Annotated in this window: 53 protein-coding genes (2 of these 53 running past the window's edge); all 53 read left to right on the forward strand. The window is 42.0% G+C overall.

What is annotated here, in order from left to right:
• On the forward strand, positions 1 to 1,068 hold the 3' portion of the coding sequence (gene flhF / locus RL70_RS02985; protein ID WP_039041934.1) for a flagellar biosynthesis protein FlhF. Its footprint begins 51 nt before the window's first position; only the last 1,068 of its 1,119 coding nucleotides appear in the window; its start codon lies beyond the left edge, outside the window; it ends in the stop codon at positions 1,066 to 1,068.
• Positions 1,061 to 1,927: a MinD/ParA family protein gene (locus RL70_RS02990; RefSeq protein WP_039041935.1), complete on the forward strand. Its 867-nt coding sequence runs from the start codon at positions 1,061 to 1,063 to the stop codon at positions 1,925 to 1,927. The genes flhF and RL70_RS02990 overlap by 8 nt, the downstream gene beginning before the upstream one ends.
• The gene (locus tag RL70_RS02995) at positions 1,924 to 3,054 is read left to right on the forward strand and encodes a chemotaxis response regulator protein-glutamate methylesterase (RefSeq protein WP_039041936.1); all 1,131 of its coding nucleotides are present in this window, start codon (positions 1,924 to 1,926) and stop codon (positions 3,052 to 3,054) included. Before RL70_RS02990 ends, RL70_RS02995 begins: the two co-directional genes overlap by 4 nt.
• Positions 3,055 to 3,066: 12 nt before the next feature.
• Positions 3,067 to 5,097, forward strand: coding sequence for a chemotaxis protein CheA (locus RL70_RS03000; RefSeq protein WP_039041937.1), 2,031 nt, complete (start codon positions 3,067 to 3,069; stop codon positions 5,095 to 5,097).
• 15 nt (positions 5,098 to 5,112) lie between these two features.
• Positions 5,113 to 5,586: a chemotaxis protein CheW gene (locus RL70_RS03005; RefSeq protein ID WP_039041938.1), complete on the forward strand. Its 474-nt coding sequence runs from the start codon at positions 5,113 to 5,115 to the stop codon at positions 5,584 to 5,586.
• Positions 5,576 to 6,208 carry a chemotaxis protein CheC gene (locus RL70_RS03010; RefSeq protein WP_039041939.1) on the forward strand — a complete coding sequence of 211 codons (633 nt, stop codon included), beginning with the start codon at positions 5,576 to 5,578 and terminating at the stop codon, positions 6,206 to 6,208. The genes RL70_RS03005 and RL70_RS03010 overlap by 11 nt, the downstream gene beginning before the upstream one ends.
• 1 nt (position 6,209) lies before the next feature.
• Positions 6,210 to 6,704, forward strand: coding sequence for a chemotaxis protein CheD (locus tag RL70_RS03015; protein ID WP_231567219.1), 495 nt, complete (start codon positions 6,210 to 6,212; stop codon positions 6,702 to 6,704).
• Between the two features lie 149 nt (positions 6,705 to 6,853).
• Positions 6,854 to 7,633 (forward strand): FliA/WhiG family RNA polymerase sigma factor, encoded by a 780-nt coding sequence (locus tag RL70_RS03020; protein WP_039041940.1) that lies wholly within the window; start codon positions 6,854 to 6,856, stop codon positions 7,631 to 7,633.
• Positions 7,630 to 7,938 (forward strand): hypothetical protein, encoded by a 309-nt coding sequence (locus RL70_RS03025; protein WP_039041941.1) that lies wholly within the window; start codon positions 7,630 to 7,632, stop codon positions 7,936 to 7,938. Before RL70_RS03020 ends, RL70_RS03025 begins: the two co-directional genes overlap by 4 nt.
• Positions 7,939 to 7,942: 4 nt before the next feature.
• The gene (locus RL70_RS03030; protein ID WP_039041942.1) at positions 7,943 to 8,461 is read left to right on the forward strand and encodes a hypothetical protein; all 519 of its coding nucleotides are present in this window, start codon (positions 7,943 to 7,945) and stop codon (positions 8,459 to 8,461) included.
• A gap of 141 nt (positions 8,462 to 8,602) precedes the next feature.
• A complete protein-coding gene (gene rpsB / locus RL70_RS03035) occupies positions 8,603 to 9,337 on the forward strand; it encodes a 30S ribosomal protein S2 (protein WP_025785020.1) in 735 nt (244 codons plus the stop codon).
• Positions 9,338 to 9,430: 93 nt separating this feature from the next.
• A complete protein-coding gene (tsf, locus tag RL70_RS03040; protein WP_039041943.1) occupies positions 9,431 to 10,315 on the forward strand; it encodes a translation elongation factor Ts in 885 nt (294 codons plus the stop codon).
• An 80-nt stretch (positions 10,316 to 10,395) separates the two neighbouring features.
• A complete protein-coding gene (gene pyrH, locus RL70_RS03045; RefSeq protein ID WP_025785018.1) occupies positions 10,396 to 11,118 on the forward strand; it encodes a UMP kinase in 723 nt (240 codons plus the stop codon).
• A 2-nt stretch (positions 11,119 to 11,120) separates the two neighbouring features.
• Entirely contained in the window at positions 11,121 to 11,678 is a 558-nt protein-coding gene (frr, locus tag RL70_RS03050; RefSeq protein ID WP_039041944.1) for a ribosome recycling factor, read from the forward strand.
• A gap of 127 nt (positions 11,679 to 11,805) precedes the next feature.
• Positions 11,806 to 12,600: an isoprenyl transferase gene (locus tag RL70_RS03055; RefSeq protein WP_039041945.1), complete on the forward strand. Its 795-nt coding sequence runs from the start codon at positions 11,806 to 11,808 to the stop codon at positions 12,598 to 12,600.
• Positions 12,597 to 13,391, forward strand: a complete 795-nt coding sequence (locus RL70_RS03060; protein WP_039041946.1) for a phosphatidate cytidylyltransferase — start codon at positions 12,597 to 12,599, stop codon at positions 13,389 to 13,391. Before RL70_RS03055 ends, RL70_RS03060 begins: the two co-directional genes overlap by 4 nt.
• 18 nt (positions 13,392 to 13,409) lie before the next feature.
• A complete protein-coding gene (locus RL70_RS03065; protein ID WP_039041947.1) occupies positions 13,410 to 14,558 on the forward strand; it encodes a 1-deoxy-D-xylulose-5-phosphate reductoisomerase in 1,149 nt (382 codons plus the stop codon).
• A 44-nt stretch (positions 14,559 to 14,602) separates the two neighbouring features.
• On the forward strand, positions 14,603 to 15,865 hold the full coding sequence (gene rseP, locus RL70_RS03070; protein WP_039041948.1) for an RIP metalloprotease RseP: 1,263 nt from the start codon (positions 14,603 to 14,605) through the stop codon (positions 15,863 to 15,865).
• 44 nt (positions 15,866 to 15,909) lie between these two features.
• Positions 15,910 to 17,511, forward strand: a complete 1,602-nt coding sequence (locus RL70_RS03075; RefSeq protein ID WP_039041949.1) for a YbaK/EbsC family protein — start codon at positions 15,910 to 15,912, stop codon at positions 17,509 to 17,511.
• 58 nt (positions 17,512 to 17,569) lie between these two features.
• Positions 17,570 to 21,883, forward strand: a complete 4,314-nt coding sequence (locus tag RL70_RS03080) for a PolC-type DNA polymerase III (protein ID WP_039041950.1) — start codon at positions 17,570 to 17,572, stop codon at positions 21,881 to 21,883.
• Positions 21,884 to 22,192: 309 nt separating this feature from the next.
• On the forward strand, positions 22,193 to 22,669 hold the full coding sequence (gene rimP / locus RL70_RS03085) for a ribosome maturation factor RimP (RefSeq protein WP_039041951.1): 477 nt from the start codon (positions 22,193 to 22,195) through the stop codon (positions 22,667 to 22,669).
• Between the two features lie 23 nt (positions 22,670 to 22,692).
• The gene (gene nusA, locus RL70_RS03090; protein WP_039041952.1) at positions 22,693 to 23,898 is read left to right on the forward strand and encodes a transcription termination factor NusA; all 1,206 of its coding nucleotides are present in this window, start codon (positions 22,693 to 22,695) and stop codon (positions 23,896 to 23,898) included.
• A gap of 24 nt (positions 23,899 to 23,922) precedes the next feature.
• Positions 23,923 to 24,204 (forward strand): RNase P modulator RnpM, encoded by a 282-nt coding sequence (gene rnpM / locus RL70_RS03095; RefSeq protein ID WP_039041953.1) that lies wholly within the window; start codon positions 23,923 to 23,925, stop codon positions 24,202 to 24,204.
• Positions 24,201 to 24,515, forward strand: a complete 315-nt coding sequence (locus tag RL70_RS03100; protein WP_039041954.1) for a YlxQ family RNA-binding protein — start codon at positions 24,201 to 24,203, stop codon at positions 24,513 to 24,515. The genes rnpM and RL70_RS03100 overlap by 4 nt, the downstream gene beginning before the upstream one ends.
• Positions 24,516 to 24,528: 13 nt before the next feature.
• Positions 24,529 to 27,030, forward strand: coding sequence for a translation initiation factor IF-2 (infB, locus tag RL70_RS03105; RefSeq protein WP_039041955.1), 2,502 nt, complete (start codon positions 24,529 to 24,531; stop codon positions 27,028 to 27,030).
• Positions 27,027 to 27,308, forward strand: a complete 282-nt coding sequence (locus RL70_RS03110) for a DUF503 domain-containing protein (protein ID WP_039041956.1) — start codon at positions 27,027 to 27,029, stop codon at positions 27,306 to 27,308. Before infB ends, RL70_RS03110 begins: the two co-directional genes overlap by 4 nt.
• Before the next feature lie 19 nt (positions 27,309 to 27,327).
• A complete protein-coding gene (gene rbfA / locus RL70_RS03115) occupies positions 27,328 to 27,681 on the forward strand; it encodes a 30S ribosome-binding factor RbfA (RefSeq protein WP_025785005.1) in 354 nt (117 codons plus the stop codon).
• Between the two features lie 87 nt (positions 27,682 to 27,768).
• Positions 27,769 to 28,716 (forward strand): tRNA pseudouridine(55) synthase TruB, encoded by a 948-nt coding sequence (gene truB / locus RL70_RS03120; RefSeq protein ID WP_039041957.1) that lies wholly within the window; start codon positions 27,769 to 27,771, stop codon positions 28,714 to 28,716.
• The gene (locus tag RL70_RS03125) at positions 28,703 to 29,650 is read left to right on the forward strand and encodes a bifunctional riboflavin kinase/FAD synthetase (RefSeq protein WP_039041958.1); all 948 of its coding nucleotides are present in this window, start codon (positions 28,703 to 28,705) and stop codon (positions 29,648 to 29,650) included. Before truB ends, RL70_RS03125 begins: the two co-directional genes overlap by 14 nt.
• Before the next feature lie 129 nt (positions 29,651 to 29,779).
• Positions 29,780 to 30,049, forward strand: coding sequence for a 30S ribosomal protein S15 (gene rpsO / locus RL70_RS03130; protein WP_039041959.1), 270 nt, complete (start codon positions 29,780 to 29,782; stop codon positions 30,047 to 30,049).
• Positions 30,050 to 30,234: 185 nt separating this feature from the next.
• Positions 30,235 to 32,352, forward strand: a complete 2,118-nt coding sequence (gene pnp / locus RL70_RS03135; protein WP_039041960.1) for a polyribonucleotide nucleotidyltransferase — start codon at positions 30,235 to 30,237, stop codon at positions 32,350 to 32,352.
• Positions 32,353 to 32,430: 78 nt separating this feature from the next.
• Positions 32,431 to 33,660 carry a pitrilysin family protein gene (locus tag RL70_RS03140; RefSeq protein ID WP_039041961.1) on the forward strand — a complete coding sequence of 410 codons (1,230 nt, stop codon included), beginning with the start codon at positions 32,431 to 32,433 and terminating at the stop codon, positions 33,658 to 33,660.
• A gap of 63 nt (positions 33,661 to 33,723) precedes the next feature.
• On the forward strand, positions 33,724 to 34,002 hold the full coding sequence (locus tag RL70_RS03145; RefSeq protein ID WP_369795180.1) for a YlmC/YmxH family sporulation protein: 279 nt from the start codon (positions 33,724 to 33,726) through the stop codon (positions 34,000 to 34,002).
• A complete protein-coding gene (locus RL70_RS03150) occupies positions 33,995 to 34,774 on the forward strand; it encodes a hypothetical protein (protein ID WP_039041963.1) in 780 nt (259 codons plus the stop codon). The genes RL70_RS03145 and RL70_RS03150 overlap by 8 nt, the downstream gene beginning before the upstream one ends.
• Before the next feature lie 4 nt (positions 34,775 to 34,778).
• A complete protein-coding gene (locus RL70_RS03155) occupies positions 34,779 to 35,372 on the forward strand; it encodes a dipicolinate synthase subunit B (protein ID WP_039041964.1) in 594 nt (197 codons plus the stop codon).
• 98 nt (positions 35,373 to 35,470) lie between these two features.
• Complete coding sequence (locus tag RL70_RS03160; RefSeq protein ID WP_039041965.1) at positions 35,471 to 36,517, forward strand: aspartate-semialdehyde dehydrogenase; 1,047 nt, start codon at positions 35,471 to 35,473, stop codon at positions 36,515 to 36,517.
• 23 nt (positions 36,518 to 36,540) lie between these two features.
• Complete coding sequence (dapA, locus tag RL70_RS03165; RefSeq protein WP_039041966.1) at positions 36,541 to 37,434, forward strand: 4-hydroxy-tetrahydrodipicolinate synthase; 894 nt, start codon at positions 36,541 to 36,543, stop codon at positions 37,432 to 37,434.
• Between the two features lie 101 nt (positions 37,435 to 37,535).
• The gene (locus tag RL70_RS03170) at positions 37,536 to 39,203 is read left to right on the forward strand and encodes a ribonuclease J (RefSeq protein ID WP_039041967.1); all 1,668 of its coding nucleotides are present in this window, start codon (positions 37,536 to 37,538) and stop codon (positions 39,201 to 39,203) included.
• Between the two features lie 72 nt (positions 39,204 to 39,275).
• Complete coding sequence (locus RL70_RS03175; protein WP_039041968.1) at positions 39,276 to 41,639, forward strand: DNA translocase FtsK; 2,364 nt, start codon at positions 39,276 to 39,278, stop codon at positions 41,637 to 41,639.
• Between the two features lie 151 nt (positions 41,640 to 41,790).
• Positions 41,791 to 42,519, forward strand: a complete 729-nt coding sequence (locus tag RL70_RS03180) for a GntR family transcriptional regulator (RefSeq protein WP_039041969.1) — start codon at positions 41,791 to 41,793, stop codon at positions 42,517 to 42,519.
• Positions 42,520 to 42,567: 48 nt separating this feature from the next.
• Positions 42,568 to 43,641, forward strand: coding sequence for a BMP family protein (locus RL70_RS03185; protein ID WP_039041970.1), 1,074 nt, complete (start codon positions 42,568 to 42,570; stop codon positions 43,639 to 43,641).
• A gap of 178 nt (positions 43,642 to 43,819) precedes the next feature.
• Positions 43,820 to 45,388, forward strand: a complete 1,569-nt coding sequence (locus RL70_RS03190; RefSeq protein WP_039041971.1) for an ABC transporter ATP-binding protein — start codon at positions 43,820 to 43,822, stop codon at positions 45,386 to 45,388.
• Positions 45,381 to 46,427, forward strand: a complete 1,047-nt coding sequence (locus RL70_RS03195; protein ID WP_039041972.1) for an ABC transporter permease — start codon at positions 45,381 to 45,383, stop codon at positions 46,425 to 46,427. Before RL70_RS03190 ends, RL70_RS03195 begins: the two co-directional genes overlap by 8 nt.
• 1 nt (position 46,428) lies before the next feature.
• A complete protein-coding gene (locus RL70_RS03200) occupies positions 46,429 to 47,391 on the forward strand; it encodes an ABC transporter permease (RefSeq protein ID WP_039041973.1) in 963 nt (320 codons plus the stop codon).
• A 180-nt stretch (positions 47,392 to 47,571) separates the two neighbouring features.
• A complete protein-coding gene (gene yfmF, locus RL70_RS03205; protein WP_039041974.1) occupies positions 47,572 to 48,861 on the forward strand; it encodes an EF-P 5-aminopentanol modification-associated protein YfmF in 1,290 nt (429 codons plus the stop codon).
• The gene (yfmH, locus tag RL70_RS03210; protein WP_039041975.1) at positions 48,854 to 50,152 is read left to right on the forward strand and encodes an EF-P 5-aminopentanol modification-associated protein YfmH; all 1,299 of its coding nucleotides are present in this window, start codon (positions 48,854 to 48,856) and stop codon (positions 50,150 to 50,152) included. The genes yfmF and yfmH overlap by 8 nt, the downstream gene beginning before the upstream one ends.
• Positions 50,149 to 50,883, forward strand: coding sequence for an elongation factor P 5-aminopentanone reductase (gene ymfI / locus RL70_RS03215; protein WP_039041976.1), 735 nt, complete (start codon positions 50,149 to 50,151; stop codon positions 50,881 to 50,883). The genes yfmH and ymfI overlap by 4 nt, the downstream gene beginning before the upstream one ends.
• 137 nt (positions 50,884 to 51,020) lie before the next feature.
• Positions 51,021 to 51,818, forward strand: coding sequence for a DUF3388 domain-containing protein (locus RL70_RS03220; RefSeq protein WP_025784984.1), 798 nt, complete (start codon positions 51,021 to 51,023; stop codon positions 51,816 to 51,818).
• An 18-nt stretch (positions 51,819 to 51,836) separates the two neighbouring features.
• The gene (locus RL70_RS03225) at positions 51,837 to 52,736 is read left to right on the forward strand and encodes a RodZ family helix-turn-helix domain-containing protein (RefSeq protein WP_039041977.1); all 900 of its coding nucleotides are present in this window, start codon (positions 51,837 to 51,839) and stop codon (positions 52,734 to 52,736) included.
• Between the two features lie 97 nt (positions 52,737 to 52,833).
• A complete protein-coding gene (pgsA, locus tag RL70_RS03230) occupies positions 52,834 to 53,412 on the forward strand; it encodes a CDP-diacylglycerol--glycerol-3-phosphate 3-phosphatidyltransferase (protein WP_039041978.1) in 579 nt (192 codons plus the stop codon).
• Between the two features lie 15 nt (positions 53,413 to 53,427).
• The gene (locus tag RL70_RS03235) at positions 53,428 to 54,672 is read left to right on the forward strand and encodes a competence/damage-inducible protein A (RefSeq protein ID WP_039041979.1); all 1,245 of its coding nucleotides are present in this window, start codon (positions 53,428 to 53,430) and stop codon (positions 54,670 to 54,672) included.
• Between the two features lie 172 nt (positions 54,673 to 54,844).
• A complete protein-coding gene (gene recA / locus RL70_RS03240) occupies positions 54,845 to 55,903 on the forward strand; it encodes a recombinase RecA (protein ID WP_039041980.1) in 1,059 nt (352 codons plus the stop codon).
• A gap of 258 nt (positions 55,904 to 56,161) precedes the next feature.
• Positions 56,162 to 57,671, forward strand: partial view of a ribonuclease Y gene (gene rny, locus RL70_RS03245; protein ID WP_039041981.1) — the 5' portion only. Its footprint extends 47 nt past the window's final position; only the first 1,510 of its 1,557 coding nucleotides appear in the window; its start codon is at positions 56,162 to 56,164; the stop codon falls past the right edge of the window.

The following is a 57,671-nucleotide window of genomic DNA, read 5'->3' on the forward strand; positions in this document are numbered from 1 at the left end:
ATCCGTCAAGACTTTGGTGACGACTCGGTTATTCTGAGTTCTACCATTGTCCAATCTAAAGGGTTTTTAGGACTATTTAAAAAGAAAAGCGTAGAAGTCGTTGCAGGATATGACGAACCGATTATCGTTAAAGAAAAAACAGTTCCATCGTTCTCGTCGCAACTGAAAACTGAATATGCACAAGAAGACGTGATTGATGATTTGAAAAAAGAAATGAAGGAAATGAAACAACTTCTTAAGACGAATCATGCTCCGCTTGAATTTAACCAATACCCTGAAGAAATGCATTCATTGTTGACGAGATTGAGCGCGCAAGAGTTGAATAATGGGACAATCCAAAAGATTGCCAGTGAGATTTTTGGACGTATGAAAGCTGAAAAAGTTGATTTTACAGTTGATGAACAGAAAAAAATCGCGCGTGAAATTTTGAAAGATGAGCTTGCAGACTTGCCGTTCGGTGGTGTTCATTTTAAAAAGAAATATGTGAACGTACTTGGACCGACAGGAGTCGGAAAAACAACGACAATCGCTAAAATTGCAGCGCGTTCACTCATTGAGAATAAACGCAAAGTAGGATTCATAACTACAGACACGTATAGAATTGCCGCAATCGAACAATTACGAACCTATGCTAATTTGCTTCAATCACCAGTTGAAGTAGCTTATAATGATACCGACTTCAAACAGGCATTAGAGAATCTGTCTTCGAAAGATGTTGTGTTCATTGACACAGCAGGTCGTAATTATAAAGAGAAAAAGTTTGTAGATGATTTGAAACAACTTATCGATTTTGAATTGGAAATGGAATCGTATTTAGTTCTTTCTACTACAACGAAAGAGTCAGATATGCGGTCGATCGTCGACCAATTCTTAGAATTTCCGATTTCTCAATTTATCTTTACAAAATTGGATGAAACAGAAACTATCGGACCAGTGTTCAATATGTTGATAGATTATAATATGGGAATTGCATATGTAACAGATGGTCAAGAAGTGCCAGAAGACCTGGAAGAAGCAACGGTTGAAAAGATATTGACTCTCTTACTTGAGGAGGGAGCACATGCGTGATCAGGCGGAAGCGCTTCGACTGAAGATGATGAAAGCAGAAGGAACCGCAGCCCGTTCCATTGCTGTAATTAGTGGAAAAGGTGGAGTTGGAAAAACGAATTTCACAACTAATTTTGCAAGTAGCCTACAATCTCAAGGAAAGAGCGTCATCATCGTAGACATGGACATCGGCATGGGGAATGTCCATATCTTACTCGGTGAATCAGCTCAATATGGTTTGAAGGAATATTTAACGGGAGACCGTACTTTAGTAGAAGTAATTGCTGAAAGTGCAGACGGATTAAGTTTTATTTCTGGAGGATCTGGTCTGGAAACTGTATTGGAATGGACAGAAAGTCGCTTTGAAAGGCTCATTGAAGCCTTTGAAACACTACAACAGCAGTACGATTATATATTGTTCGATATGGGTGCTGGGGCTTCGGAAAGTTCAATTGAACTGATTGTAGCAGTAGATGAAATCATTGTAATTGCGACATCCGAACCGACATCCATTACAGATGCATACTCAATGATGAAATTCATTTGTCTGAGAGATTCAGAAAAAAAGTTCTTCATTGTAAATAATCGAGTACAGCCAAAAGAAGATGGAAATGAAGCTGTAACTCGCTTGCAGTTTGCTATGAGGAAGTTTTTGAATAAGGAAACGACTTTGTTAGGAGCACTTCCTGAAGATGCTGCCGTCCATAAATCAGTTGTTGCACAACAACCTTTCGTAAAACTTTACCCGAATGCCACGATTTCTCGTAGAATGAATGCAATTGCTACTAACTATATTTCATCAGGAACCGATATAGATAGTAAAGAGGGCAGTACGTTTCTTGGACAACTCAAAAAAATATTTGCGAGGGGACGTGGATGACTGTGGATACGAACGTTTCCAAGAGAGTACTGATTGCAGATGACTCTGCATTTATGCGCAAATTAATATCTGAAATCATCTCATCTCATCCCTCCCTTGAAGTGGTCGGTACGGCAAGAAACGGACAAGAAGCAGTAGATAAGGCACGTCTGTTAAAGCCTGATGTGATGACGCTTGATATTGAAATGCCAGTCCTTGATGGCTTAGGTGCACTCCAGCAAATCATGAAGGAGAATCCATTGCCAGTTGTTATGCTGTCTAGTACGACGAAAGAAGGCGCCGAAAATACTATTCGTGCTATGGAATATGGGGCAGTGGACTTCATCACAAAGCCTGGAGGCGCAATCTCACTCAATTTACGTGATAGTGAAAAGATTATTATAGAAAAAGTGTTTGATGCATCTCAAATCGATATGGTTAAAATCTTACCCCGCAGAGCGAATGCAACACCATCTAACTCTACAGTAGCAACGACTGGAACAAAATTGGTGGTTAAACCAAAACGTTCGTTTGTTTCTCCTACTGAAGGAGCACTCCCACGCTCTGCGGTAAAGCAATTCATAATTATAGGTACATCGACAGGGGGTCCAAGAGCCCTTCAACAAGTGCTCGTCTCGCTTCCTAAAAATGTCGGTGTCCCAATTTTAATTGTTCAACACATGCCAGCAGGATTTACAAAATCCCTTGCGGATCGCTTAAACAGTTTGTGTAATATTTCAGTAAAAGAAGCTGAAAATGGAGAGCTAATTGAGAAAAATACAGCGTATATTGCACCAGGCGGTAAGCATCTGAAAGTAGCACGTGTAGGAGTTAGCTACGCCATTCGTCTTGATGACCAAGATGCACCTCGGATGGGACATCGTCCAGCTGTCGATGTCTTACTGGAATCAGTTTCAGAGTTATCGGAATTACAATTTGTAACTGCAATTATGACCGGAATGGGCCATGACGGACTTCAAGGCATGAAAATACTCAAAGAACATTGCACGACGTTTACGATTGCTGAGTCTGAAGAAACAGCTGTTGTCTATGGCATGCCAAGAGCTATACAAGAAGCAGGACTCGCAGACATCTCAGCACATGTACAAGATATCGGTAAGTTACTTACAGAGCATGTAAAGTCTTAAGGAGGCATTTTGATGGATACAAATCAGTACTTGGAAATGTTCCTGGAAGAGAGTAAAGAGCATCTCCAGGCGTGTAACGAACAATTACTAGAACTTGAGAAAAACCCAGATGATCTTGCGATTGTCAACGAAATATTCAGAGCGGCCCATACTCTAAAAGGGATGTCTGCAACGATGGGGTATGAAGATATTGCGAATCTGACGCATAAGATGGAAAACGTACTTGATGCAATTCGGAATTCTAAAATCCGTGTTACTTCTGAAATTTTAGATGTCGTGTTTGAGTCTTCGGATGCACTTGAAGAAATGGTTATCGATATCGAAGAAGGCGGAAGCGGAAAAAAAGATGTCGAGAAATTAGTGACGATGCTAAACCAAATTGAAGCGGGTAAATCGCCACTAGCTGTTGTAGAAGAAAAAACGGTGAAAACAGTGTCTGAAGAGGAATCTGGTGGACTTGTTTACGATGACTTTGAACAAACTGTAGTTTCACAGTCTATTGAACAAGGCTTTAATGCATTCGAACTAAAAGTAATTCTACGTGATGATTGCCTACTCAAAGCGGCTCGTGTATTCATGGTGTTCGAAATTCTTGAAAAAGCAGGAGAAATCATTAAAACTTTCCCGACTGTCGAGCGGTTGGAGAATGAAGAGTTCGATAGCCAATTTACGGTCGTGATCATTACGAAAGAAGACGCAGAAGAGTTAAAAGCAAAAGTACAGAAAGTATCTGAAATTGAACAGGTTGAAATTCGGTCAGTCCAATTTCACTCGGCAGCTTTTGAGGTAGCTACAACAATGGAAGCACCAGTTGCTGGGCCAGTTGTACAATCTGCTCAGCAGACTGCAAAAAAAGAACCTACCGCTACCAAGCGTTCTAGCAGTGCTCATTCTGCAAACAAGACGATCCGTGTCAATATTGATCGTTTGGATGTACTTATGAATCTGTTTGAGGAATTAGTTATAGATAGAGGGCGCCTCCAGTCCATCGCAACAGAATTACAAAATGCTGAGCTGAATGAAACGACGGAACGGATGACTCGAATTTCCGGAGACTTGCAAAATATCATTTTAAATATGCGTATGGTGCCAGTTGAGACTGTGTTTAATCGTTTCCCTAAAATGGTTCGTCAGTTAGCGCGGGATCTCGATAAGAAAATCAACCTTGAAATCATCGGGGCTGAAACAGAGTTGGACCGAACAGTTATTGATGAAATCGGAGATCCTCTAGTCCACCTCATCCGAAATGCGTTGGATCACGGAGTGGAAAATCCAGCAGATCGCATTGCAGCAGGTAAACCGGAAGAAGGAACTGTAACGTTACGCGCTTATCATTCCGGTAATCATGTGTTCATTGAATTAGAAGATGATGGTGCAGGGGTGAATCGTACGCGTGTTCTAAAAAAAGCAATTGAGCGCGGTATCGTTACTGAAGAGATTGCTGAAACCTTGACAGATAAGCAAGTTGCAGAACTTATTTTGTCATCAGGCTTTTCAACTGCTGAAAAGCTGACAGACGTTTCTGGACGAGGTGTAGGTCTGGATGTTGTGAAGAGCACTATTGAATCACTAGGTGGACATATTTCAATCGAATCTAAAGAAGGCCAAGGTTCGTTATTCCAAGTACAGCTACCACTTACACTTTCAATCATTTCGGTTATGCTCGTACAAATGCAAAAAGAGATTTTTGCTGTTCCGTTGTCATCCATTATTGAAACAGCAATTATCCAAAATAGTGATATTTTGAATGCCCATAATCAGCGGGTCATCGATTTCCGAGGTAAAATTGTTCCACTTGTGGATCTTCGTGAGATTTTCGATACGGGTCTTCCAGAAGAACCTGAAGAACTCAAGTCGGTCGTCATCGTTCGTAAAGGTGAGAGTTTGGCAGCGCTTGTCGTTGACTCGTTCATCGGACAACAAGAAATTGTACTGAAATCACTCGGTAACTACTTACAGAGCGTTTTCGCACTATCTGGAGCTACAATCCTCGGAAACGGTCAAGTTGCACTAATTGTAGACTGCAATGCGCTCATCAAATAAGTAGGAGGGAATCCAATGACAGCTGTAACTGAAAATAATGTAATGAAAACAATCGTATTTCGATTGCTCGACAAAGAGTATGCCATTGAAGTGGATGTCGTTCAGTCCATTGAAAAATTATTACTCATGACAATTACGCGAATTCCTGGTGTACCTTCATATGTTAAAGGGGTCATCAATTTACGAGGGATGGTAACGCCTATTGTCGATTTACGGAATCGATTTGACTTGCCAGAAATGGAGTACAATGACAATACGCGCATCATAATCGTCAATCTTGAAAACTTTGATGTAGGTCTCATTGTAGACGATGCCAATGATGTAATTGATATACCTGTGAATGCATTGGAATCCCAGCCAGAAGTTGTCGGGTCTGTAGAATCGGAATTTGTGGCAGGTGTTGCAAAGATTGAGAAACGACTCCTCGTTATGCTCAACTTGGACAATGTGCTACGTCCGATTAGGAACGTGAATGCGGATGAAAACTGAACTCAACATATCTGATATGCATTTAGATGTTCTCAAAGAAATCGGCAATATTGGAGCAGCTCATGCGGCAACATCTCTGTCCGAGCTTCTTCAACGGAAAATCGACATGCACGTCCCGAAAGTTGCACTTGTGTCATTTGACGACATGTTCGAACTTGCGGGAGGAAGTGAGAATGTAGTTGTTGGGATTTTCTTGAGAATAGAAGGGGATTTATCTGGAAGCATGTTCTTTGTTCTTCCGATTGATTCCGCTAACCGTTTTATTCGGCGTTTAATCGGAGATCCTCAATTTGACTTTTCAACTCCGGAATCGATTGGTGAAATTGGTATTTCTGCGATGCAAGAACTAGGAAATATCTTGTCCGGCTCCTATTTGTCTGCATTGTCGGATTTCACAGGACTGAAGATTTATCCGACGGTTCCGTCATTAAGTGTCGATATGGTAGGTGCGATTGTGAGCTTTGGACTAATCGAAGTGTCACACTACAGTGATGAAGTCATTGTAATCGATACAAAGATTGTTGAAGAAGATGAAAACGATAAGAGTGTAGACGGGCACTTCTTTTTACTCCCAGATCCCCCTTCTTACATCACAATTTTTAAATCACTAGGTGTGATGTAATATGGAAATGGTGAAAACAGTAGTAAGAGTTGGGATTGCAGACATGAACATTGTTCGAGAGCCAGACACGATTCGAACATCAGGTCTCGGTTCATGCGTTGGTGTTGTGTTGTATGATGAACGACGAAAGATTGCTGGCATGGTGCACGTCATGTTACCTGACAGTTCTCTTGGCAAAGGGGATTCCATTAATGTTGCAAAATTTGCAGATACGGGTATTTATTCCCTAATGGAGCAATTGAAAGTAGAAGGTGTCCGTCCTATGTCTTTGAAAGCGAAGATTGCTGGAGGTTCTCAAATGTTCCAGTTCGGTTCAGGAGATACAGTACGTATCGGTCCTCGTAATGTGGAAGCGGTAAAAAAAGAGCTTGCTAGACTTTCCATACCGTTAGTAGCAGAAGATACGGGTGGATCCAATGGCCGTACAATAGAGTTCGATCCTGCAGTCGGTACATTGCAAGTACGTACGGTGAACACTGGAACTATGGAAATATAAACGAACGCACAGTGGTTTCAGTTAGTGAAACTGCTGTTTTTTTTATGAAAAAATGATAGATGTTCACTGTCTTTACTACCTATACTTTGCTATAATAACTAGTATGATAGTGTCGAAATATACAATGTTGCACGGAAGCGAGGGATTCTATGTCGAAAAAAGACATTACGGAAGAGACATATTGGGACCTGTGGTTAAACAAACGTGATCCTGATGCTGGAGATGCGCTCGTCCGTAAATATATGCCGCTCGTAAATTATCACGTCCAGCGCATAGGTTCTGGATTACCGCGTAATGTTTCCAGAGATGACGTCAAAAGCCTTGGTTACCAAGGATTATTTGACGCTCTTACAAAATTCGATCCAAGTAGAGACTTGAAATTTGATACATACGCTTCGTTCCGAATCCGTGGTAGCATCCTTGATGGATTACGGAAAGAGGATTGGCTACCGCGCTCGTCGAGAGAAAAGTCGAAAAAGTTAGAAGAACAAATCAGTAAAATTGAACAGAAATTGATGCGGACAGCGACACCCGAAGAAATTGCTGAGCATACAGGGATAGATGTGTCTGAAGTTTATCAGACCGTCCAGGAGCATTACTTTTCCAGTGTCCTTTCTATCGATGAACGAATGAATGATGATGAAGACGATTCAGGGAAAAGCTTTGTTTTAAAAGATGAAAAAACAGTGACTCCGGAGCAGCATTCGGTAAAACGCGAACTGTTAGGTGAAATGATACAGAAAATCAAAGACTTGAATGACAACGAACAACTTGTACTTAGTCTGTTTTATTCCGAAGAGATGACGCTTACTGAAATTGGAGAAATTCTCAACCTATCAACTTCACGTATTTCACAAATTCATTCGAAAGCACTTTTTAAGCTAAGAAAGTTATTGCTGCCTGAAGTGCTGGATCGGGGGGTATTATGAGTCTAAAGTCGATAGAACTACAAATTGCAATCCCGAAAACTTTTGATGCAGGAAAACTGACAGAACAAAAGAATCAGCAGACTATGCTTAATCATCAGCAAGCAGCAGCTCAAACTGATCAACAAGTGATGAAAAACCGTAGTACAGTAATCGAATCGGCTGAGTCTGAAAAAACCAAGAACGCAAGAAATTCTTCGAATGAAGAAAAGTCTGAGGACAATGAGCAGCAGGAAGATTCTCAACAGAAGGAACATATACACGTAAGCCATCCTTATAAAGGCGGCTTCGTAGACTATACAGGGTGATGAAATGACGGCATTTTGGATTGCGGCACTTTTTGTATTGCAACTTGGTGGATTTTATATGATTGCTTTGTTGTATTTGCGAATGTCAAGATTGGATAAAACCGAGAAGAAACAACAGCAACTCATGAAAGAAATGGAAGATAGTTTGGCGCTCTATATTACTGAAGTCAAAGAAGAAAACGATCGTTTAATCGAACAACTTACAAAAATACAGAAAAATCCTCGAAATAATGAAAGTAAAGTTGAAGCGAAGAAATCGTCGGTTCCACAAGACGATGAAGTGGCTGCGGCGTCTGTTTATTTTAACCCTAAGCCACCGACTTCTAAAGTTTTGGATTCCTATCGATCCCAGCAGCAACCTAATGAGACAAGCGCTGCAAAGACTCGCCCTGAGCCAAAACAAGAAACTGAATTTGAAACGGTTTACCGATTACACGATGAAGGACTTACGCTAAATGAAATTGCGAGCCAATTAAAAAAAGGTAAAACAGAAGTAGAGCTTATATTAAAGTTCAAAAGATAATTGTTGCGAAAGCAATGAGGCTTGTGCTATATTAGAAAGTGGTATTACTACACACGTGTATGGACGTACTGAGACGGTGCCGAAAGGTCGCTCAGCGGATGAAGTATGCGGAGGAATCCAACCAAACAGGAGGAAATAATTATGTCAGTAATTTCAATGAAACAATTGCTTGAAGCTGGTGTGCACTTCGGACACCAAACACGTCGCTGGAACCCAAAAATGAAGAAATTCATTTTTGTTGAGCGTAACGGAATCTACATCATCGATCTTCAAAAAACAGTTAAAAAGCTTGAAGAAGCTTATAACTTCATGCGCCAAGTTGGTGCTGACGGCGGAAAAGTACTTTTCGTTGGTACGAAGAAACAAGCACAAGATGCTATTAAAGAAGAAGCAGAACGTGCAGGCATGTACTACATCAACCAACGTTGGTTGGGCGGTACATTGACTAACTTCGGTACTATCCAGAAGCGTATCAGCCGTATGAAACAAATTGAGAAAATGGAAGAGGATGGCACTTTCGCTGTACTTCCTAAGAAAGAAGTTTCTCAACTTAAAAAAGAACACGAACGTCTTATCAAGTTCCTTGGCGGAATTCGTGATATGAAATCAATCCCAGACGTAATCTACGTAGTAGATCCACGTAAAGAGCGCATCGCTGTTGCGGAAGCTCATAAATTGAATATTCCACTCGTTGGTATCGTTGATACAAACTGCGATCCAGATGAGATTGACTACGTTATCCCTGCTAACGACGATGCAATCCGTGCAGTCCGCCTTTTGACAAGCAAAATGGCAGACGCATTGCTTGAATCTAGACAAGGTGAAGACGAAGAAGCTGCTCAAGCAGAACAAACAGAAGCAGTTACTGCAGAGTAACTGAAAAATCAAAGACGATAAGCGGCCAATCCCCTTATCGTCTTTTTTAGAGAAACAAACCAAAATCAATAGCTTTTATAGGAGGAATACAACATGGCAGTTACAGCACAAATGGTAAAAGAACTTCGTGAAAAAACAGGCGCGGGTATGATGGATTGTAAAAAAGCACTTACAGAAGTCAATGGTGATATGGATGCAGCACTAGACTTCTTACGTGAAAAAGGTCTTTCTAGCGCAGCTAAAAAGGCAGATCGCATTGCTGCTGAAGGAACGACAACAATTGAAGTTTCCGGAAACGAAGCAATTATCCTTGAAATCAATGCTGAAACTGACTTCGTTGCTAAAAACGAAGGGTTCCAAACATTGGTTAAAGAAATCTCAGCTCACCTATTAAAAACTAAGCCTGAATCTGTAGAAGCAGCATTGACTACAACTATGGACAATGGACTTGTTGTAGCGGATTATATTTCAAACGCTATCGCTAAAATTGGTGAAAAGATCAGTCTTCGCCGTTTTGAAATCCGTACTAAAACAGATAATGACGCTTTCGGCGCTTACCTTCACATGGGTGGACGTATTTCCGTTCTTACAGTACTTGAAGGCTCTAAAGATGACGAAGCTGCAAAAGACGTAGCAATGCACATCGCTGCTATGAACCCTAAATACGTTTCACATGACCAAATTTCTGAAGAAGAAGTTGAGCATGAGCGTAAAATCCTTACTGAACAAGCTCTTAACGAAGGCAAGCCAGAAAACATCGTTGCTAAAATGGTTGAAGGACGTCTTCGTAAGTATTTCGAAGAAATCTGTGTACTTGATCAGCCATTCGTTAAGAACTCTGACCAAAAAGTTGGAGAATTCGTTACTTCTACTGGTGGAAAGCTAACAGAATTCATTCGTTACGAAGTAGGCGAAGGAATTGAAAAGCGCGAAGACAACTTTGCTGACGAAGTAATGAGCCAAGTTAACAAAGGATAATTAATTTAACTCATACTAATGGTAGGGGACACATTTTGTGTTCCCTATTTTTAAGAAAACCAAGAAGATGGGGGATACATATGAACACACCTACTTATAAACGGATCGTGTTAAAACTAAGCGGGGAAGCTCTCGCTGGAGAACAAGGATTTGGTCTTTCCCCGGAAATTATTAAATCCGTTGCGATTCAAGTGAAAGAAGTGCTGGATCTTGGCGTGGAAGTAACTGTTGTTGTCGGTGGCGGAAATATTTGGCGCGGCAAAGTCGGTAGTGAAATGGGTATGGATCGAACGACTGCGGACTATATGGGAATGCTAGCAACGGTCATGAACGCATTAGCACTTCAAGACGCGATTGAAAAGTTAGGTGCAGAGTCTCGTGTCATGTCCTCAATCGACATGCGTCAAGTAGCAGAACCTTACATTCGTCGGAAAGCTATCCGACATCTTGAAAAGAAACGTGTGGTCATTTTTGCAGCAGGTACTGGAAATCCATATTTCTCAACAGATACAACGGCAGCACTTCGTGCAGCTGAAATCGAAGCAGATGTCATTTTAATGGGGAAAAACAATGTGGATGGCGTTTATTCCGCAGACCCAATGATCGATACAACTGCAGTGAAATATGATCAGTTGACCTACCTAGATGTAATTAGCAAAGGTCTGCAAGTGATGGATGCCACAGCTTCAACACTCTGTATGGACAATGATATCCCACTCGTAGTATTCTCGATTATGGAAGAAGGAAATATAAAAAAGGCTGTATGTGGAGAAACAATCGGTACAGTCGTCGGGAGGAACTAAACATGCCAAAAGCAGTTATGGATCAGACAACCGAAAGAATGGAAAAAGCAATCAGCTCACTTGGAAGAGATTTGGCTTCAATTCGAGCAGGACGGGCAAACGCTTCGTTATTAGACCGAATTACTGTTGAGTACTACGGTGCACCAACACCACTTAATCAGATGGCAGGTGTCTCTGTGCCAGAAGCGCGTCTTATGGTCATTCAGCCGTACGATAAAACAACTTTAGGTGATATCGAAAAAGCAATTTTGAAGTCGGATATTGGTATCACACCTTCTAATGACGGAAACGTTATTCGCTTAGCAGTCCCTGCTTTAACAGAAGAGCGCCGTAAAGATCTTGTCAAAGAAGTGAAAAAAGACGCTGAAGAGTCTAAAATAGCAATCCGCAATATTCGTCGTGATGCTAACGAAGAGTTGAAAAAACTCGAAAAAGATGGCGAAATTACGGAAGATGAATTGCGTCGTAATAATGACGAAGTCCAAAAGCTAACCGATACGTACATCTCTAAAATCGATAGCATTGCAGGGGACAAAGAAAACGAAATTATGGAAATCTAAACATGAACTTTCTTTTTCGAAGGACGTCCTAACGTTAGGACGTCCTTTTTAACATGCAAGTTTTCCTTTATTTTGTTAGGATAAAGAGGATGAATGATTTGAAACGTCGTCGAGTGGAGGAAAAATGATGTTCGATAAACTACTACGAAAGAAGACGACGGCTGTCCCGTCGACATTACAAGAGCGGCTCGCCATTGTAAAAGAAAAGCCGATGCCTACACATGTCGCCATTATTATGGATGGGAATGGGAGGTGGGCGAAACAACGGAAACTTCCTAGAATTGCAGGTCATCATGAAGGTATGAAAACCGTTCGTAAAACCACTCTTTTTGCCAACGAACTAGGTATTCGTGTATTGACGTTATATGCGTTCTCAACAGAAAATTGGAAACGCCCTAAACGGGAGATTGATTTTCTGATGAAGCTGCCAGGTGAATTTTTGAGCACGTATTTACCGGAGTTAGTTGAAAACAACGTGAAAGTAGAAATGATTGGCAGTGCTGAGTTATTGCCCATCCATACAAAAGAAGCGATTCAAAAAGCGATGAAGGCTACAGTGCATAATGATGGAATGATTTTGAATTTCGCGATGAACTATGGAAGTCGTTTTGAAATAGCCGAAGCTGTAAAAAAATTAGCTAATCAGCTTTCTGAGAACACGATTCAACTTGATGACCTTACTGAAGAGGCGGTATCCGGCGCAATGATGACCTCTCACCTCCCAGATCCAGATCTTCTCATACGGACGAGTGGTGAAGTTCGGTTATCCAATTTCATGCTCTGGCAGTTAGCCTATGCTGAGCTCGCATTTACGGATGTACTCTGGCCAGACTTCAATGAGGAGAGCATGCTTAACATTATAGAGGATTATCAAAAACGAAGTAGACGGTTTGGAAGTCTTGAAGGGGATGAAATCAAGTGAAGCAACGGATACTAACTGCTCTCGTAGCAGCTGCAGTATTCATTCCATTTGTTGTTGTTGGAGGGATTCCATTCACCATTTTGGTCTATGCAATTGCAACAATCGGACTGTATGAACTGTTGAAGATGCAATCCATAAAATTACTTTCTATTGAAGGCGTACTAGCATGGATATTGTCAGCCATTCTGTTATTGCCCAACCAACTAGCGCTACGTTGGTTAGGATCAGTTGGTTATACAAAATTAGAAGCTGCTTTTATCATTATATTGCTCTTATTGATCTATACTGTACTTGTGAAGAATCGTTTTACGTTTGCTCATGCATCCTTTTTAGTGATGTCAGCATTTTATGTAGGCATGGGATTTTATTATCTCACAGCTACTCGTGATGCTGGTTTAGTGTTTATCATCTATGCACTTGTCATTGTATGGACGACAGATTCGGGCGCGTATTTCATTGGTCGCAAACTAGGAAAGAATAAGCTGTGGCCAGATATTTCTCCAAACAAGACGGTTGAAGGTTTTGTAGGAGGCATTTTGAGTGCAGTTGTATTTGCGGTACTATTTCAACTTATACAGCCTGTCGCATCTACATTCCTGATCTTAATAGGTATCACAATCGTTGCGTCCGTTATTGGGCAACTTGGAGATCTTGTTGAATCCGCCTTGAAGCGAAATTACAACGTGAAAGATTCAGGTAAGTTGCTTCCTGGACATGGCGGCATTTTAGATCGGTTTGACAGTTTGTTATTTGTTTTGCCGCTCCTTCATTTATTGCACTTTGTTAGTTAATTGAAAGGGATGTTTTTGATGAAAAAAAAGATCAGCCTTCTTGGTGCTACAGGTTCTATTGGGCTACAAACACTTGAAGTAATTGCAGCTCACCCAAATCAGTTTGAACTTGTAGCATTTTCTGCTGGGCGTAATATTGAGAAAGTAAGGGAAATTGTTGCTTTCCAAATGCCGCCGCTTGTTTCTGTCATGGAGAAGGCAGATGCTGAAACACTTCAAGGTGAATTTCCAGCGATCCGCTTCCTTTATGGAGCTGAAGGATTAGAAGAAGTCGCGGCTAATTCGGGTGCAGATGTACTCCTTAACTCTGTAATCGGAAGTGTAGGACTTAAACCTACGCTTGCAGCCATTCGTCAAGGAATCACGATTGCAATTGCAAACAAAGAAACACTCGTAGCCGCAGGTGATATCGTGATGGCAGAAGCGAAACGCTATGGGGTGTCTATTTTACCGGTAGATAGTGAGCATTCCGCTATTTTCCAAGCGTTGAATGGCGAACAATCCAAATCAATCAGCCGTCTCATCTTGACGGCATCTGGAGGAAGCTTCAGAGACTTAACACGTGACCAGTTAGCTAATGTGACACTGGAACAAGCACTCGCTCATCCGAACTGGTCTATGGGGAATAAGTTGACCATTGACTCAGCGACGATGTTTAACAAAGGGCTTGAAGTAATTGAAGCCCACCACCTTTTTAATATGCCTTATGACCAAATCGATTGTCTTTTACACAAAGAAAGTATCATCCACTCCATGATTGAGTTTGAGGATACAAGTGTCATGGCTCAATTAGGTTCTCCTGACATGCGTGTGCCGATCCAGTATGCGTTGTCTTATCCAGAACGAATTCCCATGAAAGATCCGCAACGCCTAAAACTTGAAGACATTGGTGCGTTACATTTTGAAAAAATGGATCTAACTCGATTTAAAGCTCTTGCTCTTGCATACGAAGCAGGACATGCTGGAGGCACAATGCCGACAGCTATGAATGCAGCAAATGAAATGGCTGTGAGTCAATTCATGGCTGGCCATATTCCATTCGTTCAAATCGATGAGTTGGTTGAGCGAGTGATGGAGCAACATAGAACCATTCATGAACCTGATTTGGAAACAATAATTGAGACGGATATGCAAACTCGTAAAATCGTCCATTCCATGATAAAATAAGGTATTTAGTACAGTAGCCTAGAAGGCTGAAAAGGTGGGTATAAATGGCGACGACAGTTATCTCGTTTATAATTATTTTCGGCTCATTAGTCTTTTTCCATGAGTTTGGACACTTTCTATTTGCCAAAAAAGCTGGCATTATGGTCCGTGAATTTGCGATTGGAATGGGACCGAAGATAATTGGTATTCAAAAAGGTGAGACTTTATATACGTTACGCTTACTGCCCCTTGGCGGTTATGTCCGGATGGCTGGAGAAGACTTTGACACAGTTGAATTATTGCCAGGCTATCGTGTAGGTTTAATACTTAATGCACAAGATGAAGTGACTAAAATTTATTTGAATTCAAATGTTTCGAATCCAGATGTGCTCTTTCTTGAAACAGAAGAAGCGGATCTGAATGATAAGTTATTCATTAAAGGATACGATGATGAAGGAAGTCTTGTTCGCTTTTCAGTATCTCGGACGGCTGTCATTCATGAAAAAGGACAGAAGACCCTTATTGCTCCTAAAGATCGACAATTCGACTCGAAACCCCTTATGGGAAGGTTCTTGACGATACTAGCAGGACCGGTCTTTAACTTCATTCTCGCATTTTTTGTCTTTGTTGCACTCGGTTTATTGAATGGTGTTCCAACTAACGAACCCATTATTACCGATGTTCAAGATAACAGTCCAGCTCAAGCAGCTGGTATAGAAAAAGGCGATTATGTAAAATCCTCGAATGGGGTAGCTGTAGATACTTGGACTGAATTCACAGAAACAATTCAAGATAATCCAGGAAATTCTGTTGATTTGGAAGTTGAACGTGACGGGGAAGTTATAACGTTGCAAGTAACTCCAGAAGAAATGGAAGATGCGGGCCAAAAGTTTGGCCAAATAGGTGTTTTCTATACAAGTCCAGTTGAGAAAAATCCTTTGAAAGCCATTGCTTATGGTGCCGAACAAACTTGGTTTTGGATTGCTAAGATATTTGAACTTCTTGGTATGCTGGTAACAGGTCAGTTTACTCTTGATGCCCTATCAGGACCAGTAGGGATTTACAAGGCGACAGAGGAAGTTGCGCAGTATGGTATTTTCAATCTCATGAATTGGGCTGCCGTTTTAAGTATCAACTTAGGAATTATGAACCTTTTACCACTTCCAGCACTTGATGGCGGCCGATTGTTGTTCTTCTTAGTTGAAGCATTGCGTGGGAAACCGATTGATCGCCAAAAAGAAGGTATGGTTCACTTTGTAGGAATCATGCTGCTTATGTTACTCATGCTTGTTGTAACATGGAACGACATTCAAAAGTTCTTTTTCTAGAAATGACGATCTAATCGATCAGAGAGTAACGGAGGCGACGCACGATGAAACAATCAGGTGTATTCATACCCGCTGCTGAAACTTCAACTAACTGTCTGGCAGATCAGCTTCTCACTCAATCTGGTTATGTCCAAGAAACATCTGAAGGTATGTATGCGTACTTCCCATTGGCTGGAAAGGTCTTGGAAAATATAAAACGTGTGATCCGGGAGGAAATGGAGTCAGCACGTGTCCTTGAAGTGGATCTCCCGTATGAACAATTTGAACATGCGACAGGAAAATCAGATGAAATGATTTTCCTGTCATTCATTGCAAATGAAGTTATTAGTTCAGAGCAATTACCCATATCAGTATTTCATATAAAACAGCATATCAGGAAGGCTTGGAAGCCCATTCAGGATTCCAGTCTTCTGTATGCGAAAGAGTATTCGTTGGTAAGTGGATATTCTTTCCACACGGATGTGATTGAAGCGAAAAAAAATGGTGAGACACTTTTTTCTGTCTTTTCAACAATTGCGAATAGAATAGGGATCCCATATCGGGTTATTGAGTCACAAAACGATAATGGAAGAACTGAATACGAGTTTATCGCATTTTCTGAATGCGGCAAAGAATCGTTTGCACAAAGTACGAATTCTCCTTATACGTCAAAAGCAGAACTAGCAGAAGCAGTCCGGGAAGAACTTGAAGAATCCAAAAAGCTGAAGAAAGCTGAAAAAGTTAGCGGGCAAGGTAAAGAAATCGGTCCTCTTGCTGAATCACTTGGATTAGACTGCTCACAAACTATACAAGCATTTCTATATGACATTAATTCGGAACCTGCACTCATTCTTATCCGAGGGGATCACGAACTGAATGAGCTGAAATTGAAGAAAGTATTTGGTACTTCAACTATCAGTTTATTAGACTCGAAGGAAATGAAAAAAGTGTTAGATGTCGAGCTGAAATCGATTGGACCAGTACAATTACCATTTGGTCTACCGGTTTATGCTGACTTTGGTGTATCGTCTATTGTTAATGGGATTTGTGGAGCAAATGAAAAAGATACATTCTTGTTGAATGTCAATCCGGATCGTGATTTTGCAGTCGATCGTTACGTAGACATACGTCTCGTGAAGGAGGGAGAACCCTCACCTGATGGAAATGGTACGATAACATTTCGTCAAGGCGTCACATTCGCCCGAATTATTGAACCTGAACCAGTATTTAGTAAAATTAACGTTGCCAACAAGGATTCCCTTGAAATCTTAACGGGATATTATTATATGGATATGACACGCCTATTTGCAGTAACTGCTGAACATTTCAGTGATTCACTTGGATTGAAATGGCCAATTCAACTTGCCCCATATGACATTCATTTATTGATTGAAGATACGGAAGATGAAATCCAACAGCAGCTAGCTGAAGAGATTCACTCAGTCATGAATGGATATCGGTATCGTGTGCTGTTTGATGATCGAAACGTAAGCTCTGATAGTAAGCGTAAAACTTCGAATAAGTTAGGCGTTCCAGTGAAAATAGTGGTTGGTGATGAAGCTTCTGCTGGAATGGTGGAAGTCACTTATCGAACAATGGGTGAGGCAGTTAGCATGCGGAAAGAAGAAGTGACAGAAAAACTTCAGGAATTTTTCAGAACAGAGTAAAGACATGGGAAGGCCGACTTACGGTCCTTCCCTTCTTTTTACGGGAAAGGAGAGACGGATGGACGCTAAAAGAAAGATGTCAATGTTACTCCAACAAATTGGACTTACGGAAGATGCGTTTGTCATGCATTTTCAAGATGCAGAGCTAGAGCGGGTGGATATTTACAAAAAATCGAAGGTGTGGCAATTCACCGTAACGCTAGAGAATTCATTGCCGTTTGATGTATTTCAGCTATTCCGCAAAAGAGTTGAACAAGCATTTTCTAATATCGCGGCAATTCGTTTACAAATCAGTACGAAAACAGAAGTGAATGATGCAGAAATGATCATTGCCTACTGGCCAGCGATTATGGACGAGTTAGGTGAAGTTTCTCCGCCAATACGGGAAGCGCTAACTTCACAAAAACCAGTTTTATCTGGTGATAAAATCACGGTTTGTTGTGTAAATGATGTTCAACAACGGACATTGAAAAATAAGTATGGGCATCTCATTTCGAATGCTTATGAGTCATTCGGATTTCCTCGGATCTATCCAGAATTTACGATTTCTGAATCTCCTGTTGAAGAAGAACAAGCCCGAGTTGCATTCTTTGAGGAGCGTAAAGCTGAAGAAGTTGCGTATGCACAAAAAGCATTAGAAGCGATGCAACAAAGAGAGACAACGAAAAAAGAGAGCGACGGAGTTCCAAGTGGACCGATTTCTCTTGGCACACCAATCCGTGCGGATGAACCACTACTAGAAATCCAACAAATACAAGATGAAGAACGACGTGTAGCAATAGAAGGCTATGTGTTTGATGCTGAAGTAAGAGAGCTGAGAAGTGGACGATCACTGTTAACGCTAAAAGTGACCGATTACACCGATTCAATTCTTGTGAAAATGTTCTCACGTGATAACGAAGACGCAGAACTCATGAAAGCACTCACGAAAGGGAAATGGGTGAGAGCACGGGGAAGTATTCAAAACGATACATTCGTCCGTGACCTGATCATGATGGCGCAAGATATTATGGAAGTTGCTCCGGTTGTTAAGAAAGACAAAGCACCTGAAGGACGGAAGCGTGTTGAATTACATACCCATACGAAGCTTAGTCAGATGGATGGGGTTTCGTCTGCCGCTGCACTTGTTGGACAGGCTGCAAAATGGGGCCATCCTGCAATTGCAATTACAGACCACGCGAACGTACAAGCTTTCCCTGATGCTTATAACGCGGGTAAAAAGCATGGCATAAAAGTTTTGTTTGGCTTGGAAGCAAATCTTGTGGACGATGGTGTTCCAATCGTCTATGACGAACAGCATCGTCTGCTTGAAGACGATACGTATGTTGTATTCGACGTAGAGACGACTGGTTTATCCGCTGTGTATGACACGGTGATTGAACTTGCCGCTGTTCGTGTCAAAAACGGAGAAATTTTAGACACGTTTGAGCGTTTTTCCAATCCCCATCATCCTTTATCATCTACAACGACAGAATTGACTGGAATTACAGACGATATGGTGAAAGACGCACCTGAAGTTTCAGAAGTGATGATCGATTTCATTGAGTTTATTGGTGATTCAATTTTGGTTGCTCACAACGCTTCGTTTGATATGGGATTCTTTTACGAGTCCTGCAAGAAAGCGGGCATAGAAACTGCAGATTACCCTACAATCGATACGTTAGAACTAGCACGCCTTCTGTACCCGGATCTCAGAAACCATCGTCTCAATACATTAGCTAAGAAATTCGATATCGACTTGACTCAGCATCACCGGGCTATTTACGATACAGAAGCGACTGCTCATCTGTTTGTAAGGCTGATGAAAGATGCTACAGAAAAAGGGATCACCTGGTTGGATGATTTCAACAAAAATGTAGGGGAAGGGGATGCATATAAGCGTTCACGACCTAATCATTGCACGTTACTTGCTACCAGTGATGAAGGATTGAAGAACTTATTCAAACTCGTCTCTTTCTCTCACATGAATTATTTTTATAGAGTGCCAAGAATTCCACGATCATTACTCGTGAAATATCGAAAAGGGCTACTTGTCGGTTCTGGATGTGACAAAGGTGAAGTATTTGAAGCGCTCATGCAAAAGTCAATCGAAGAGGCGGAAGAAGTTGCGGGATTCTATGATTACTTGGAACTTCATCCAAAACCGGTTTACAATCATCTGATCGAATTAGATCTCATTCGTGATGAATGGAACTTGGAAGACATTATGCGCAAGATGATTAAACTCGGTAAAAAGACGGGACTTCCTGTAGCAGCTACAGGAAACGTACATTATATCGATGAAACGGATGCAGCCTATCGTCAAGTATTGGTTCGTTCCCAAGGAGGGGCGAATCCAATGAATCGTCATGAACTCCCTGCAGTCCATTTCAGAACAACGGATGAAATGTTAGAGGAATTTGCGTTTTTAGGATCAGAAACTGCCGAACAAATTGTGATTGATAATCCTCTTGCCATTGTAGAAAGAGTGGGAGATGTCAAACCGATTAAAGATGACTTGTATCCGCCTGAAATTGAAGGGGCTGACGAAGAAGTGCGCCAGCTAACGTATACTATGGCGCATAAAATCTACGGGGAGACTTTACCAGAAATTATAGAAGCTCGAATTGATAAAGAGCTAAAATCGATTATTGGAAATGGGTTCGCCGTTATTTATTTGATATCACATAAGTTAGTTAAAAAATCTTTGGATGATGGCTATTTAGTTGGTTCGCGTGGTTCGGTTGGCTCTTCTCTAGTTGCAACAATGATGGAGATTACAGAAGTGAATCCAATGCCACCGCATTATGTATGTCCAACGTGTAAGCAGTCCGAGTTCTTTTCCGATGGCTCTGTGGGTTCAGGTTTTGACTTACCAAACAAAAATTGCCCGACTTGCGACGTCCCTTATACAAAGGATGGACATGACATCCCGTTTGAAACGTTTCTTGGATTTAACGGTGATAAAGTACCGGATATTGACTTGAACTTCAGTGGTGAGTATCAGGCGAATGCCCATAATTACACAAAAGAACTTTTCGGGGAAGACTATGTGTACAGAGCTGGTACGATTGGTACTGTCGCTGAAAAAACAGCTTATGGATATGTCCGCGGGTATATGAACGATAACGGGATTAATTTAAGAGGTGCTGAAATTGACCGTCTCGTTCAAGGATGCACAGGTGTTAAACGTAATACTGGTCAACATCCAGGCGGTATTATCGTAGTTCCAGACAATATGGAAATCTATGATTTTACTCCGATTCAATTCCCGGCGGATGATGTTGGTTCGAGTTGGAAAACGACTCACTTTGATTTCCACTCCATTGATAATAACTTATTGAAGCTCGATATTTTAGGACATGATGATCCGACAATGATAAAGATGTTAGAAGACTTATCCGGGATTGATCCTAAAACCATCCCACCTGACGATCCAGGAGTAATGGCTTTGTTTAGTGGGACAGACTCACTTGGGGTAACTGAAGAACAGATCAACTGTAAAACCGGGACACTTGGTGTGCCAGAGTTTGGTACACGATTCGTTCGTCAAATGTTAGAAGAAACGAAGCCTTCAACGTTTTCTGAGCTCATACAAATTTCTGGATTATCTCATGGAACCGACGTATGGCTTGGCAACGCACAGGAATTGATACAGAACAAAACGTGTGTCCTTGCAGAAGTAATCGGGTGTCGTGACGATATTATGGTGTATTTAATCTACCAAGGGCTTGAACCGGCTATTGCCTTTAAAATTATGGAGTCTGTCCGAAAGGGTAAAGGCTTAACACCAGAATTTGAAGAGGAAATGAAAAAGAACAAGGTTCCAGCGTGGTATATTGCATCTTGTAAAAAGATTAAGTACATGTTCCCGAAAGCACACGCAGCAGCTTATGTTCTCATGGCACTCCGTATTGCGTACTTTAAAGTACACCACCCAATTATGTACTACGCAACGTATTTTACTGTGCGTGCGACAGACTATGATTTGGCAACGATGATTAAAGGACCTGCATCAATACGAGTAAAGGCAAAAGAAATTTATGACAAAGGCCTTGAAGCTTCACCGAAAGAAAAAAGCTTAGTCACCGTATTGGAAATTGCATTAGAGATGTGTGAACGCGGATATACATTTGCAAAACCTGATTTGTACAAGTCATCCGCTGATGAATTCATTATTGAAGGAAACACACTCATACCACCATTCAATTCCATCCCATCCCTCGGAACAAATGTTGCGAAGACTATTGTAGAGGTAAGGGAAGATGGAGAATTCCTTTCAAAAGAAGATCTTCAGCGACGAGGGCGTGTATCTAAGACAATTACGGAATATATGGACTCACTTGGCTGTTTAGAAGGATTACCGGAAATGAATCAACTTTCTCTGTTCTAAGTAGTGAAATGTATTCCAATGTCTGCTTAAGATGAAATATTGATGATTGCAGTGGGAGCCCATCGAAAAAAAGCTTCCACCAATGAGAGAACTCAATATCTTCTTTTATCAGATATTTGTTGAAAGTGTTGGTATGATAAGCCTTTAATCCAAGTTATACATTTGGAAAATTTGCGCGGTATATGAATGTATGGTACAATTGAAACAACTTTTGCTATAGTCTTACGCGAAAAGAGTGGGATTCCCCGCTCTTTTCTGTTGTCTGCCGTTATTATTTAAGCAAATTACAACCTGCAAGGGAGGGGTAAGATGAGTAAAATTACTGAAGAGGTAGAAGCGTTAGTGCTCCCGATTGTCAATGAGTTAGCGCTAGAACTAGTCGACATCGAGTTTTTGAAAGAAGGAAGAGATTGGTTTTTGCGCGTCTACGTTGATACGCAGGAAGGGAACATCGATATACTTCAATGTGCTCAAGTAAGTGAACGCCTAAGTGAAGAACTGGATCGTACGGATCCAATTCCGCAAAACTACTTTTTGGAGGTATCTTCTCCAGGAGCAGAACGACCGCTTAAAAAAGAACAAGACTTCGAGAAAGCGGTTGGTCAGTACATTTATGTGAAAACTTATGAGCCAGTTAAAGATATGAAAGAATTTGAAGGTCACCTACTAGTCAACGAACCAGATGCAGTTGAACTTCAAATTCGTATTAAGACACGTACATTGACAGTCAGAATCGATAAGCAAAAGATTGCAGTTGCACGATATGCAATCGACTTTTCTGCATAATTGAATAATCAGGAGTGATGAACATGAGTAGTGATCTTCTCGATGCATTAACAGCATTAGAAAAGCAAAAAGGCATATCTAGAGAGATATTAGTGGACGCTATTGAAGCGGCGCTCGTAACTGCGTACAAACGAAACTTCAATCAAGCTCAAAACGTCCGCGTGGACTTGAATTTAGGAGTAGGAACTATTAAAGTCTTATCACGTAAAGATGTGGTAGCAGATGAAGTGGAAGATGATCGTCTGCAAATTTCACTTGAAGACGCATTGCTTATAAACCCAGCTTATGAAGTTGGAGACATCGTTGAGCAAGAAGTGACACCTCGCGACTTTGGACGAATTGCTGCGCAAACTGCAAAACAAGTCGTTACCCAACGTGTACGTGAAGCTGAACGCGGCCTTATTTATGAAGAGTATATTGATCGTGAAGACGATATCGTCAATGGAATTGTAGAGCGCTTTGACGCTCGCAATCTGTATGTAGGCTTAGGGAAAGTGGAAGCTGTACTTCCGATGACCGAGCAAATTGCATCTGAAAAGTATAACCCACACGAACGCATTAAAGTGTATATTACAAAAGTGGAGCGCACTTCACGCGGACCACAAGTGTTTGTATCCCGTACACACCCTGGCCTTTTGCGCCGTCTGTTTGAAATGGAAGTTCCTGAAATCTTTGAAGGAATTGTAGAAATCAAATCCATCGCTCGAGAAGCGGGCGATCGTTCGAAGATTTCTGTCTTTACAACAAATGAAGAAGTAGATCCAGTTGGTTCTTGTGTTGGTGCACGTGGGGCTCGGGTTCAATCTATTTCAAATGAACTTAATGGTGAAAAAGTCGATATTGTGGAATGGTCAGAAGATCCAGTTGTCTTTGTTGCGAACGCACTTAGTCCTTCAAAAGTATTGGACGTTCAAGTGAAAGAAGAAGATCGTTCAACAACTGTTGTCGTACCAGATTACCAATTGTCACTTGCTATCGGTAAGCGCGGTCAAAATGCACGTTTAGCCGCAAAATTGACTGGCTGGAAGATTGACATTAAAAGTGAAACAGATGCTCGTGAACTAGGAATTTATCCTCGTTTTGAAGAAGAACAAACTGAGGTAGAATACGATGAAGAGTCTGAGCAAGTAGATGTTTATTCAGATGATGAAACGACGCTAGATTCAACTGAAGAGTCGGAAGAAATCGATGAGGATTCAATCGACTTGTATTCAGATGAACATCAATAAGTAGTTACGAAAGGGTGCATACGCATGGCAGTCAATAATCGAAAAGTGCCGTTGCGCAAGTGTGCAGCTACCGGCCAAATGTTTCCTAAGAAAGACATGATCCGCGTCGTCCGCACTAAAGAAGGCGATGTATCAGTCGATTTGACTGGTAAGAAATCCGGTCGTGGAACATATGTATCGAAATCTGAAGCAGCTGTAGAAAAAGCGCAAGCGACTCGTGCACTTGAGAGTCAACTGAGCAGTGCTGTTCCGGAACAAGTGTATGCTGATCTTTTGCATGCAATTCGGAGAGAGGCCATCAAATGATTTCAAATGAGACTAAAATTTTTCAATTGCTAGGATTAGCAGCACGAGCAAGGAAACTTACCACTGGTGAAGAGCTTGTAGTTTCTGAAGTTCGGGCACAAAAAGCAAAACTTGTTATACTATCAGAAGACGCATCCGATAACACCAAAAAGAAACTGTCGGATAAATGTAATAGCTACAACGTTGAGAAGCATGTTTTTGGGAGCCGCGAAGCACTCGGGCATGCAATCGGAAAAGAGTCGCGGGTCGTCCTCGCGGTAACGGACAGTGGTTTTGCTAAAAAGCTGTCCTCGCTCCTCAACGAATTATAACGGGGGTGGGCTAATGACGAAAATACGTGTACATGAATACGCGAAGAAGGTTAACAAATCAAGCAAAGAGGTCATTGAAGAACTAGGTAAAATGAATGTGGATGTTACGAACCACATGTCTATGATCGATACAAGCTCTGCGGAGAAATTGGATAAGAAGTTTACAACTTCGAAAAATGCTCCAACCAACAACCAAAGTGCCCCTCGTCCACAAGGCCAAACAGGCAACCGTCCACAGGGGCAAGGCAATAGCCGACCGCAAGGCCAAACAAGCAACCGTCCACAGGGGCAAGGCAATAGCCGACCACAAGGTCAAACGGGAAGCCGTCCGCAGGGACAAAGCAATAGCCGACCACAAGGCCAAACAGGAAGCCGTCCGCAGGGACAGGGCAGCACTCGCCCAACAGGCCAAACGGGTAACCGTCCTCAAGGACAAAGCACGAATCGTCCACAAGGCCAAGCAGGCACTCGCCCGCAAGGTCAAGGCGGCAATAGCCGACCACAAGGCCAGTCTGCCAATCGTCCTCAGGGACAAACGAGCAGCCGTCCAGCAAGTGGCGGTCAAGGCACTCCATCAACTGGAGGACAAAACCGTCCTAACCAAGGGCCATCTTCTCAAAACCGTCAAGGCGGTGGCGGAGGGAATCGTCGTGGCGGACGTCCGCCAGCACGAGGTATTAACCAAGGTCGCCGCAGACACCGTCCGGCGAACCCAATGCCTAAAGTGGAAAAGCCGTTACCAGAAAAAATTACGTTTTATGAGTCACTTTCTGTTGGAGAACTTGCGAACAAACTAGGTCGCGAGCCATCTGAAATTATTAAAAAGTTATTCCTTCTTGGTGTAATGGCTACCATTAACCAGGAGCTTGATAAAGATGCAATTGAACTGATTTGTGCAGAGTACGATGTTGAAGTAGAAGAGGAAATCCGCATTGATGTAACAGATCTTGAAATCTATTTTGAAGATCCAGATACTGATGGTGATGCAGTAGAATCTGATACAGAAGCAATTGAACGTCCACCAGTTGTTACGATCATGGGACACGTAGACCATGGTAAAACAACATTACTCGATTCCATTCGGGATACGAAAGTCACACAAGGTGAAGCTGGCGGAATCACTCAGCATATCGGAGCATACCAAATCAAATCTAACGGTAAAAAGATTACGTTCCTTGATACACCAGGACACGCAGCATTCACAACAATGCGAGCACGTGGTGCAAAGGTTACTGACCTTACAATCCTTGTCGTAGCTGCTGATGATGGAGTAATGCCACAAACTGTTGAAGCGATTAACCACGCGAAAGCAGCAGAAGTTCCTATCATTGTTGCTGTCAACAAAATGGATAAACCATCTGCTAATCCAGATCGCGTCATGCAAGAATTGACAGAACACGGCTTAGTTTCTGAAGCTTGGGGCGGAGATACAATCTTTGTTGAAATTTCTGCACTTAAAGGTGAAGGAATTGACCAGTTGATTGAAATGATTCTCCTTGTGGCTGAAGTTGCTGAATTGAAGGCGGATCCAGGCGTTCGAGCTAAAGGAACAGTAATTGAGGCGCAACTCGACCGTGGTCGTGGTGCAGTGGCTTCACTACTCGTTCAAGATGGTACACTTCGTATTGGTGATCCAGTTGTAGTCGGAAACACATACGGACGAGTACGTGCGATGATTAATGACGTGGGTCGCCGGGTTAAAGAAGCAGGCCCTTCTGCGCCGGTTGAAATTACAGGTCTTAGCAACGTCCCTCAAGCAGGTGATCGTTTCGTAGTCTTCAAAGATGAGAAAACTGCCCGTCAAATCGGTGAAAGCCGTGCTGGGGAAGCAATCCAAGAACAACGTACAGAAAAAACGCGCGTAACATTGGATAACTTGTTCGATCAGATGAAGGAAGGCGAAATGAAAGAATTGAACCTGATTGTTAAAGCTGATGTTCAAGGTACAGTGGAAGCAATGGCCGCTTCTCTCATGAAGATTGATGTAGAAGGTGTCAATGTGAAAATCATTCACACTGGTGCTGGCGCTATCAATGAATCAGATATTTCCTTAGCTGCTGCTTCAAACGCAATCGTCATCGGATTCAACGTACGTCCAGATGTCAATGCAAAACGTGCTGCTGATGAAGAGGGCGTAGACATTCGTCTGCACCGTGTCATCTATAAAGTTGTAGAAGAAATTGAATCTGCAATGAAAGGTATGCTTGATCCTGAATTTGAAGAAAAAGTAATCGGTCAAGTAGAAGTCCGTGAAACATTCAAAGTTTCTAAAATCGGTACAATTGCCGGAAGTTATGTAACTGATGGTAAGATAACAAGAGATTCCTCAGTTCGTATTTACCGAGACAACATCGTCATTTTTGAAGGAGAATTGGATACATTAAAACGCTTCAAAGATGATGCCAAAGAAGTCGCAAAAGGATACGAGTGTGGAATTACGATTAAGAACTTCAATGATGTAAAAGAAGGCGACATTATTGAGCCGTACATCATGCAGGAAATTAAGCGCGTGTGATTGTTTATGCAGAGTGTTCGTTCATCATTCCAATGGCGGCTTCTCTAAAAGATAAACGTTCCGTGCTTAAACGAATGATCGATCGTGTTAAAAATGGGTATAATGTTTCTATAGCTGAATTGGATCATCAAGATCTCTGGCAACGTACAACACTGGGTGTTGTCGCAATTGCCTCTTCAACGGAAGCCGCTGAACGTGAAATTCATCGCGTTCAGCGATTTCTTGAGTCCAATCCAGAGTGGGAACTAACTGAAATACAGATTGACTATCCAGGATAGTGAAGCGGGGTGAAACTCCATGTCAATGCGTGTTAATCGAGTTGCAGAACAAATGAAAAAAGAGCTCGGTGACATTATAGGCCAACGTCTAAAAGATCCTCGCATTGGTTTCGTCACAGTTACCGATGTGGAAGTAACAGGGGATCTACAACAGGCAACGATCTATATTTCTGTTCTTGGAAAAGATTCTGAGAGAGAAGCGTCACTAGAAGGGCTAAAGAAAGCAAAAGGATTCATCCGCTCTGAAATTGGAAAACGAATCCGTTTAAGAAAAACACCAGAGATCGATTTCGCGTTTGATGAATCCGTCGCATACGGCAACCGAATCGAATCACTTCTACGTGAAGTGAAGGACGACGAGTCGGACAATTAAACAAAAGGGATCGGTATCCAATTGGATTTCCGATCCCTTTTTACGTTTACATAGCATTTAACTAGTTGGATAAGAGGAGGCGATGAAATGGACGGAATCCTGCCGCTGTGGAAAGAAAAAGGGTTGACCTCACATGATTGTGTATTTAAATTACGGAAAATTCTCCGCACGAAAAAAGTAGGGCATACAGGCACTCTTGACCCGAATGTAGAGGGTGTCCTTCCGATTTGCATCGGCTCAGCCACTAAAGTCGCATCGTACATTACAGATTCAGGAAAAGAATACATTGCTGAAGTATTAATTGGAAAGGCAACCGAAACTGAAGATGCGGATGGGGCTGTTGTTCAGGAGGATTTATCGGAAAAGGTAATCACTCGTGAACAAATCCTGCAAGCATTAGAATCTTTGACAGGTTCTATCACACAAATTCCACCCATGTATTCTGCTGTTAAAGTAAATGGAAGAAAGCTTTACGAGTATGCAAGAAAAGGAATTGAAGTGGAACGCCCAGAACGGATAGTCCACATCCATGAAATCGAGTTAATAAGTGAAGATGAGCAATTCAAGGGAGTTGAGCCTCGTTTTACCATTAGAGTTTCTTGTGGTAAAGGGACGTACATCCGTACACTTGCAGTTCAAATAGGAGAAAAACTTGGGTATCCTGCTCATATGTCCCAATTAGTTAGAACGGCTTCTGGAACGTTTACACAAAATGACTGTCGCACGATTGATGAAGTGCGCGAGATGCAAGATGCAGGTATTCTTGAAACGTTTTTAAAACCTTTGGAATCAGCATTAAATGGAATTGTTGAGGTGCAATTGGATGAAAATGAAGAACTGCTAACCAAGATTTTAAATGGCCAAGTTCTACCCCTTCATCCGATTTTCGATTCAGTAGACGAAGCCCTGTTTGTGTTAAACAGTAAAGCTCTAGCCGTGTACGCGCCTCATCCAGAAAAACAAGGGCTAATGAAACCGGTGAAAATGTTCCCGGTTAATAGAGCAGAGGAGGACAAGGACCGTGGAAATAATTGAGTTGCAAGTTGACCATGGGATCGTTCAAAATATTGACAAAGAATTCTCAGTAGCTATCGGTTTTTTCGATGGATTGCATGAAGGTCATCAGACAGTCATACAACGCGCCATTGACACATCAAAACAACTAGATGTTTTACCAGCTGTCATGACATTCAATCCGCATCCATCTCATCTATTTTCGGGTGAAAAAGGAAAGATTGGTTACATCACGCCTTTGGAAGAGAAAAAGAGGATTCTTAATGAAATGGGCATAGACACATTGTTTATCGTTACATTTGATCGTGGCCTTGCTGACTTGACGCCGGAAGAATTTGTTGACCAAGTGTTGAAAAAGTTGAATGTGCGTCATGTAACAGCTGGTTTTGACTTTACATTTGGTGCAAAAGGTAAAGGAACAATGGATCAGATGGCTTCTCTAGCGAATGGAGCATTTGGTACGACACAGGTAGAAAAAGTTGCTGAGAATGATGAAAAAATTTCATCCACACGTATCCGCAAGTTACTGGCAGAAGGAGATGTAGCAAAAACTGCATCGTTACTTGGCAGACCATTTCGTTCAATCGGCAAAGTAGTAGATGGGGATAAGCGTGGTAGGCAGCTTGGTTTTCCAACCGCAAATATTATCCCGGGTGCTGAACTCATAGTTCCGCAAAATGGAGTCTATGCAGTTCGATTTACAGTAGACGGCACTACTTATGATGGAGTTTGTAATATCGGCGTTAAGCCAACCTTTGATCATCCTGATGAGGCACGAAAAACGATTGAAGTGAATGTCTTCAATTTTGATGGAGATCTATACGGCAAACAAGGAATTGTTGACTGGATTGCCCATATTAGACCTGAACAGAAATTCGATTCAATTGAAATGCTAAAAAATCAAATTGCGAAAGATAAAGAAACCGCAAAAAAGATTCTTTCTGAAAAAGACTGACGGTTGCAAGGGGAAGTTGCGCATGCTATGATAGGTGAGTGTACAGTGTACACGAACCTTTCCTTGGCATAACGATTCACCAACGTATGCTTGGGACTTGGGGATATTAAAGAATGGGAGGTGACTAGGATGGCTATTACACAAGAGCGTAAACATGAATTGATCAACGAATTCAAGATTCATGAAAACGACACAGGGTCTGCAGATGTTCAGATCGCTATCCTTACTGAAGAGATCAACAACTTGAACGAGCACTTGCGTTCACACAAGAAGGATAACCACTCACGCCGCGGTCTTTATAAGATGGTCGGTACACGTCGTCGTCTTTTGAAATTCTTGCGTGAAACAGAAGTTGCACGTTACCGTGATCTAATCGCTAAACTCGGCCTACGCCGTTAATATTGACAACCGAAAAAGCGGGCTTTGCCCGCTTTTTTCTATGCAAACGGACGGTTTTTCAGACGCCTTTGCTCCCTAAACCCCATTACTTAATGAAATATTTCGCAAACCATTGCTTAATTTGATACACTATTACGTAATACATACTACGTATACACTGGATGTAAATCGAGAGGAGATCAATCATGACAGAACATAAAAAGTTTACAATGGATTGGGCTGGCAGAGAGCTCACCATCGAAACAGGACAGCTCGCTAAGCAAGCAAACGGGGCTGTTTTCGTACGCTACGGAGAAACGACAGTCCTCTCTACTGCAACAGCTTCTAAAAAGCCAAAAGCATTGGATTTCTTCCCCCTTACTGTGAATTATGAAGAACGTCTATATGCAGTTGGTAAAATCCCAGGAGGATTCATCAAGCGTGAAGGACGTCCTTCTGAAAAAGCAATTTTGACGAGCCGTTTAATTGACCGTCCAATTAGACCTCTATTTCCTGAAGGATTCCGTAATGACTTGCAAGTAATTTCACTTGTAATGTCAGTGGATCAAGACTGTTCGTCAGAAATGGCAGCAATGATCGGTTCATCACTTGCAATTTCCATTTCAGATATTCCATTTGATGGTCCAATTGCAGGCGTTCAAATTGGTCGTTTAAATGGCGAATTCATCGTCAATCCTACACCAACACAACTTGAAGCAAGCGAGCTTGACCTTGTTGTAGCCGGTACAAAAGATGCAATCAATATGGTTGAAGCAGGCGCGAAAGAAGTGTCTGAAGATATTATGTTGGAAGCAATCATGTTTGGTCATGATGAAATCAAAAAACTCGTTGCCTTCCAAGAGAAAATCATTGCAGAAGTAGGCAAAGAAAAGATGGAGATCGAATTGTTCCAACTCGATCAGGATCTTGTTGCATCGATTAAAGAGAGCTGTAATAGCGACTTAGTCCAAGCAATTCAGACTGAAGAAAAGCATGCACGTGAAGAAGCAATCACTGCAGTGAAAAACGAAGTGATTGCACGTTACGAAGAAAACGAAGCGGATGACGCGACGATGAAGCAAGTTCGTAACGTCTTAGAAAAGCTTGTGAAGGACGAAGTACGTCGTCTAATTACAGATGAAAAAGTACGTCCAGATGGTCGTGGACTTGAAGAAATCCGTCCACTATCTTCAGAAACAGGCATTCTTCCTAGAGCGCACGGTTCAGGTCTATTTACACGCGGACAAACTCAAGCGCTTAGCGTATGTACACTAGGTGCACTCGGTGAAGTACAAATTATTGATGGGCTGGGGCTGGAAGAAACAAAACGCTTCATGCACCACTATAACTTCCCGAACTTCAGTGTTGGAGAAACAGGTCCAATCCGCGCTCCAGGTCGTCGTGAAATTGGTCACGGTGCACTGGGAGAGCGCGCACTTTCAACAATTATTCCAGATGAAAAAGAGTTCCCATATACAATTCGTCTTGTTGCTGAAGTTCTTGAATCTAACGGTTCTTCATCTCAGGCATCGATTTGTGCATCCACTATGGCTATGATGAATGCAGGTGTTCCAATCAAAGCTCCAGTTGCAGGAATTGCAATGGGACTTGTGAAAAAAGGAGACAACTACTCAGTACTGTCTGATATCCAAGGAATGGAAGACCACCTAGGAGATATGGACTTTAAAGTAGCGGGTACTTCTGAAGGAATTACAGCACTTCAAATGGATATTAAAATCGATGGTCTTTCACGACAAATCTTAGAAGAAGCTTTGGCACAAGCAAAAATCGGCCGTATGAAAATTCTTGGTCATATGCTTGAAACGATTGCACAGCCAGCACAAGAGCTTTCGAAATATGCTCCTAAGATTATTATGATTCATATCAATCCAGACAAGATCCGTGATGTTATCGGACCTGGTGGAAAAGTTATCAACAAGATTATTGAAGAAACTGGCGTGAAAATCGATACAGAACAAGATGGGACAATCTACATTTCGTCTCCTGATTCTGAGATGAACGACAAAGCGAAGAAGATGATTGAAAACATCGTCCGCGAAGCAAAAGTCGGAGAATATTACATGGCAAAAGTGAAACGCATTGAAAAATTCGGTGCTTTCCTTGAGTTATTCCCAGGAAAAGATGGATTGCTCCACATTTCCGAAATTCAAGAAGAACGTACGAAAGCAGTAGAAGACGTTATGAAATTGGGTGACGAACTCTTCGTCAAAGTCATCGAAATTGACAACCAAGGTCGCGTTAACTTATCTCGTAAAATTGTCATAAAAGAAGAAAAAGAAAAAGCAGAACAAAAAGGCGAGTAATTTATATCGCAAGAAGCCTCCCTCCCACAGTTGTGAGAGCGGGGCTTTTTTGTTTATGTAGAATCGGGAGGCACAACAATGGTAACTATACAAACATTAGAAAATGGCGTAAGGGTCGTAAGTGAAGCTATATCCCACGCCCGTTCGGTATCTCTTGGGATATGGGTAAAAGTAGGGTCTTCCGAAGAACTAAACGGTGAGGAAGGCATTGCACATTTCATTGAGCACATGCTCTTTAAAGGCACCACGTCCCTGACAGCAAAAGAAATCGCACAACAATTTGATCGATTTGGAGGTGATATCAACGCCTTTACAACAAAGGAAGCGACTTGTTTCTACGCAACCGTTTTAGAAGATCGCGCAGAAGACGCAGCCCGCATTTTAGCAGATATGCTGTTGAATTCTAAATTAGATGAGTTGGAAATGGCAAAAGAAAAATCCGTTATTATCGACGAGCTCGCATCCGTTGAGGATTCGCCAGAAGAAGATGCGGATGAGCGCTTATGGGCACTCATGTATCCCGACCATTCCATAGGTAAACCGATTGGCGGTACACCAGGGCGTGTTCAGTCTTTTACTAGGCAGAACCTTGTCTCATTCATGAATCGTTTTTATACACCGGACCGGATTGTCATTTCTGTTGCAGGGAATTTTGATAATTCCTTGTTACAAGCGATTGAGCAACTATTTGGGACATTTAGCAAGCCCATTTCAAACGAGCCACGCCCAACTTTGAAACAGGCTACTTTCAAAAGTAGAGAAGGACGAAAATCAAAAGATATCGAGCAATCTCATCTGTTCTTAGGCTATCCTGGACTTCCCCTCAAGCACCCTGACATATACAGCTTGGCATTGCTCGATAGTATTCTTGGAGGAACTATGTCATCGCGATTGTTCCAAGAAGTGAGAGAAGAAAAAGGTTTGGCGTACTCGGTTTACTCTTACTATGCTTCTCATGCAGATGAAGGTGCATTCGTCATTGGTTGCGCAGCTTCTCCAGAGAACGAACAACAGTTATTTGAAACCGTTCAATCCGTTATTCACGAGATCATCGAGCGTGGAGTAACTGCTGAAGAACTCAGAAATGCAAAAGAACAAATGCGCGGAAGTTACTTAATCGGATTAGAGAGTACAGAAGCAAGAATGCATCGAAATGGTAATAACGAGTTGATCCTTGGTGAACATCGTTCGGAAGAAGAAATCATCGCTCGGATCCAAGCTGTTACGACAAAAGACGTAGCGGAAATGGCAAATACGTTGCTAGGGAATGCACCTGCAATATCCATTCTTTCTCCAAATCAAGACTAATGAAACGGATTGTCAGCTTTTCACATGTTCAATCATAGACTAGTTGTAAAGAGACTAGGAGGAATGCATGTGCTATTGTCTGAGCTCGCTCAAAAAGAATTGATTCAAGTGGAAGAGGGCATCCGTTACGGGTTTTTAGCGGATACGGATTTGTTATTCGATCGCTCGAGCGGTAATATTATTGGATTTGAAATTCGTGATCGAGCGAGTAAAATACCATTTCTGCAGAAGAAAGAAGGGTCAAAACAATATATTCCTTGGAGCGAAATCGTGTTGATTGGCGAACACCGAATTTTATTTGGTCGTACTCACTTATTGGATGGGGCAGAATTTGATGAGTGAAGCGCGTTGGCTGTTGATTGGTTCTGATCTTCGAATAGAAGAATGTGCCCGTATGTTCAAAGAAAAAGGTTTGGATGTTACTGTTCATTTAAAAGATGAAGTTACAGATGAGCTTACAAACAAGATTGCTACAATTCATCCCACCCATATTGTGTTGCCGATACAAGGAGTGAAAGGGATGCTCGACTCAAAGCTATTTTCCAAAGGAACTGTATTTTTCACAGGTATTATTCCTGGAATCCAGAAAATGGCATTGAAATCCGAAGGTCATTTTGTATCGAGTTATTTAAGTGATGAACGATTTGTTTGGAATAATGCTCTACTCACGGCAGAAGGGTTCGTGAAAGAATTTTATCTGGAAACAAACACGCCAATTGCAAGCACCCATTTTCAAATAGCTGGTTTTGGAAGAGTCGGAAGAATGCTTGCTCACGTTCTCTCGGCATCTGGAGCGAAACTAACGGTTTTTGCAAGATCAGAAGCTCAACTCGGAGAAGCTGAAGCCTTGGGATTTGAAGTGAAAAATCTATCGCCAGATGTTGAATTCAAACCTGGTTTTCTGATAAACACCATTCCATCGCAATGGCTAGCTATACAGCCAGAAGATACTTTGCGAGTGTTTGATCTGGCATCTAAGCCCGGGTGCCTAAAGCCCGGAATGTCCTCTGCATACTATACGTTACACCTCGGTCTGCCGGGAAAACATTTCCCGCAAAGAGCAGCAAGCTATTTGGCAGATACAATTTTGAGGATGTGCAGAGGAAAGGAGTAAAAAAATGCTTGAAAACAAACGTATTGGATTGGGGATTACAGCGTCCCATTGTACGTACGAAGAATTGTTGCCGATGATTACTAAACTTCAAGACGCAGGGGCAACGGTTGTACCTGTCATTACTCATTCTGTCCTTACAGCAGCTACACGTTTCGGTACTGGAGAAGAATGGATTGAAAAGATCGAGCGGGCAACTGGAGAAAAAGTGATTTCTTCAATTGCGGGCGCTGAACCTTTTGGTCCATCCACTCCGGTCGACTGCATGATTATCGCTCCACTTACTGGGAATTCGATGAGCCGCTTTGCGAACGCTGCTACCGATTCTCCTGTTCTCATGGCTGCTAAAGCGACGTTACGTAACTATTCACCAGTTCTTCTCGGGATCTCAACTAATGACGCACTGGGATTGAATGCAGCTAATCTAGTCAAATTATTAAACATGAAAAATGTGTTCTTCATCCCATTCGGTCAAGACGATCCCTTTAAAAAACCAAACTCCCTCATTAGCGACTTTTCATTAATTGTTGAAGCAGCAGCAGCAGCCATTGGAAAGGAACAGCTCCAGCCTCTATTGATACTTCATTCTTCTGAAAAATAAAACCACCGATTATTCAATGTTATGGTATAATTCCTGCAATACGAATTATCGATGTTCTCATTTTTTGTGAGTCATCGTGTTAGCGAAGGAGAATCATTATGCAAACTTATACAGTTGCGATTGTTGGTGCAACAGGCGCAGTGGGCGCGAAAATACTCGATAAACTTATTGAACGGGCTTTCCCGTTCCGTTCAGTAAAGTTGTTGGCTTCATCCCGATCAGCGGGTACTGTTATTCAAGCAGGTGGAAGATTATTCACTATCGAAGAAGCGAAACCAGAGTCATTCAATGGCGTCGATTTTGCTTTTTTCAGTGCGGGAGGGGCAATTTCAGAACAACTTGCAACTGAAGCCACTCGTAGAGGGACCATTGTGATCGATAACACTAGTGCGTTCAGAATGGATGCAGAGGTTCCACTAGTTGTCCCTGAAGTGAATCCTAAAGCGTTGAACACCCATAACGGGTTGATCGCAAATCCTAACTGTTCAACGATTCAAATGGTCGTTGCACTTAATCCCGTAAAAGAAGCGTTTGGCATTAAGAAAATAATTGTATCTACGTATCAAGCGGTTTCTGGTGCTGGAGCAGATGCGATATTGGAATTAAAATCGCAAAGTGGACAATTTGACAGCAGAGCAGAAAATTCAGCGTCACAGCTGCCGAGTGCTGGTGCTGCACGACATTATCCAATCGCGTTTAACGCGATTCCGCAAATCGATTCTTTTGACGATATGGGTTATACGAAAGAAGAATGGAAAATGATCAATGAAACGAAAAAAATATTCAATGATCCATCCATTGCTGTATCCGCAACTTGCGTAAGGTTGCCGGTCGTCAACGGGCATTCAGAATCAGTATACGTGGAGATAGATAAAGAAGGTATTACAGCGGAGGAATTCAGTCGAGCGATTGCAAAAGCTCCAGGTGTGGTCGTTCAAGATAATCCTTCAACGCAAACGTATCCGATGCCACTTTTTGCGGAAAACAAGGACGATGTCTATGTTGGACGTATTCGGAAAGATCCAGATCATCCAAGAGGCTTTCACTTGTGGGTTGTCGCGGATAACTTATTGAAGGGTGCTGCGTTAAACTCTGTTCAAATTGCAGAACAGCTCCTTAAAAATCGCGACGCACAAAACAACTAGATAACTGAAAAGGAAGGGTGCGCATGAAGTTAGGTTCGATTGGTACAGCGATGGTCACACCGTTTAACGAAGAAGGTGAGATTGACTATAAAGTGACACGACTTCTTATTAATCACTTAATCGAAAACGGAACGAATTCGCTCATTGTCAATGGAACAACTGGGGAATCACCTACTTTGTCAGAAGAAGAAAAAGAGAAATTGCTCGCTCATGCAATTTCGATTGTGGATAAACGGATCCCTGTCATTGCTGGTACGGGTAGTAATGATACTCGCGGTTCAATACGAGCGACGAAACGTGCTGAACAGCTTGGTGCGGATGGGGTGATGCTTGTTGTGCCCTATTACAACAAACCTGATCAAAACGGTATGTACGTACATTTTAAATCCATTGCAGAAAGCACTTCACTACCGGTTTTGCTCTATAACATTCCCGGAAGATCCGGTGTGAATTTATCTGCAGAAACAGTGATTCGATTATCGAAAATAACGAATATTGAAGCAGTGAAGGAAGCGAGCGGAGACTTGGAGCAAATGGCTGCAATCATTGAAGGAACAGACGATACATTCAGTGTCTACAGTGGTGATGATGCATTAACGTTACCGCTGATGGCAATTGGTGGATCCGGAGTTATTTCTGTGTCTTCGCATATCGTAGGACTCGAGATGCAACGCATGATCCATGATTTTCATAACGGAAACATTGCCAATGCTGCTCTTCTCCATCAATCTCTCATGCCTCTATTTCAGTCGGTATTTTCAAAACCTAATCCAGTGCCGATTAAGTATTTCTTGAAAAAGGTTGGGCTTCCAGTGGGAGATGTTCGTCTACCCCTTATCGGAATTTCAGAAGAGGATTCTTATTTGGACCTTACTCTACAAACGTTTAAACAACAATTTGATTCAAAATGGGAATAGCCGGCGAGACTGCCGGCTTTTTTTGTTTGTGCAGAAGTGCTATGTCAAGTATAATGAGAACTAGTCGTTTAGAGCGGGAATTTTATATAGGAGGAAACAATGTGACTAAAGTCAAAAATGAAGTAATAAAAGTCATTCCGCTTGGCGGGGTGGGAGAATTAGGGAAATCGATGTATGTGGTAGAAATTGATGATGAATTATTTGTTGTCGATGCGGGCCTGATGTTCCCAGAAGAAGAAATGCTGGGAATCGATTTCGTAATTCCGGATATGACATACCTAGAAGAAAACAAAGAACGTGTTAAAGGGATTTTCTTAACGCACGGTCATGAGGATGCAATTGGTGCAATCGCGTATTTGTTACAAAAGGTACAAGCTCCAGTTTACGGGTCAAAACTAACACTTGCACTTGCTAAAGAGCATTTGAAAGTAATGCCTGCTCCTTCGAATGTGAAGTTCTTCGAAGTATCAACAAAGAGTCGTATGAATTTCAAGCGTACATACGTGACATTTTTCAATACGACTCATAGTATTCCTGATGCACTTGGTATTGTGTTCCATACGAGTGAAGGAGCAATCGTTCACACAGGAGAGTTCAAATTTGACCAGGCAGCTAAAGGCCCATACAAGCCGGATCTAGGGAAAATGGCGGCTCTTGGTGAAGAGGGCGTATTTATTTTAATGTCCGATTCAACTGAAGCTGAGCGACCTGGTTATACAACATCGGAAACAGTAGTCGAAACTCAATTGTCAAAAACTTTTTATGGTGCAGAGGGAAGAATTCTAGTGGCAGTCTATGCTTCGAATTTCCTCCGGATCCAGCAAGTTTTAGACAAAGCGGCTGAGGCAGGCAAGAAAGTTGCTGTTGTCGGGAAAAGCTTGGAAAGCTACTTTGAAGTTGGCGTGAAACTTGGCTATTTAAATGTCGGCGAAGGTATCGTCATTTCTGTTAAAGATATCGGGAACTACAATGATAGCGAAGTCGTCATTATTTTGACAGGTAACCAAGGTGAACCACTTGAAGCACTTGAAAAAATCGTTCGCAAACATCATCGGGATATTCGTATTAAAGATACAGATACGGTGTTGATCACTGTTACACCGTCACCAGGATCTGAGGTCTCTGTATATTCAATGATGAACGAACTTGCAAAAGCAGGGGCAACCGTCTTGACGTCTGCGCGTAATGTCCATGTTTCAGGACATGGTAGTCAAGAAGATTTGAAAATGATGCTTAATCTTATGCAACCGAAAAACTTCATTCCAGTAACGGGTGAATACAGAATGCTTATTGCTCACTCGAAACTTGCACAAGAGACTGGTATGCGCAAAAACCAAATCTTCATTGCGGATAAAGGCGATATCGTTGAATACAAGAGTGGTAAGATCAGAATGAGTGGGCGCGTAACAGCAGGAAATATTTTGATTGATGGTATTGGTGTAGGGGACGTTGGAAATATTGTCTTACGCGATCGTAAACTCTTATCCCAAGATGGGATCTTTACAATTGTCATTACATTAAGCCGCAAGCAAAAGAAAATTGCAGCAGGTCCTGAAATCGTCTCCCGTGGATTTGTCTACGTTCGTGAATCAGAAGAGTTGCTAGAAGAAGCATCTAATCTGATTCGTAAAATTGTAGAAAAATACGTGAATAAAGAAACGTTTGAATGGACAAACATTAAACAAGAGATCCGAGACACGCTCAGCTCTTATTTGTATCAGCAAACGAAGAGACGACCAATGATTATTCCAATTATTATGGAGTATTGATCGAAAGATTCTTCTTAAGGATTTCCTTGCCGTCAGGCAGGAAATCCTTTTTTCGCAAAAAGGAGGTACAGCATGTCTAAGAAAGTTTCAAAAAAGAAAAAGAAACGATCCCCTAGTAAAAAAAAGGGGAAATCGCCATTAAATCCGCTGTTATTTGAAGTAATCGGTTTAACGATGCTTGCACTTGCAGTCATTATGATTTTTGAATTCGGCATCGTGGGTAGAGGTCTAGGTTCATTTGGCAGATTCCTATTTGGTAATTGGCATGTAGCTTTACCGTTCATCCTTATAGTTCAAGCAATACTATTTATGGTGAAACGTGGAGAACTTGGTTGGAAAAATCGTATTGTCGGTGGAAGTCTTTGCATTTTGGCAAGCCTGCTCCTATTCAGCCACATCCTTTTGTTTAAAGAACTGTCCGCTAGTCGTGTCCTTATGTCGGATTCCGCTTTAAAGGAAACGTGGAAAGTGCTTATCTCAAATGGAGGGATTAGTACTAGAGGTGGAACGCTTGGCGGCGGTATGATCGGAGCCGTCCTTTTTGCAATGTTCTATTCGCTCTTCGATTCTGCAGGTGCAGCTGTCGCTGGTGTATTGCTTTTGTTAACAGGGCTGATCCTCGTATCTGGTAAAGCACTCGCACCATATCTTGCTGAGTGGTTCCCAGCTGCATTTTCAACCATAAAACAGAAGCTTAAAGGTATTAATTTCCGTACTGCACCTAAAGCAGCCCCAGAAAAGAAGTCAAAACCAACTCGGACAACACGCTCGAGCAAACATCAGAATGACCTTGTTCAAGAAAAGGGATCTACTATGAATGCTGTAGCGAAGCCTGAGGAAGAGGAACCCTATGTGCAGCCGATCATTTCAGCATTTAATGAACGGAATGATGAAACACAAATTCCGACTCAAAAAGAGACGGAACCCGCACCACATGTAGATGAAAAAGAGCCTGATTCAACTGAATCATCTAAAGATCCCTATCAAGGTGTCTCAGGAGAAAAAGAGAACGAATCGTATCAATTGCCTTCGTTTAATCTATTAAAACAACCCCCTGAAAATGATCAGTCTGGTGAATACAACGCAATTCAAGCAAACGCACAAAAACTGGAACGGACATTCCATAGTTTTGGCGTGAAAGCACGCGTTACACAAGTCCATCTAGGACCAGCAGTAACCAAGTATGAAGTACTGCCTGATACCGGTGTGAAAGTAAGCCGAATTGTCAGTTTGGCCGATGACATCGCGCTTGCGCTTGCAGCAAGTGGGATTCGGATTGAAGCACCAATTCCAGGGAAATCCGCTGTAGGAATTGAAGTGCCTAATACCGCGGTTGCAGTAGTGAGTTTGCGTGAAGTGCTAGAAGCGAAAGAGAATAACCGTCCCGATTCGAAACTTCTTATTGCATTAGGACGAGATGTGACTGGAGAGGCAATGCTTTCAGAATTGAACAAGATGCCTCACGTACTCATTGCGGGAGCTACTGGTAGTGGTAAGAGTGTCTGTGTAAATGGAATTATCATCAGTATTATAATGAGGGCTAAACCTCATGAAGTGAAAATGATGATGATTGACCCTAAGATGGTGGAACTCAATGTCTATAACGGTATTCCGCACTTGCTTGCACCTGTTGTTACAGATCCTAGAAAAGCGGCGCAAGCACTAAAGAAAGTCGTGTCTGAAATGGAAAGACGCTATGAGCTGTTTTCTCATACAGGTACGAGGAATATCGAGGGCTATAACTCCCACATCGACACATGGAATGAAGAGAATGATGAGAAACATCCTAAAATGCCATATATCGTAGTTATTGTGGACGAGCTTGCTGATTTGATGATGGTTGCATCTAACGAAGTAGAAGATGCAATTACACGTCTTGCTCAAATGGCGCGGGCCGCTGGCATCCATTTGATCATCGCAACTCAGCGACCAAGTGTAGATGTCATTACAGGGATCATCAAGGCTAACATTCCATCTAGAATTGCATTTTCGGTCTCTTCTGCGATCGATTCCCGAACGATTCTTGACAGTGGTGGCGCTGAGAAACTTCTAGGCAGAGGGGATATGTTGTTCCTTCCGGCTGGTGCTTCCAAGCCAACACGAGTTCAAGGAGCATTCGTCTCGGATCGTGAAGTGGAATCAGTTGTCGACTTTGTCATACAACAACAAAAAGCACAGTATCAAGAAGAGATGATTCCAACAGAAATCGAAGAAGTCCACCAGTTTGACGAGACGGATGAGCTCTATGACGATGCGGTCCAATTAGTCGTAGAGATGCAAACGGCCTCAGTCTCTCTACTGCAAAGACGTTTTCGTGTAGGATATTCAAGAGCAGCACGCATTGTCGATCAAATGGAAATGCGGGGGGTCGTAGGACCACCAGAAGGAAGTAAGCCGAGACAAGTATTGGTAGGGAAAGATTCAACAGACATGTAACACAGGTATTTGTCTGTTTTAGAACAATAAGCAAGTTTGGAAAATTATTTTTTCGAAACGATGTTTATTTTCTCGTCGTTAAATGTTATAGTATGGGTGAATAGAACGACGTTAAACATCAGAGGTCTGACCTCAGCCGGAGGGAGATGGGTTGATGATAAAGGCAGACCAAAGACATTTATATGTCCAAGTCATCGAGCATATTAAGCAGGACATTGAAGCCGGCGTGTTTAAAGAAAATGAAAAATTCCCTTCGGAGTTTGAACTAGCTAGGACGTTAGGCGTAAGTCGGGCGACATTGCGGGAAGCACTTCGTGTATTAGAGGAAGAGAAAATAATTGTTCGAAAACACGGAGTGGGGACATTTTTGAAAGCGCGTCCATTGTTCTCTTCTGGAATCGAAGAACTATCAAGTGTTTCTTCAATGATTCGGGATGCAGGTATGGAGCCAGGAACGATTTTTCTAGAAGTATCAGACGCTCTTGCAACGGAAGAGAGTATTGAAAAGTTCAGTTGCAACCAAGAGGACTCCATTGTTACTATTAAGAGAGTTCGAACAGCAGATGGTGAACCAGTTGTTTATTGTGTTGACCAAGTAAATGCAAAGAATCTTCAGACGGAAGCAACAGTTCTTATGAAGAATTCCATTTTTGATGCGTTAGAAAAAGATGGGCTAATCCATATTACCCAAGCGATTGCTCATATTGAACCTGTAGGGTACGATCATGAAGCATCTTCCATACTTAGGTGTGGGGTCGATGTTCCATTGCTCGTGTTGCTACAAAAACACTACACGGAAACTGGTGAGATGGTCCTGTTTTCTAAGAACTATTTTCGCGCGGACAAATTCAACTTCCACGTAGTACGTAAACGGGTATAAGGCGTTATCGCCATAATCATACCAACATATAAATAGGGAGGTCACAAAATGAGTAAACGCAGATTTGGTCTTGCACTGTCCCTTGTACTTGCTGCAGGTACGGTTTTGGGAGCTTGTGGTTCAGACAAAGAAGAAGGCAACGGAAGTGACAAAGGTTCATCTTCTGACGGAGGCAATACATCTGAATTCTCTCTAGGGATGGTAACGGATGTCGGTGGTATTGACGACAAATCGTTCAACCAATCCGCTTGGAAAGGAATTCAGGACTTTGGTTCGGAAAACAGCTTGAAAAAAGGCGACGGAGGATTTGACTACTTGCAATCACAAAGTGATGCAGACTACACAACAAATCTAAACGCGCTCGCTCGACGTGATTTCAACTTGATCTTTGGTGTTGGATTCCTTATGGAAGATGCAATTGATACAATTGCTCAGCAACAAAAAGATACTGAGTTCGCTATCATTGATGGTGTTGTTGAACAGCCAAACGTAGCAAGTGTGCTCTTTAAAGAACAAGAGGGAGCTTACCTTGCAGGTGTTGCTGCAGCTCTAATGACTAAATCCGATAAAATCGGTTTTGTTGGCGGTATGGAAATCCCTGTAATTGAACGTTTTGAAGTTGGTTTCCTTGCAGGTGTTAAAGCCGTTAAGCCAGACCTTAAAGTAGATGTTCAATACACAGGTGCATTTGATAAAGCGGAACTTGGTAAAGCAGCTGCTAACCGCATGTATTCATCAGGCGTAGACATTATCTTCCACGCAGCTGGTGGTAGTGGTAACGGTGTATTCAGTGAAGCTAAAGAACGTAAAACAGCAGACAAAGATGCATATGTATGGGTAATCGGAGTTGACTCTGACCAGTACGACGAAGGTCAAGTTGGAGACGATAACGTAACATTGACTTCAATGTTGAAGCGTGTTGACAACGCTGTAAACGATATCGCTAAGCTATCTAAGGAAGGTAAATTCCCTGGCGGCGAAACAAAAGTTTACGGTTTACATGATGAAGGTGTAGCACTTGCAGATTCACGCGGTGCGATTCCTGAAGATGTACTTGCTCAAATCGAAGAGTATGACAAAAAGATTTCCGAAGGTGAAATCGAAGTTCCAGGTGAAAAGTAAGAGGATTCTCTAATGAAAAGAATGGGGGCCGGTTCATACCGGCCTTCGTTGTTTTTGTATACGTAGTCAAAATTAGAAATACCTAAATTGCCAGACTAAAAGGTTCTATTTGGAATCTTTTATTGTGTTAATTTAACAAACTAAACTAGTAGAAACTATAAGCAAGGAAGTGAGATCAGTGGAATACGTCATCGAGATGCTGAATATTAAAAAGAAGTTCGGCACTTTCTATGCGAATAACAATATTACTCTTCAGTTGAAAAAAGGCGAGATTCATGCGCTCCTCGGCGAGAATGGTGCAGGTAAGTCAACATTGATGAACGTATTATTCGGTCTATACCAGCCAGATGGCGGAGAGATAAGAGTCAAAGGTAAAAAAGTCGACATCACAGATCCAAACGTAGCAAACGATTTAGGAATCGGAATGGTTCACCAACACTTTATGCTTGTTGAGAATTTAACAGTTACTGAAAATATTATCCTTGGCAGTGAACCTACCAAGATGGGTATGCTCAACATCAAGGACTCAGCGAAGAAAGTAGCGGAAATTTCAAAGCTGTATGGGCTGGATGTTGACCCATATGCGAAGATTGAAGACATTTCGGTCGGGATGCAACAACGTGTGGAAATTCTGAAAACACTTTATCGTGGAGCAGAAATCCTTATTTTTGATGAGCCGACAGCATCCTTAACTCCACAGGAAATAGATGAATTAATCAGAATTATGCACAAGTTGATTGAAGAAGGAAAGTCAATCATTCTCATTACTCACAAACTACAAGAGATTATGTCAGTTTCAGATCGTGTAACTGTTATTCGTAAAGGGGAAGGGATCGGAACAGTTATTACAGCTGAAACGAATCCTGAAGAACTTGCCACGCTTATGGTTGGGCGCCAAGTGACATTCAAAACAGAAAAAGGACCTTCCCATCCTACAGAAGAAATATTGAAGATTGATAACCTTGTCGTAACAGATTATCGAGGTATTGAAAAAGTGAAAAACTTGAACCTATCTGTACGACGAGGTGAAATTGTTGGTCTAGCTGGAATCGATGGCAACGGTCAGTCCGAACTGATTGAAGCAATTACAGGACTGCGCAAAGTGAAGTCCGGTAAAATTATTATGGGTGATAAGGACGTTACTAATAAAAAACCAAGACAGATTACTGAAAATGGTCTAGGACATATCCCGCAAGACCGTCACAAACATGGATTAATTCTTGATTTTAGTGTTGGTTACAATGCGGCGCTACAGTCCTATTATCAAAAGCCATTTTCTTCGAATGGTCTTATGAACTACAAGGAAGTAACGAAACATGCGAACAAACTTATTGCGGACTTTGATGTTCGAACACAAGGTGAACATGAGCTTGCTCGTGCTCTTTCTGGAGGAAATCAACAGAAGCTGATTATCGGTCGTGAAGTGGACCGGAACCCAGATCTTTTGATTGCGGCACTGCCTACTAGAGGTCTTGACGTGGGCGCTATTGAGTTTATTCATAAACGTCTCATTGAACAACGTGATCAGGGGAAAGCAGTTCTCTTAATTTCGTTCGAGCTAGATGAAGTGATGAACGTTTCAGATCAGATTGCTGTTATTTATGATGGAGCGATTGTTGACACAGTAACCCCTGCTGAAACGAGTGAACAAGAACTAGGTCTGTTTATGGCGGGTCATAATAAAAGTGAAATTGTTGAAGGCAGTGACGGTGCTGTATTGAAAGTAGGTGATGACGACCATGTCTAATCGATTAATAAATGTGCTCGTTCCTTTGATTTCAATCATCCTAGGATTACTAGTCGGAGCGGTTGTCATGCTTGTAAGTGGCTACGATCCAGTTGCGGGTTATATTGCACTTTGGAACGGTATATTTGGAGATTCTTATGCGATTGGAGAAACCATTCGCCAAATCAGTCCATATATCCTTGCTGGACTCGCGGTTGCATTTGCCTTCCGCACAGGTCTATTCAATATCGGAGTTGAAGGTCAGTTAATCGTAGGTTGGTTCGCAGCGGCTTACGTAGGTATGGCTTTCGAATTACCGAAAATCATTCACTTGCCTCTAGCACTCCTTGCAGCGGCTGCGGCAGGAGCACTTTGGGGTCTGATTCCTGGCTTGTTGAAAGCTACATTGAAAGTTCACGAAGTAATTGTCACGATCATGATGAACTATATTGCACTACACCTTGTGAACGCGCTCATTAAAGTGGTGGCAAAGGGCGGATTTAAAACGGATAAAATCCAAGATACCGCATCACTTCGTTCAGATTTCTTATCGGAGCTAACAGATTTTTCAACGCTTCACTATGGTATCTTTGTTGCACTATTCATGGTATTCATCATGTGGTTCATCCTGGAAAGAATGAAGCTAGGATACGAGTTGAAATCTGTAGGATTCAATGAAAATGCTGCACAATATGCAGGTATGAGTGTTAAGAAAAATATTGTGATGGCAATGGTGATTTCAGGTGCCTTCGCTGGTTTAGGCGGCGCAATGGAGGCACTTGGAACATTCGGTAACATGTCTACAAGAGCTGGATTTACGGGAATCGGTTTTGACGGAATTGCGGTTGCCTTGTTAGGTGCAAATACTCCACTCGGAGTAGTTTTCGGAGCGAGTTTGTTTGGTTCGCTTAAATATGGAGCAAACAATATGCCGAATGCTGCTAATATACCAATTGAAATTGTGTCTATCGTCATTGCGTTAATTATCTTCTTTGTAGCGTGTGGCTATATCATACGCGTTGGGTTACAACGAATTGGCAAGAATAAGGAGGCGAAGTAAGATGAGTGGCTTTCTCGATATACTATATTTCATCGTTCCAATATCGATTGCTTACGCTGCGCCTCTAATTTTCACCGCAATTGGTGGTGTGTTCTCTGAACGCTCAGGTGTCATCAACATTGGACTCGAAGGACTTATGGTTATGGGGGCGTTCGTAGGAATTGTCTTCAACCTATTTTTTGTGGATACATTCGGTGCATGGACGCCGTGGGTTTCAATTTTAGCTGCGATGCTTGTTTCGGCAATCTTCTCACTCATGCACGCAGTTGCATCGATTTCTTTTCGTGCCGATCAGGTCGTCTCGGGTGTTGCAATTAACTTGCTAGGTATTGCAATTGCTTTGTTCTCAGTAAAAATGATTTATGGTAAAGGACAGACTGACTTTATCCAGGAGAAAATTCCGCGTTTCAACATTCCATTTTTACAAGACATCCCGGTACTTGGACCAATGTTCTTTAAGTCGGTGTATGGATCGTCTATTTTAGCGGTTGCGATTGCAATCCTTGCCTGGTTTATCATCTTTAAGACTCCATTTGGATTGCGTCTTCGGTCTGTAGGAGAACACCCGATGGCAGCGGATACGATGGGGATTAAAGTCAATCGGATTCGCTATATTGCAGTTATCATTTCTGGTGGTCTTGCAGGAATGGGTGGAGCTGTCTATGCACAAACTATGACGAATGATTTTGGTCATGCAACTATTAATGGTCAAGGATTTATGGCCTTGGCTGCGATGATTTTTGGAAAGTGGCATCCAATTGGAGCGATGGGAGCAGCTTTATTCTTCGGATTTGCACAAGCGCTCGCAATCAGTTCTTCTGGAATACCATTCATGCAAAACATCCCTTCTGTATTTTTGTATATTTTGCCTTACGCGCTTACAATTATTGCGCTTGCTGGATTTATCGGAAAAGCGAGTGGACCGAAAGCCCTCGGAGATCCATACATCAAAGGATCTCGATAATCATCTACTGCTCGAAATGTCCCATCAAGGACACTTCGAGCAGTTTTTTGTTGAATCTGTTCACTTGTATGACAACGTTTGGAAATGTATAGTGAAGTTGGAAAGAAGCATACTACTTGTACACGCGATTTGCGTGAGATTATCGGCATATACTTATCCTATAGATTGAGGTGTTTTTTTATGTTCCATAAATCCGAACTCCAATCTGGCGTGAATTTGTATACACGTCAGACTGCACAGTTTAAAACCGTGAGTGTTGCCATTAAATTCACGGCTCCTTTGACAGAAGAAAACGCAGCGGCACGAACTGTGCTTGCCAATGTGTTAGAGGATTCATCTGCAAACTATCCAACCCGTACGAAACTACGACAAGCGTTGGAGGAGTTATATGGCGCTGTATACTATACAGACACAAGTAAAAGAGGGAATGAGCATATATTTACGATTTATGCTGAAAGCGTAAACGAAGAGTATTTACGTAATCCTGAGGTACCTGTTTTTGAGCAACTTCTAACTCTTGTCACAGAGAGCTTATTTAAACCGAATTTAAAAGATGGCGTTTTTGACGAAGCCGTTGTAGAAAGAGAAAAACAAACGGTTATTGATCGAATCGGATCCATTTATAATGATAAAACCCGATATGCGAACAAGCGGATGCTTGAACTGATCCGCTCAGGTAAGCCAGCTTCACTATCCGCTTCCGGAACGGAAAAAGCGGTGTCAGCTATAACTAAGGAATCTCTAAAAGCAACGTACGATAAGATGTTGAACGAGGATACAATTGATATCTATATTCTTGGAGATGTCGATACGGATCAGCTGACAGGTCGTGCACAAACAGTATTCCCTTTCACAAAGGGAACACGTAAATCAGTACCTGTTACGGCATCGACAACAAGTGAGGAAGTTCCAACTGCTAAACATATCCGTGAAAAACAAGATATGAAGCAAGGAAAGTTGAACATGGCTTTCAGTACGCCAGTCGGTTTCAGGCATCCTGACTACCCGAAAATGCAAATGCTGAATGGCGTATTAGGTGGATTTGCCCATAGTAAGTTGTTTATCAATGTACGTGAGAAAGAGAGCCTCGCTTATTATTGTTCGAGCTCGTATTCATCTCATTATGGATTGCTTTACATTATGTCTGGAATTGATGCTGAACAGGAAGAGAAAACAGCTGCACTCATCGATCAACAAATTGAAGCACTCCGCAATGGCGATATTTCTGACTTGGAAATTCGACAAACACTAGCGCTTTTGTCAAATAGCATTCGCAGTTCATTCGATTCCGCGAAGGGGCAGATTGAAATTTACGACCAATATAAATTATTGGATGAAAACTTTTCATCGGATAAGCTCATTGAAAAATGGGAGCGTGTGACGAAAGAGGATATTCAGGAGATGGCCAAGTTATTAACGAAGGAAATCACGTATCTTCTTTCTGGAAGGGAGGCAATGGTTCATGAATAAAATTCACTTTGACCAACTACAAGAAACGCTTTATCATCAGAAACTTGAAAATGGACTTAACGTATATGTCCTACCGAAAGAAGGATTTTCAAAAACATATGTAACGTTTACAACAAAGTACGGTTCAGTGGACCGGACATTCGTACCCCGTGGGGGGAAGGAACTGGTTACTGTGCCTGACGGAATTGCACACTTCCTAGAGCATAAGATGTTTGAAAAAGAAGATGGAGATGTTTTTCAACAGTTCAGTGAAAACGCGGCGGCAGCGAATGCGTTCACTTCCTTTACTCGGACTTCGTATTTGTTCTCATCCACATCTGAGCTGTATGAGAATACAAAAACGCTGCTCGATTTTGTTCAACAACCGTATTTCACTGAAAAAACTGTGGAGAAAGAAAAAGGGATCATTGCCCAAGAGATTACGATGTATGACGACCAAGCGGATTGGCGTCAATACTTTGGTACCATAGAGAACTTATTTGAAAACCATCCTGTTCGCATTGACATTGCAGGTACCGTAGAAACAATTCAAGACATTACTGCAGAGCATTTGTATGAGTGTTATGAAACGTTTTACCATCCCTCCAACATGGTGTTCTTTGCTGTCGGTAACGTAAATCCTGAAGAAATGTTGAAGTTTGTGGAGCAAGATCAGCAAACGAAATCATTTGAAGCACCAGAACCTGTTGTCCGCAGTTTCCCTGACGAACCAGATCATGCTGCCGAAAAAAGAAGTGAACTGTATATGGACGTATCCAAACCTAAATTGATGGTTGGAACAAAATGCCGCAATACCGATATGTCTGGAAAAGATATGCTTATGAGAGAATTGGCATCTGATGTGACGTTGGATATATTGTTTGGCAGATCATCAGAATTCTTCACCCAAGCCTATAATGAGGGCTTAATTGATGAATCATTCTCCTATGAATTTAATCTTGAAAAAGGTTTTGGCTTTGCGGCAATCGGGTCTGATACCGAAAAGCCTGAAGAACTTGAAAAACTGATAAAAAGTGTTCTCGACGATGCGAATAATAATTGGTCCATTACAGATGAGCAACTTGAGCGAATTCGCAAAAAACGAATTGGATTATTTATGAGAGCTTTGAATTCTCCGGAGTATATAGCAAATCAGTTCACCCATTACAATTTCAATGAGATGAATTTGTTCGACGTTGTACCAGTGCTAGAAGGACTAACAACAGATCAGCTGAAAGCTGCATTTGATGATCTTTATTATGAAGACGGTCAAACTATCATGACAATCTATCCTTCGGAGCAATCGAAGTGAGTTTAAAAAACTATGCCCTCGTTCTCGGTGCGTCTGGTGGGATAGGCGAAGCCATCTGCAAGAGGTTAGCGACCGAGGGCTGGTCTTTGTATATGCATTACAACAGCGGGGAACAGATGGTCAACAAGATGCAAAAGGAACTCAGCGAGAGCTATCCTTCTGGTGATTTTAAATGTGTTCAATCTGATTTTTGTCAGCTAGGAGCAGCCGAAAGCTTAGCTGCTCAGCTGACTGATGTCAGAGCTATTATTGTAGCGAACGGGCAATCGATGTTGAAACTCTTAACAGAAACAACAGAAGAAGAGATGGAATCTCTATGGCGTGTTCATGTCCAAAATCCAGTTCGCATGATTAGTTTACTTTCTGCGAGATTACGGTCCTATGAATCTTCCTATGTTGTGTTTATCGGGTCTATATGGGGCAACACAGGAGCTGCGGGTGAAGTAATGTATTCGAGTGTTAAAGGTGCGCAGCATGCGTTTGTGAAAGCCTATGCTAAAGAAGCTGCATATGGTGGGATTCGTGTGAATGGTATTGCCCCTGGATGGATTGAAACGCGAATGAATGGAGAAATCCCGGAAGATGAAAGACAAATGGTCATGGAAGAAATTCCACTTATGATCCCAGGAAGACCTGCAGAAGTAGCTGATCTTGTCGACTTTCTAACGAGTGGCAAAGCCGATTATATGACTGGCGAGATTCTGAAGTTGAATGGTGGCTGGTATATTTGATCAGTTTGTGGACAACTCAGGCTCCTTGTTTTAGTTTTTCGCTTTCACTCAAGCACTAATTCAGCTATTATAGAAACTAAGCTGTTGTTTTTTGCGTCCTATCCAATGAGTGGTGAACAGACGAAGGAGGGATTCCATTGGGTGAGTGGTATCTGGAATACAAATTGCAAGTGAATCGCCCTGGTCTTTTGGGGGATATTGCTACATTGCTAGGGATGCTCCGAGTCAACATTGTCACCATCAACGGAGTAGATGGGAATACACGCGGTATGCTTGTACGGACAGAAGACGATGACCAAATTAGACGGTTTGAATTAATTGCATCGACGATGGAACAAATTGAAATCCGTAAAATTAGAGAACCGAAACTAAGGGACGTTCTTGCAGTTCGACACGGACGATATATCCAGCGAACAGTAGATGAGCGTAAAACATTTCGATTCCTACGTAGTGAATTAGGGGTCTTAGTGGACTTTATGGCAGAGATCTTCAAGACAGAGGGACATAAGCTTGTTGGGATTCGAGGAATGCCACGGGTTGGAAAAACGGAGTCTGTTGTCGCGGCAAGTGTCTGTGCAAACAAAAAGTGGATTTTTCTTTCGTCAACGATGATAAAACAGACAGTCCGCAACAGTTTAATGGGTGATGAGTTTTCAAAAGATAATATTTTCATTTTAGATGGAATTGTAACGAGAAAAGCTGAAGATGAACGTCATATGCAGTTAGTTAGAGAAATGATGCGCCTCCCTTCTACAAAAGTTGTGGAGCATCCTGATATGTTTGTTCAACACTCGGAATATTCAATCGAAGATTTTGATTACATTATCGAACTGCGTACAACACCCGAACAGGAGATTACATATGAAGTTATCCAAAATAACGGGATGATTTCTGGCCGTGATGGCGCGGGCGGCTTTGGAATGTTCAATTTTTAAAACAGGCAGGTGATAAAGTTGTCCGGTTTAGGCGATCGCCTTAAAGAGGCGAGAAAAGCAAAAGGATATACCTTGGATGACTTACAAGCAATTACTAAGATTCAGAAGCGGTATTTGGCTGGAATTGAAAACGAAGACTACAGTATGATGCCAGGTTCATTTTATGTTCGGGCATTCATAAAGCAATACGCTGAAGCAGTAGGGCTCGATGCTCAAGAAATGTTGTCGCTGTACCGTGAGAACGAATCCTCAGAGCAAATGAAAGAAGAGGAAATTCAACGGAGTGCTCCCCAACTGTCACAAAAACCAGGCTATATGAAATCCGGTAGAATGAATGAAGTCCTACCTAAAATTATTGCAGCCTTGTTCATCATCGTAATTCTTGCTGTTGTTATTTTTCTTTATCAACACCAGGCAAATGGGCCCGAACCTGAAGTAGGGAAATCCGATGAGATTACAGTTGATAAAAACAAACCAGAAGGTTCGAAAGCTGATGGGAAAAAAGATGAGGGTGGCAAAGATGCGGAATCTAAAGATGATGCAACTAAGCCAAACGAACCTGAAGAGGAGCCTGAAGAAGAACCAGCTCCTGAACAAACGCTTACACAAGGTGCTGTAAACGGTGAAACAACAACGTTTACTCTGGAAAATGCAGATACCTTCAGTTTATCCGTCAAAGTGAAAGATGGAGGAGAGTCATGGATCGGAGTTACCAATCAAAGCGGCCAAGAACTTCTACCTCAAGGCGCACGCGTAATGAAAAATGGGGAAGAAGCTGAACTTGACTTAGCGGACCAACAATCTGTAAGAATTCGTGTAGCGCGTACTCAATTTACAGAAATTCTTGTGAATGGTCAACCGTTAACATATCCAAATGATAATATGATCCAAAATATCGTTATTGAATATAAAAAATAAAAATAGTCATCTGCGAAGATGACTTTTTTCTTTAAGCCCTGCTGGAAGGCAGGGCTTTTCAAAGAGTAAATCTAACGAAAAGAGGGGGCATTACACTATGAACTTGCCTAATAAAATAACCGTTTCACGCGTCTTGCTGATTCCTGTATTCATCGTATTCATGTTAGCTGACTTTGGAATGGGGCAACTTACAATCGGCGGAACTACACTGCCTATCGAACAATTCATCGGTGGTCTTATATTTATATTTGCTTCTGCAACAGATTGGCTGGATGGATACATTGCTCGGAAGAATAACTTAGTTACCAATATGGGAAAGTTCTTGGATCCGTTAGCAGACAAATTGCTTGTCTCGGCCGCATTTATCATATTAGTTGAATTCGGACTAGCACCATCATGGGTAGTCATTATTATTATTAGTCGTGAATTTGCTGTTACCGGATTACGACTTCTATTAGCAGGCGAAGGAGAAGTCGTAGCTGCTAATCAGCTAGGGAAAATCAAAACAGTCACTCAAATCTTAGCGATTTCATCCTTACTATTGAATAATATTTTCTTTGAAGCTATTCACGTTCCATTTGGCACAATCATGTTATACATTTGTCTCTTCTTTACAATATGGTCAGGCTTAGATTACTTCATAAAAAATAAGCACGTCCTTACGAAATCTATGTAAAGGGGAGAATCGTTCATGCGAGCAGAAATTATTGCTGTTGGATCAGAGTTATTGCTCGGTCAAATAACAAATACAAATGCAAAATTCATGTCTGCGCAACTTGCTGATATCGGTGTGGATGTACATTATCAAACAGTTGTTGGAGATAATCCTGAGCGGTTGGAAGAAGCAATTCGAATTGCCGAGGGTAGAGCAGATCTGATCATCTTCTCAGGTGGATTAGGACCGACTAAAGACGATTTAACAAAAGAGACCATTGCACGACATGTAGGAGTTGAACTCGAATCCAACAAACAGGCATTACAGTCGATTGAAGCATACTTTGAGCGCACAGGCAGACCAATGACCGAAAACAATAAAAAGCAGGCACTCGTCTTGAAAGATTCGGCTGTGTTGGAAAATCGATTTGGGATGGCACCCGGTATGGCAATTACGGCAAATGAAAAAACCTATATTCTATTACCAGGTCCTCCCCATGAAATGGAACCCATGTTTAGAGATGAAGCTATTCCATATTTACAGCGACTATCAGGTAGCCAGGAAGTAATTGTTTCAACTGTCGTGAAATTTTTTGGTATCGGGGAAGCAGAACTTGAATATAAAGTCCAAGACTTATTGGAAGCTCAAACGAATCCAACGATTGCTCCTCTGGCTTCAAAAGACGCTGTAACTCTTCGTATCACTGCTAAAGCCGAAACAGCAGAAGCTGCACACCGTTTAATTGGACCGGTACTATCTGAACTACATAACCAAGTTGGCGAATTCATTTATGGAACTGATGACGACACACTATCTTCCAAAGCGGCTTCTTTACTAATTGGGGCAGGTCTTACGATCTCCGCTGCAGAAAGTTTAACGGCCGGACTCTTCACAGCATCACTCGCAGAAGAGCCAGGAATCAGTGCTTCCTTAAAAGGCGGAATGACAGTTTATGATGTACAAGCAAAAACTAAGCAGCTCGGGGTCGATTCACAACTGATCGAAACGTACGGGACTGTCAGTGCAGAATGTGCCGAAGCGTTAGCAGAGAAAATCCGTGACAAGTTTCAGACGGATATTGGAATCGGTTTAACAGGTACTGCAGGACCAGATATACATGATGGACAACCTGCAGGTACGGTTTGGATTGGACTTTCATTCAAAGAAAAAACAGAATCCTACAAACTTAGATTATCTGGTTCTCGAAATACAAATCGTTTGCGCGCAGCGAACTTTGCCCTTTATTATCTCATTCGCGAGCTGGAATCTGAAATGAGCTAAATATCAATTTTCACTCAAATTCTCAATTAAAATTCAAAAACACTACGAATTCTCAATTAAAACGAGAATCTCTAATAAAAAGTCGAATACTCGTTCGCTTTTTTCTTGTTTATTTTTCTCAATAGGAGTATAGTAGAGACAGATAGAAAACACCTTGAAGGAGGAATTATTTTTGAGCGATCGTAAAGCGGCTTTAGATCAAGCACTTAAACAAATAGAAAAACAGTTTGGAAAAGGCTCTGTCATGAAACTTGGTGAGAAGACGGATAGAGAAATTTCAACATCATCTACTGGGTCACTAGCACTTGACTCTGCACTTGGAGTTGGCGGATACCCAAGAGGACGTGTCATTGAAATCTACGGACCTGAGAGTTCAGGTAAAACAACTGTTTCACTTCATGCAATTGCAGAAGTTCAAGCTTCAGGAGGAACAGCTGCTTTTATCGACGCGGAGCATGCGTTAGATCCTGTTTATGCACAAAAGCTTGGAGTGGATATCGATGAGCTCCTATTATCACAACCGGATACGGGTGAGCAAGCACTAGAAATCGCTGAAGCTCTTGTAAGAAGTGGTGCGGTAGACATCGTTGTTATTGACTCTGTAGCTGCCCTAGTACCTAAAGCAGAAATTGAAGGAGATATGGGAGACTCACACGTAGGTCTACAAGCACGTCTGATGTCTCAAGCTTTACGTAAACTTTCAGGTGCTATTAACAAATCGAAAACGATTGCTGTCTTCATCAACCAGATTCGAGAAAAAGTCGGAGTTATGTTTGGTAACCCTGAAGTCACACCGGGTGGACGTGCACTTAAATTCTATGCGTCTGTCAGACTTGAAGTCCGTCGTGGTGAAGCCATTAAACACGGCAACGAAATTATGGGTAATAAAACTAGAATCCGTGTTGTGAAGAACAAAGTGGCACCGCCTTTCCGTACCGCTGAAGTAGATATTATGTATGGAGAAGGAATTTCCAAAGAAGGCGAAATCGTCGACTTAGGTGTCGAAGTAGAAGTCGTTCAGAAGAGCGGCGCGTGGTATTCTTATGAAGGTGAGCGTATGGGACAAGGTCGTGAAAATGCGAAGCAGTTCTTAAAAGAAAATCCGGCAATTCGCACGGAAATTTCCGATAAAATCCGTAGTAGTTATGGATTGACTAGTGATAATTATGTAATTGCCGCTCACGAATCAGAGGATGAAGATGAATTAGAGTTATTTGACGAAAAGGAATAACATTTACTATATGATTCTAAGCCGGCTTCCCTCTTGGAGGGAGTGCCGGCTTTTCAAATAACTTTTTCATTAACCGAACTACAACTCATCATTGTAGAATCATAGTCTTATCACTTCTCCCGTCTTGACATGGGAATATGACATCGATACAATTAGAGTTGTATAATTCTCACCATTTGAAAAGAATTTGGCGGTATGTTGAAAGTTAATGTACAAGCTGACTGAAAATGAAAAAATAAGCAAGAGGAGGTGACCTGAATGGGTATTACTATCATCTCCGCTTTGATCGGTCTCATCGTCGGTGCAGTTGTTATGTTTGTGTACAACAAAAACGTGAATGAATCAAAAGTGACAGGTGCAAAGCACTCCGCCGCAACAATCGTTGAAGAGGCGAAGCGCGAAGCGGAGGCATTAAAAAAAGAAGCACTTCTTGAAGCGAAGGATGAAAATCACAAATTGCGCGTTGAGGCAGAAACGGATATCCGCGAACGAAGAACAGAACTTCAAAAACAGGAAAACCGTATTTTGCAGCGGGAAGAAAATATGGACCGCAAAGATGACTCACTCAACAAGCGAGAAGCAAGTCTGGAGCGTAAAGATGATGCGCTATCCGGAAGACAACAGCATATTGAAGAGATGGAACGCAAGGCGGAAGAGCTGGTTGTCACACAGCAGACAGAGCTTGAGAAAATTTCAGCTTTGACACGTGATGAGGCAAAACGTCTGATCCTTGATGATGTAGAAAGAGAACTATCTACAGATATCGCAGTGATGACAAAAGAGTCTGAACAACGTGCTAAAGAAGAGTCCGAAAAGAAAGCACGAGAAATTCTATCTCTTGCTGTCCAGCGATTTGCAGCAGATCATGTGGCCGAAACGACAGTATCTGTCGTCAATTTGCCAAATGATGAAATGAAAGGACGTATCATTGGTAGAGAGGGACGGAATATCCGAACACTCGAAACCTTAACTGGTATTGATCTGATCATTGACGATACACCTGAAGCTGTTATTCTTTCTGGTTTCGATCCAGTCCGCCGTGAGATTGCAAGACTGGCACTGGAAAAACTTGTAGCAGACGGAAGGATTCACCCAGCTCGAATTGAAGAGATGGTGGACAAGGCTAGACGTGAAGTGGATGAGCTGATCCGGGAAACTGGAGAGCAAACTACGTTCGACATTGGTATTCATAATTTACATCCAGACCTGATTAAGATTCTAGGTCGCTTGAAATTCCGTACTAGTTATGGTCAAAATGTATTGAAACACTCAACCGAAGTTGCTTATCTTGCTGGATTATTAGCAGCAGAACTCGGCGAAGATGTTACATTGGCTCGACGTGCCGGTTTACTTCATGATATCGGAAAAGCGATTGACCATGAAGTTGAAGGTAGTCACGTGCAAATTGGTAAAGAACTTGCAGTTAAGTACAAGGAACATCCTGTTGTCATTAACAGTATCGCTTCTCACCACGGTGACGAAGAAGCAACATCCGTTATCGCAGTACTCGTTGCAGCAGCAGACGCATTATCAGCAGCGCGACCGGGTGCACGAAGTGAAACACTTGAAAACTACATCAGACGTCTGCAGAAACTCGAGGAAATCTCTGAGTCTTATGAAGGCGTTGAGAAATCGTTCGCGATTCAAGCAGGTCGCGAAGTTCGAATTATCGTACGACCCGATATTATTGATGATATTACAGCCCACCGTCTTGCTCGCGACATTCGGAAACGAATTGAAGAAGAGCTCGACTACCCAGGACATATTA

The organism is Sporosarcina sp. ZBG7A, assembly GCF_000813425.1.
In the GTDB taxonomy this organism is placed as follows: Bacteria; Bacillota; Bacilli; order Bacillales_A; family Planococcaceae; genus Sporosarcina.

Coding starts and splice junctions, on each gene's coding strand:
- RL70_RS02990 (WP_039041935.1), top strand. CDS start 1,061: ATGCGTGATCAGGCGGAAGCGCTTCGACTGAAGATGATGAAAGCAGAA.
- RL70_RS02995 (WP_039041936.1), top strand. CDS start 1,924: ATGACTGTGGATACGAACGTTTCCAAGAGAGTACTGATTGCAGATGAC.
- RL70_RS03000 (WP_039041937.1), top strand. CDS start 3,067: ATGGATACAAATCAGTACTTGGAAATGTTCCTGGAAGAGAGTAAAGAG.
- RL70_RS03005 (WP_039041938.1), top strand. CDS start 5,113: ATGACAGCTGTAACTGAAAATAATGTAATGAAAACAATCGTATTTCGA.
- RL70_RS03010 (WP_039041939.1), top strand. CDS start 5,576: ATGAAAACTGAACTCAACATATCTGATATGCATTTAGATGTTCTCAAA.
- RL70_RS03015 (WP_231567219.1), top strand. CDS start 6,210: ATGGAAATGGTGAAAACAGTAGTAAGAGTTGGGATTGCAGACATGAAC.
- RL70_RS03020 (WP_039041940.1), top strand. CDS start 6,854: ATGTCGAAAAAAGACATTACGGAAGAGACATATTGGGACCTGTGGTTA.
- RL70_RS03025 (WP_039041941.1), top strand. CDS start 7,630: ATGAGTCTAAAGTCGATAGAACTACAAATTGCAATCCCGAAAACTTTT.
- RL70_RS03030 (WP_039041942.1), top strand. CDS start 7,943: ATGACGGCATTTTGGATTGCGGCACTTTTTGTATTGCAACTTGGTGGA.
- rpsB (WP_025785020.1), top strand. CDS start 8,603: ATGTCAGTAATTTCAATGAAACAATTGCTTGAAGCTGGTGTGCACTTC.
- tsf (WP_039041943.1), top strand. CDS start 9,431: ATGGCAGTTACAGCACAAATGGTAAAAGAACTTCGTGAAAAAACAGGC.
- pyrH (WP_025785018.1), top strand. CDS start 10,396: ATGAACACACCTACTTATAAACGGATCGTGTTAAAACTAAGCGGGGAA.
- frr (WP_039041944.1), top strand. CDS start 11,121: ATGCCAAAAGCAGTTATGGATCAGACAACCGAAAGAATGGAAAAAGCA.
- RL70_RS03055 (WP_039041945.1), top strand. CDS start 11,806: ATGTTCGATAAACTACTACGAAAGAAGACGACGGCTGTCCCGTCGACA.
- RL70_RS03065 (WP_039041947.1), top strand. CDS start 13,410: ATGAAAAAAAAGATCAGCCTTCTTGGTGCTACAGGTTCTATTGGGCTA.
- rseP (WP_039041948.1), top strand. CDS start 14,603: ATGGCGACGACAGTTATCTCGTTTATAATTATTTTCGGCTCATTAGTC.
- RL70_RS03075 (WP_039041949.1), top strand. CDS start 15,910: ATGAAACAATCAGGTGTATTCATACCCGCTGCTGAAACTTCAACTAAC.
- RL70_RS03080 (WP_039041950.1), top strand. CDS start 17,570: ATGGACGCTAAAAGAAAGATGTCAATGTTACTCCAACAAATTGGACTT.
- rimP (WP_039041951.1), top strand. CDS start 22,193: ATGAGTAAAATTACTGAAGAGGTAGAAGCGTTAGTGCTCCCGATTGTC.
- nusA (WP_039041952.1), top strand. CDS start 22,693: ATGAGTAGTGATCTTCTCGATGCATTAACAGCATTAGAAAAGCAAAAA.
- rnpM (WP_039041953.1), top strand. CDS start 23,923: ATGGCAGTCAATAATCGAAAAGTGCCGTTGCGCAAGTGTGCAGCTACC.
- RL70_RS03100 (WP_039041954.1), top strand. CDS start 24,201: ATGATTTCAAATGAGACTAAAATTTTTCAATTGCTAGGATTAGCAGCA.
- infB (WP_039041955.1), top strand. CDS start 24,529: ATGACGAAAATACGTGTACATGAATACGCGAAGAAGGTTAACAAATCA.
- rbfA (WP_025785005.1), top strand. CDS start 27,328: ATGTCAATGCGTGTTAATCGAGTTGCAGAACAAATGAAAAAAGAGCTC.
- truB (WP_039041957.1), top strand. CDS start 27,769: ATGGACGGAATCCTGCCGCTGTGGAAAGAAAAAGGGTTGACCTCACAT.
- rpsO (WP_039041959.1), top strand. CDS start 29,780: ATGGCTATTACACAAGAGCGTAAACATGAATTGATCAACGAATTCAAG.
- pnp (WP_039041960.1), top strand. CDS start 30,235: ATGACAGAACATAAAAAGTTTACAATGGATTGGGCTGGCAGAGAGCTC.
- RL70_RS03140 (WP_039041961.1), top strand. CDS start 32,431: ATGGTAACTATACAAACATTAGAAAATGGCGTAAGGGTCGTAAGTGAA.
- RL70_RS03145 (WP_369795180.1), top strand. CDS start 33,724: ATGCATGTGCTATTGTCTGAGCTCGCTCAAAAAGAATTGATTCAAGTG.
- RL70_RS03150 (WP_039041963.1), top strand. CDS start 33,995: ATGAGTGAAGCGCGTTGGCTGTTGATTGGTTCTGATCTTCGAATAGAA.
- RL70_RS03155 (WP_039041964.1), top strand. CDS start 34,779: ATGCTTGAAAACAAACGTATTGGATTGGGGATTACAGCGTCCCATTGT.
- RL70_RS03160 (WP_039041965.1), top strand. CDS start 35,471: ATGCAAACTTATACAGTTGCGATTGTTGGTGCAACAGGCGCAGTGGGC.
- dapA (WP_039041966.1), top strand. CDS start 36,541: ATGAAGTTAGGTTCGATTGGTACAGCGATGGTCACACCGTTTAACGAA.
- RL70_RS03175 (WP_039041968.1), top strand. CDS start 39,276: ATGTCTAAGAAAGTTTCAAAAAAGAAAAAGAAACGATCCCCTAGTAAA.
- RL70_RS03185 (WP_039041970.1), top strand. CDS start 42,568: ATGAGTAAACGCAGATTTGGTCTTGCACTGTCCCTTGTACTTGCTGCA.
- RL70_RS03195 (WP_039041972.1), top strand. CDS start 45,381: ATGTCTAATCGATTAATAAATGTGCTCGTTCCTTTGATTTCAATCATC.
- RL70_RS03200 (WP_039041973.1), top strand. CDS start 46,429: ATGAGTGGCTTTCTCGATATACTATATTTCATCGTTCCAATATCGATT.
- yfmF (WP_039041974.1), top strand. CDS start 47,572: ATGTTCCATAAATCCGAACTCCAATCTGGCGTGAATTTGTATACACGT.
- yfmH (WP_039041975.1), top strand. CDS start 48,854: ATGAATAAAATTCACTTTGACCAACTACAAGAAACGCTTTATCATCAG.
- pgsA (WP_039041978.1), top strand. CDS start 52,834: ATGAACTTGCCTAATAAAATAACCGTTTCACGCGTCTTGCTGATTCCT.
- RL70_RS03235 (WP_039041979.1), top strand. CDS start 53,428: ATGCGAGCAGAAATTATTGCTGTTGGATCAGAGTTATTGCTCGGTCAA.